Origin of the sequence: Amycolatopsis roodepoortensis, from assembly GCF_024628825.1 — a bacterium.
Lineage (GTDB): Bacteria > Actinomycetota > Actinomycetes > Mycobacteriales > Pseudonocardiaceae > Amycolatopsis > Amycolatopsis roodepoortensis.
The window spans coordinates 7,457,570-7,513,530 of record NZ_CP102415.1 but is presented as its reverse complement, the minus strand read 5'-3'; the positions used below and the strand labels follow the sequence as shown (position 1 = coordinate 7,513,530).

Sequence of the window (55,961 nt, the reverse complement as noted above, 5' to 3'; positions counted from 1 at the left end):
CGGTGCTCAGAGGCAAGGCGCTGGAATCGTACAACCAGTTGTTCGCCCAAGTCCGGGAAAAGGCCCCGGCGCAGAAACTCGTTCTCACCACCCGCGTCTCCTCGTCCGCCGTCCAGGAACTCGGCGACGGTAAAGCGCGGCTGCTGGTATTCCTCGATCAAGCGGCCACCCGGGCCGACAACAATTCATCGACGACGGCCGCGGCGCAGCTTTCGATCACCGCGGAACGCGAAGGCGACAACTGGGTCATCACCGACCTCGTTCCCCGCTGATCCCCCATTCGTCCGCTTTGTAAACCAGGAGAGAAAACGAGGAGAAACCCATGTTCGGTCGAACGCGCCCGAAAACAGCCCGTCGCCGTCTCGGCACGGTCGTCGCACTCACCTCCGCGCTCGCCATGGCCGGCAGCCTCGCCGCGACCCCGGCGCTGGCGGACGACCCGGTGGAGATCCCGGTGTCCTACACCGTCACCGGGACGACCACGGTGAAGAAGACCGGCGGCAGCCTCGCTCTCGGCCCCGGCCAGCTCAATGGCGCCCTCGTCATCGACGGTGACAACGTCGGCATCCGCGGCGATCTGGCCCTGCCGCCCTCGACGGCGAACATCTCGCTGGTCTCGGGCGTCTTCAAGATCAAGGCCCGCGTGCGGATCGAGCCGACCGGCCCGGTCACCGGCACGCTCGCCAACGGCGACCTGACCACCCACTCGCAGGCGAACATGCTGATCGACAACATCGTCGTCGGCCTGTTCTGGCCGGTCATCCCCCTGCCGACGGTGCCGAATGCCTGCAAGACCGTGAAACCGCTCGACCTGACGCTGGTGTCGAAGAACGTCGACCTGTTCGCGCCGACCATCCCGTCTTCGGGAACGTTCACCATCCCGGAGTTCAAGGACTGCTTCATCAACGACCTCGCGCTGGGGGCGTTGATCTCGGGGCCGGACAACACGATCAACCTGAGCATGAAGTCCAACCTGTCCTGAGACCTCGTGAGTGGTGAGGACGGTTCAACCGTCCTCACCACTCACGAGGCCATCAGCAGAAGTACGGCGCCGTCGGGTCGACCAACGCGACGCCGGTGCTGTCACCAGCGGAAACAGCGTAGACCGGAGCGCACACGCCGGAGAACTTCCAGAAGTCCGTGGGCGGTTCCGTGCTGGTGTCACGGCTTTCGGACTTCACGTTGCTGCCCCAGGCGAAGACGCTCCCGTCGGCCTTCAACGCGACGTTGTGGTTGAAGCCCGCGTCGATGGCGACGACGTCGGACTGCGCTTCGAGCGGGACCGTCGCCTGTCCGTAGCCGTTGTCGCCCCAGGCGATGACGCCACCGTTCTTCAGCGCGATGCTGTGCCGGAGCCCCGCCGAGACCGCGCTGACCCCGGAGGTCGCCGCCGCGGGCACCGTGATCTGGCCCTTCCCGTTGCTGCCCCACCCGATCACGCCGCCGTTCTTCAGCGCGAGCCCGTGGTCCCCACCGGCCGAGATCGCCGTGACCCCGGAGGAGACGGTCGCGGGGACAGTGGTCCGCGAGCCCCAGCTCACCACGCTGCCGTTCGTTTTGAGCGCCAGATTGAAGTACGCGCTGGTGGAGATCGCCGTGACCCCCGACGTCGCGGACGGCGGCACGACGTTCTGGCCGTAGAAACCGTTGCCCCAGGCGATCACCCCGCCGTTCTTCAGCGCGAGTTCGTGCGCCCAGCCGGCGGCGATCGCCGAAACCCCCGAAGTGGCCGCCGCCGGAACCGCCAGCTGGCCGTAACTGTCGTTCCCCCAGGCGATCACCCCGCCGTCCTTGAGCGCGAGATGGGTGATCGCTCCCGCGGAGACCGCACTGGCGCCGAGCGCCGCGGCCGGTATCGTCCCCTGCCCGTAGTCGTTGCTCCCCCATGGCCGTGCTTCGCCGGTCTGCGCGGCGCTCGCCGTACCGGAAAGGGAAACCGTTGCGATCATTACGGTAATCGCGACGCCCGCTACCCGTCGTGATGCCGATCGTCGATTCTCGGAAGACATGCGCCGAATGTTAACCCGGCTGCACCGATCGGCCGTCTCTTTGTCATCCGCGGACAAACTTCATAATCGTATTCAGCGCGGGCTGACAAGAAAGAACGGGCGCCTCACCCACTTCGAAACATGTCGACATGAATCCTTGTTACGTACATAACTCGCGGGTAACCTCGGTTTACCCCACCACCGAGAAAGCCGCTCGAGTCGAGCATATTTGATCAGAAAAATCCGCCGAAAGGCGCATGGGGAAAGCCGCCCGAGACGTAAACTGGATCAAAGGAGATGACAGGTATGTCCCGTAGACTTGGCAAGTTGTCAGCCGGCGTCGCCACCACCGGCATCGTGCTCGGTGCCGTCGCCGTGCTCACCGCCGGCACGGCCGCCGCCGCGACCACCTACGCCACCGGCACCGTCGCCTACATGTGCAACTTCCCCGGCATCGGCCAGCAGCAGCTGGACGTGAAGGCGAACTTCACCGGACCGGATTCGGTCGCCGCCGGCGGCACCTTCACCCCGGCGTCCGTCGGCGGCAGCGCCACCATCAACGCCACCATCAACGCGCTGCTCAACGCCGCCAACTACGACGGCGTGCGCGGCAAGGCGAACATGCCGGTCACGGTCACCAACGCCTCCCCGGCTTCGGCCACGGTGACCAACCTGGACGTTCCGACGCAGATCAACCCGTACGTGCCGGGACCGCGGACGTTCAACATCGTCCAGGACGCGGGCACCGGCGTCCCGACCTTCACGGCGGGCACCGCGGGTTCGGCGACCGCCTCGCTCGGCACCACGATCAACGCGCCGCTGGACTTCCACAAGAAGGACGGCACCTGGACGGCGTGGAACTTCAACTGCACCGTGAAGAACACCAACCCGGCGCAGAACCGGGCGTTCAGCCCGGCGATCCCGGTCACCTGATGAACCATCCGTGCGGGGCGGGGACGCCCGCCCCGCACGGTCTCCACCTCACGACACGAAGGGAATCCCCATGGGACGGCAGGTTCGCCGGGCGGGCGCGGTCTCGGCCGTCGTGTTCGGCGCGGTCTCGCTGCTCACGGCCGCACCGGCCATGGCCGACACGTCCTTCGCCACGGGGACGGTCACCTACATGTGCAGCTTCCCGTCGATCGGCCAGCAGCCGCTCGACGTCAGGATGACCTTCACCGGCCCCGCTTCGGTGCCCGCCGGCGGCGCGATCACCCCGGGTGGGATCGCCGGCAGCCTCGTGTTCAACGCCACCCTCAACGCCGTGACGTTCTACGCCAGCAACCGGGACGGTATCCGCGGCACGATCACCACCTCGCTGACCGGGACGAACACCACTCCGGCTTCGGCGGAGGTGACGCGGCTGAGGATTCCCGAACAGATCGCCCCGTACGTCCAAGGGCCGCGCACGGTCCTTTTCGAACAGGACACGAGCACCGTCGTACCCACCTTCGGGGCGGGGACACCCGGCCAAGCGGCCATCGGACTCGGGACCACGTTCCGCATCGACGGCGCCCTTCGCCAGAAGGACGGGACGTGGAGTCCCTGGATCTTCAACTGCACGGTGAAGAACACCAACCCGGCGCAGAACCGCGCGTTCAGCCCGGCGATCCCGATCACGTGACACCAGCGCGAGGCAGGAGAGGAACACCCATGACACAGCGGGTTCGCCGGGCACTCGGGAGGTTTCCCGTTCTGGCGGGCGTCATCCTGCTCGTGGGGGTGAGCGGCGCACTGTCCTCTTCGGCCGCGACCGATCCGGCCACTCCGCCGCCGGCACCGCTGCAAGGCGCCACGTCCGCGCACCAGAGTCTCGCGCACACCTGCGTCTTCCCGGATCCGGCCGGGGAACGACCGGTCACGATGGATGTCCAGGCGACACTGCCGAAGGTCGTCCAGACCGGAAAGCCTGTACAGGTCAAGGACTTCTCGCTGACCTTCACGATCGGCGAAGGCGCACTCGGCGCCGTCGCCGAGGTCGCGGGTGGCGCGACGGTCGAACTCACGGCCGCGAACGAGGACAAGAAGACCCCGGTCCCCGTATCACTGACGATCCCGGCGACGAAGGTGCCGGCCACCGGCGAACTGAAGCTGGTCGCGACGGGCACCGTCCCCGACATCGTGCTGAACGTGCCGTCCGAGCTGCGGCTGAGCACGGGCGCGCCGTCGCTCGCGCTGACCGCCGCCGAGACGCCGCTCAAGCCGATCACCTGCGCCCAGGCACCGGACCAGAAAACGCTGCTCGGCAGTGTCACGCTCCTGCCCCTCGGGAAGCCCGAACCGGGTCCAGGCAAGCCCGGTGAACCGAAGAAGCCCGGAGCCGGCGCGCGATCCGCGGACGATGTCCACGCCAGCGCTCTCTACCCCATCGCGTTGCAGCCGTTCGAACTGCAGGGCACGTCGACGATCACGAAACTCGGCGCCTTCGCCCGGTTGAAGCCCGCGTTCATGGTCAACGCGGTGTGGCACGTCGACCTGGAGAACACCGAAGGGCCCGGCAAGATCACCGGCTCCGTCATGATGCCGCCGAGCACGGTCACCTTCCTCGGCTTCGGCTTCGTCCCGATCACCGCGACCATGGAACTGCTGCCGGAGGACTACGCGACCGGCAATCACATCATCGACGTCGACGGCGTTTCGATCCCGGAACCGGAGGGCAGCTCGACCGTCCTCACCCCGCTCAAGGTCTACGCGAAACTGAGCGGGGTCACCATCAACGGGGTCGGCCTCGACGTCGGCGACAACTGCCTCACCGCCGAGTCGATCAAGATCAATCTCCGCGGGGAGAAATACGGGATGTTCACCGGTGGCGTCGTGCGCACCGATCCGAAGTGGACGGATCCCGCCTACCAGGACTTCACCCTGCCCCCGTTCTCGGGCTGTGGGGTGAAGGAAGATCTCGACTCGCTGTTGACCGGGATGGCGTCGGGGCCGGGGAACCAGGCTTGCGTCGGGGTCAACCAGGTCGGGTTGCCCTGGGACCTGGAGCGCAAGTGCCCCAACGTGGATCCGCCGGTGGCGCGCCGATGAGGATCGGCGAGGACTCTTTCATGGGTGAAAACCAGACGGTTATGCCCACGTTCTCGGAGGTCAGGTGGATGACCTTCGAGGACCTGACCGACAGGTTGGCGGCCGTCGATCCCACGCGGCTGGCGAAGGCGAATCCGATCGATCTCCTGGAGGCGCCCTGGGCGTTGATCGATGAGGACTTCCGGGGCGGGTTCATCAAGCACTGCCGGGAACTCACCGACGATCGGTTGGGGCACTGCGCCGAGATCGCCGAGACGTTCTTTTCCTGGCTGATGCCCTACGGCGGTTACAGCTGGCTGTCCGCGACAGCGAACAGGTTCCATCTGTCCACGACACTGATCCTCGCCATCGGCCCCAGGACGGACATCGCTCTCCTCGACCCGATGCGACTACTCCACGAGCTCCTGCACGACTCGCCGCCGGTCGAAACAGCACGCGAACTCCTGGTGGGCCCAACACCGGGACCTGAAGCCCGCGCGATCGTCGGACGGCTGAGCCTGCTCTGGCACCTCCGGCGGATCGACCATCTCCTTCCCCCGTCCGCGGAAAAGGAGTGCTACGAGCAATGGAAAACGCTGTGAGAGCTCGGATCTGAAGGCCGTCGCTAAGACCCGCTCGGTGTCCACTGTGGACTCTGGCGCGGCGCCGGCAGCACCTCCGGCAAAGCGTAACCGGCGGGCGCGACCCCGGCCCGCAGGGCGAGTTCCATCTCGAATCGCGCCCCTGGGTCGCGCAGGTGCTCGCCGAAGGTCGCCTGCAGCTGCCGCATGCGGTAGCGCACGGTCTGCGGGTGCACCTGGAGGCGTTCGGCGATGTCGACGACATTGCCCTGGCTGTCCAGCCAGGCTCGCAGCGTTTCGAGCAGCCGTTCCCGCTGTTTCCCGGTCATCTCGGCGAGCGGGGCGAACAGGCGGTCGCGCAGCTGGCAGGTCAGCGCGGCGTCGGCGTTCACGAGCAGGGTGGCGAGGTGTTCTTCGGCGCGGATCACCCGGCGGGCCTGGATGATGCCGCGTTCGGACAGGTGCAGGGCCTCGCGCGCCCAGCGGAGGGAATCGGCGACGGAGTCCAGCGGGCGGCACGGGCCGATCGAGAGCCGGTAGTCCGGCAGCGCCGCCTGCAAGGTCGCGAGGCGGGCGACGGAGATCTCGCCGGGGACGAGCACACGCGGCTCGGCGCAGTCGAGTTCGGCGAGCACGTCCGAATCCACGGCGTTGTGCCGCCGGGGTCTGACGGTTTCGCCGATCGGGTGCAGCACCACCGGCGTCGCGCGCTCGGGCACCGTCCAGCCGGTGAGCTGCGCGAGTTCCGCGATCGCCTTCGACGGCGCGGGCGGGGTTTCCAGCACCAGGTGCAGCAGTTTGCGGCGCCAGGTGTCCAGCGCCCCCGCGGTGCGCGCCTTCGCTTCGAGGTATCCGTCCAGCGCGACGGACGCGAGTTCGTCCATGAACGCGAGCATCGCGTCGGCCAGTTGCGACATCACCGCGGACGAGAGACCGCTGCGACGGCCGACCCGCATGATGCGCCGCCACGAGACCCTGGCGCCGACCCGGTACGCCGACTGAAGGGTGTCGAGGCTGCGGCCTTCCCGCATCTCGTTCTGGCCGAGCCGGTGGTGGACCTCGTGCGACTGTTCCTTGGAGACGGTGGGATCCGCGATCTGGGCGACGAACAACGTGATCGCGTACTCGACGCCCGCGCGGATCGACTTGCCGTACGGCCCGTCGAGCGGGCGCGCGTACGCGGGGATGGTCGCCCGGATCTCGTCGACGATCTCGTTGGCGAGACTGCCCAGTTCCGGTCGCAAAATGTCGGCGAGCTTGCGGGGAAGCGCCGCAGGGGGCTGCGCAGCGTGTTCGATTCCGCGCTCCACCGACATCGCAGCTCCTTTGCTCCGCCCAGCGTCCCGGCACCCCGCGATCGTCGTGGGGTGACAACGAACACATCGCGGAGTCGCTCGTAAATGTGTCACCTGTCGCAGAAGAAACCGATTTCTTGTCACCATCGTGACAAAATCACGGGTCATCCCTGAATTTTGATGACAAGTGCCCGGCAAACGCCTCGCGCGGTACGTACGAACGGCCGATGAATACGGAGCGTCACTGCTTTCCGGTGAGCAATTCCCCGAGTACTTCGAGCACGGGCTCCAGCACGCGGACCTCGGTGCCGGCGCATTCGGTGATCCCCGCGCCGACGACGTCGAAACCGCTCAGGCCGCGAAGCATCGCCACCAGACGTTCGATCGTCAAGCCACCGGGCTCCGGATAGTTCAGCCCGTCGAACTCCGCGGGGTCGAGCACGTCGAGGTCGAGATGGACGTAGACCTTGTCCGAACCGGCCAGGCCGGCGGCGACGTCGGCCGTCTCGACGACCAGCCCGCGGTCGACCGCCGCGCGCTCGGCGTCGTCGAAGGCCCTCGTCCCCGCGAGGACGACGCGTCCGGGTTCGACCGGCGGATTCGCGGCGAACTCCGGGTCGCCCTCGCCGAGCAGCGACCGCAGCACCATGCCGTGGAACGCGCCCGACGGCGACGTCTCCGCGGTGTTGAGGTCGGAATGCGCGTCGAACCAGGCGACGCCGAGCCCCGGCCCGAAGCGGTAGCGCGCGACCCCGATCGGGATCAGCTCGACGCCGCAGTCCCCGCCGATGGTGAGCACCGGACCGCCCGGCGCTTCGAGGGCGGCGAGCTGCGCCGCGCGGTTCGCGCCGGTGAGCACCGCGCGGTTGGCGATGCCGTCGACCACGGGCGACGTCTCGCGCGTCTGTCGGATGTGGTGCACCGGCACGCCCAGCACGTGGCCCGCGAGCTCGGCGAGCGCGACGCAGCCTTCGGGCAACTCCGGCGCGCGCTCGGTCAGAGCGCCCTGGAACTGGGGTACGGCGTTGATCAGCACCCGGCACAGCTTAGTGAAGGCCGAAGCGCGTGAAGGCCCCCTTCCCTCGGCTGAGCCGAGGGAAGGGGGCCTTCACGCGCGAATCACTCCAGCACGAGCAGCAGGTCCCCGCCTTCCACCTGCTGGACGGCGTTGATCGCGCGCCGCGACACCTTGCCGCCGCCCGCCGCGGTGATCGACGCCTCCATCTTCATCGCCTCGATGGTCGCGACCGTCGCACCGGCCTCGACCTCGTCGCCCTCCGACACCTGCAGCGTGACCACCCCCGCGAACGGCGCGGCGATCTGCTTCGGGTCGCTCTTGTCGGCCTTCTCCGTCGCCGGGATGTCCGACGCGATCGAGGTGTCGCGGACCTGGATCGGGCGCAGCTGGCCGTTGAGCGTGGACATCACCGTGCGCAGCCCGCGCTCGTCCGCCTCGCCGATGGCCTCCAGCTCGATCAGCAGCCGGACACCCTGTTCCAGGTCGACCGAGTACTCCTCGCCCGGCCGCAGGCCGTAGAAGAAGTCCTTGGACGGCAGGACGGACGTGTCACCGTACTGCTCGCGGTGCGCCTCGAAGTCCTTCGTGGGCCCGGGGAACAGCAGCCGGTTCAGCGTCGCGCGCCGGTTCTCCGCCAGCCCCTTGCGGTCCTCTTCGGACAGTTCCTGCACCGGCTTCGGTTTCGCCCGGCCTTCGAGGGCCTTGGTGCGGAACGGCTCCGGCCAGCCGCCGGGCGGGTCGCCCAGTTCGCCGCGCAGGAAGCCGATCACCGAGTCGGGGATGTCGAACTTGTTCGGCTCCGCCTCGAAGTCGGACGGCGAGACGCCCGCGCCGACGAGGTGCAGCGCGAGGTCACCGACCACTTTGGACGACGGCGTGACCTTGACCAGGTGCCCGAGGATCTTGTCCGCGGCCGCGTACATCGCCTCGATGTCTTCGAACCGCTCCCCGAGGCCGAGCGAAATCGCCTGGGTGCGCAGGTTCGACAGCTGACCGCCCGGGATCTCGTGGTGGTACACCCGCCCGGTCGGCGACGAGAGCCCCGCCTCGAACGGCGCGTAGATCTTGCGCACGCTCTCCCAGTACGGCTCCAGGTCACCGATCGCCTGCAGGTCGAGCCCGGTCGGCCGGTCCGAGTGGTCGGTGGCCGCGACGAGCGCCGACAGCGACGGCTGCGACGTCGTGCCCGCCATGGACGCGACGGCACCGTCGACGGCGTCCGCGCCCGCCTGGATCGCGGCGAGGTACGTCGCCAGCTGACCACCGGCGGTGTCGTGCGTGTGGATGTGCACCGGCAGGTCGAACTCCTTGCGCAGCGCGGAAACCAGCCGCGCCGCCGCCGGTGCCCGCAGCAGGCCCGCCATGTCCTTGATGGCCAGGACGTGCGCGCCCGCGCCGACGATCTGCTCCGCCAGCTTGAGGTAGTAGTCGAGCGTGTACAGCTTCTCCGACGGGTCCGACAGATCCGAGGTGTAGCAGAGCGCGACCTCGGCGACGGCGGATCCGGTCTCGCGGACGGCCTCGATCGCCGGGCGCATCTGCTCGACGTCGTTGAGCGCGTCGAAGATCCGGAAGATGTCGATCCCGGTCGCCGTCGCCTCCTCGACGAAGGCGTTGGTCACCTCGGTGGGGTACGGCGTGTAGCCGACCGTGTTGCGGCCGCGCAGCAGCATCTGCAGGCAGATGTTCGGCACCGCTTCCCGCAGCTTCGCCAGCCGCTCCCACGGGTCCTCCGCCAGGAACCGCAGCGCGACGTCGTAGGTCGCGCCGCCCCAGCATTCCAGCGAGAGCAGCTGCGGCGTGGTCCGCGCGACCACGGGCGCGACCGCGAGCAGGTCCTTCGTCCGCACCCGCGTGGCGAGCAGCGACTGGTGCGCGTCACGGAAGGTGGTGTCGGTGACGCCGATGGTCGGCGACTCCCGCAACCAGCGGGCGAAACCGTCCGGGCCGAGCTCGGTGAGCTTCTGCTTCGAGCCGGGCGCCGGCTCGAGCCCCTTGGGCAGCTTCGGCAGCTTGACCTGCGGGTCGAGGGTGCGCGGACGCTCGCCATGCGGTTTGTTGACCGTCTTGTCGGCGAGGTAGGTCAGCAGCCTGGTCCCGCGGTCGGCCGAATGGCGCGCGGTGAGCAGATGCGGGCGCTCCTCGATGAACGACGTCGTGACACGGCCTTCGCGGAAGTCCGGGTCGTCGAGGACGGCCTGCAGGAACGGGATGTTCGTGGCCACACCGCGGATCCGGAACTCGGCGACGGCGCGCCTCGCGCGGCCGACGGCGGTCTTGAAGTCGCGGCCGCGGCAGCTGAGCTTCACCAGCAGCGAGTCGAAGTGCGCGCTGATCTCGGTGCCGGCGAACGCCGTCCCGCCGTCGAGGCGGATACCGGAGCCACCGGGCGAGCGATACGCGCTGATCATCCCGGTGTCCGGGCGGAAACCGTTGGCGGGATCCTCGGTGGTGATGCGGCACTGCAGGGCCGCGCCGCGCAGGTACACCTTGTCCTGCGACAGCCCCAGGTCTTCGAGCGTCTCGCCGGAGGCGATGCGCAGCTGCGACTGGACGAGGTCGACGTCGGTGACCTCCTCGGTCACCGTGTGCTCGACCTGGATCCGCGGGTTCATCTCGATGAAGACGTGGTTGCCGTCCCGGTCGAGCAGGAACTCGACGGTGCCGGCGTTGCGGTAACCGATCTGGCGGGCGAACTTCACCGCGTCGGAGCAGATCCGGTCGCGCAGTTCGGACGGCAGGTTCGGTGCCGGGGCCAGCTCGATGACCTTCTGGTGGCGCCGCTGGACCGAGCAGTCGCGCTCGTAGAGGTGGATCACGTTGCCCTCGCCGTCGGCGAGGATCTGGACCTCGATGTGGCGCGGCTCGACGACGGCCTTCTCGATGAACACCGTCGGGTCGCCGAAGGCCGACTCGGCCTCGCGCGCGGCGGCCTCGATGGACTCGCGCAGCTGCGCGGGGTCCTGGACGCGGCGCATACCGCGCCCGCCACCGCCGGCGACGGCCTTCACGAAGACCGGGAAGCCGATCTCCTCGGCGGCGGCGATCAGCGCGTCGACGTCGGAGGACGGTTCGGAGGAACCCAGGACCGGTACGCCGGCGTCGCGCGCGGCCTTGACCGCGCGGGCCTTGTTGCCGGTCAGTTCGAGGATGTCCGCGCTCGGTCCGACGAAGGTGATGCCTTCGTCCTCGCACGCGCGCGCGAGGTCCGGGTTCTCGGAGAGGAAGCCGTAGCCGGGGTAGACGGCGTCTGCGCCCGCCTTCTTGGCGGCCGCCACGATCTCCTCGACCGACAGATAGGCCCGCACCGGGTGACCGGGTTCGCCGATCTCATAGGCCTCGTCGGCCTTCAGCCGGTGGAGCGAATTGCGGTCTTCGTGCGGGAACACAGCCACCGTGCCCGCGCCGAGCTCGAATCCGGCGCGGAACGCGCGGATGGCGATCTCGCCCCGGTTGGCGACCAGTACCTTGCGGAACATGCCGGTCCTTCCCATCATCGGATCGGTAGGTGAGGCACGTTACCCGTTCGGTCCCGCAGGGCGGGAGTTGTTGCCCAGGTGATGGACATCATCCCTGGCCGAGTTGCGCCCCGGGACTCTGCAGCACCCGGTTCGCGGTGCCCTCGTGGACACCGGTCAGCACGTCGACGGCGGCGAGGTCCACGAGCGCCTTCGCGACGTCCGGCGCGGAGACCGCGGGATGCAGGGCCCGGTACAGCGCGGCCACCCCGGCGACGTGCGCGGCGGCCGACGACGTGCCGCTGAGCACCCTGCCGCCGTTGCCCCCGGCGTTGGGTCCCGGCACGTCCACGCCGGGCGCGAACAGGTCCACGACCTCGCCATAATTCGACGTCGACCCGACCTGATCACTCGCGTCGGTCGAGCCGACGGTGAGCGCTTCGGTGACCCTGCCGGGTGAGAACTTGCCCGCGTCGGTGGCCTCGCCGCCCGCCGGCAGGGCGATCGGGACGACCGCCGCGAGCGCGCGGACGGCGGCGTCGAGCTGGTCGTTGGCCGTACCGCCGATACCGAGGACGGCGACGGCGGGCTGCCGTGCGTTCTGCGTCACCCAGTCGATACCCGCGATGATCTTGTCCGTCGCGCCGCCGCCCTGTGCGTCGATCACCCGGACCGGGACGATCTGCGCGCCCTTCGCGACGCCGAACGTCCTCGACGCGGCGACACCGGCCAGGTACGTGCCGTGACCGTTGGTGTCGGTGGTGTCCGTGCCGCCGTTGAGGAAGTCCTTACCGGGCTTGACCCGGCCGCCGAAGTCCGGATGCGCCGCGTCGACCCCGCTGTCGATCACGTAGACCGTGACGTCCTTCGCGTCGGTCTCGTAGTGGTAGAGCTGGTCGAGACCCGTTCGCTGGTCGATCCGGTCCAGCCCCCAGTTCGGCGGGTTCTGCTGGACTTCCGTCGCGGAGGCGGGCGGCGCCACCAGCACCAGGAGCGCCAGCGCGGCCATGACCCGTACCAGTCGAATGATCATGCCTTGGCTCTACGCCTGTACCCCGGGAGCGGCAACCCCGGAGTGTCACCCGTTCGGCTTGTCATGAGGGTGCTCCCGAACTGGGGTGACCCGATCGGGTGGGACACGCGCGCGTTCTTCCGGCCGGTGTGGAGGCGCGCTTCAAGCGACACAGTCTTGGCCGATGTGGCCGCTCACCGTCGACTTCGGGAAGCAGACCAGCGCGTCGAAGGCGGCGGCGACGTCGACAGGGTTGAACAGATGCGCGTGCCGGATGCTCTGTGGTCCCCCGGTTCCCCGCCGTGCGCGGAGGTCCACCAGCCCGGGGCCCTCGGCTTCGACGCTGCCGTCAGTGGGTGCTTCGAGTTCCTGGCGGTACACGGTGAACCCGAGCCGCGCGGCCGGATCCGGCTTGAGCCCGGTGGTCTCGCCCTCGACGGCGGTGAGCGCCAGCGCGAAGTAGTCGTCGCCGAACTCGGCCGCCAGATGCGTGCCCGCCGACGGCGAGGTGAGCCCGGGGAACGGCGAGAACGGGACGCGCTGGAGGTGTCCGTTGTGGAGCATCACGACGATCTTCGTGTCGTCGCCGTGCAGCCGCCGGATCAGCCGGACGGTGTCGGCCATGTACGCGTCGCGCGAACCGCTCTGCAGGGCGGGCGCGTCGCCGGACATCATCGCGGCGATCTCGGCGAGGTACGCGTCGACGCGCAGCGCACCTTCCACGTGGTGCTCCGCGACGGCGGTGTCCCCGTAGACGGGGCGCAGCGACGTGAGGTGCGTCTTGAGGCGGGTGAGCGCCGCGGTCGCCGTGTCTTTCGCGGCCGTGTCGAGGGCGGCGTACTTGGCTGGCGCCTCCGCGCTGCTGACCGACGCGCACCGTTTGGTCGCCTCGATCGCCGCGTCGACGAGGGCTACGGCGTTTTCGTCCACAGTGGACAGATAGGCGCGGACCGCGTCGAGTGACGGCATCGGCGAGCCCGCGGAACTCGGCACGTCGAGGCCGTAGTAGCGGACGTCGCCGCGTTCGCGGAGCCACGTCAACATTTCGTGCGCCTCGGGCGACTCCCCGAGCGAGAACGTGAAGCCGTCGCGGCCGATCTCGGCGACGTCCCCCGGGCCACCGTTCAGCCAGTCTTGGACGAGCTTGCCCTCGGCGAAGCCGGACTCGAAGCCCACGACCCGGAAGCCGTGCTGCTCGACGAGGTGCTGGAGCAAACGATTGCGCAGGTCGCCGAACTCGTGGATGTGGTGGTTGTTCTCACCGATGGCGACGATCTTCGCGTCCCCGATGAGTTCCGCGATCTCCGCTGGGTCTGACATACTCCCCACACTAACGCAACAGGAGTAGCAATTGGCAACCTCCGGTACCCAGCGGCCCGGCGGCCGGACCGAACGCACCCGCCAGGCCGTCCTGCACGCCACCCTCGACCTGCTGGCCGAACGCGGGTTCGGCGAACTGACCGTGGACGCGGTCGCCGAGCGGTCCGGGGTGCACAAGACCACGGTGTACCGGCGCTGGTCATCGCCGGACGGCCTCGTCGCCGCCGCGCTGCAGATGGGCGCCGAGGACGACTGGACGGCACCCGACACCGGCTCGTTCGAGGACGATCTGTACGAAGTGGCCGCGGAGGTCGTGCGGTACTTCACCGAGCCCGCACTGAAGGAGTTGCCCACGGCTTCGGTGCTCGCGGCGTTCCAGTCGCCGCAGGCGGCCGAGGCCCTGCACGACTTCTACGCCGACCGGCACGTGCGCATGGCGCCGATCGCGGAGCGGGCCGTCGCGCGGGGTGAGGTCCCCGCCGGGACGGACGGCGATGAGCTGGTGCGAGCGGTGTGCGGGCCGATCTTCTACCGGCTTTTCCTGTCGCGGGAGAGCGTCACGATGGCGGAGGCGCGGGTCACGGCGCGGGCGGTGGCGGTGGCGGCGCGGGAAGGAGCCTACGTGCGGCCGGGTGCTTAGCGCCTGGGGCGGGTTTCGGGCGGTTTGGCATTTAGTCCTCTCGATGCGGGAGGCTTAGTGCCTTGGCTGCCCGAGTCCCGCGTGGCCGCGCGTGATCGGATCGGCCAGCGGGAGCGTTCCGCGGTCAAGCCTTGACCACCGGCACTCACGATCCTCAGTGACACCAGCAACCACGGTGGCGAGATTCGCGCACAGGCGCCAGGCGATTTCGCAGCTAGTCCTCTCGATGCGGAGACTTCCCGCCTTGGACGACCCAAATTCGCACGGCCGCGCGCGATTGGACCGGTCACCGGGACCCCGATCCTCAGCGGTACCAACAGCCACCGTGACGAGATACACGCATGGGCACCGGACTGTTTCGCATTTAGTCTTCTCGATGCGGGAGACTCCGCGCCTTGGGCGACTTCGAAATCCACAGGGCGGCGGTGATCGGACGGCCAGCAAGAGCGTTCTGCGGTGAAGTCCTGGATGCCCAGTCATGAAAGGGACGAGATCCCGGTGTTCGTGCGACGGGCATGCCGAAGGGCCCGTCGCCGGTGTGGCTGGCGGGCTCCTCGGGGTTCAGACGTGATGCAGGGTGTTACGACGGGGATGTCGGACCGGATCCCGGTATTGGGGCGGAATGAATTCCGGTAATCCGTCGGCGGCCATCCGGACTTCCCAGTCACCGTGGTGGATCAGGCGGTGATGGAATCCGCACAGCAGCACTAGATTTCGGAGATCTGTCGGTCCGCCGTCTGCCCAGTGCTCAATATGGTGGGCGTGACAGTTCTTGGGTTTCCGATGACAGCCAGGAAAGGCGCAGCCACCGTCGCGGATGTTGAGTGCCCGCCTCTGGCCTGGGGTGACGAAGCGTCGTAGCCGACCCACATCGAGGGGTTCTCCGGCCGCGCTCATCACCACCGGCAACATCAGGCAATCGCAAGCGGCGAGCCGCGCTTCCCGGGCGGTCATCGTGCCGACGAAGTCGAGGCACGCGGTGCCGAGGCCGGACTTCAGTTCCTCGAGTCCGATGGTGACGTGCACGAGGGTGCGGTAGCCGCTGGTTCCGGGCTGGTCGGGGCAGGCGATCGCGAGGTCGAGGAGTTCGGCCCAGGCGTCGCCCAGGCGTTCGCACTTCATCCGCAGATCGGCCTGTCCGAACTCGTCGACTGGCCGTGGTTGGGCGTAGGCCTCGAGTGCGGCGGCGGTGCGGGCACCGGTCTCGTCGTCCAGCAGGCCGGTGAGTTTCCAGAACCCGTCCCGGCGCCGCTCCAGCGTGATTTCCCGGCGTGGTTCCTTGGGTTCGGGGTCTTGGGGTTCGTTGCCGTCGGGATCCAGCCAGCCCAGCAGGTTCACCTCAGCCTTGGCGAGCTGCTGCGGACCGGCGGTCGGGGCCAACTCGGCGAGGATCTTCTCCGCGACCGCCCGATCCTCGGCAGAGGTATCGGCAGGCAGCCGCTTCAAGATCTCCAGAATCTGATCGATCCGCTCATCCCCGACCAAACCTTCCGCGGCGACCGCGGCGGTCTCGGGTGCCACGGCCGGGGCTTCGGTGCCATCCAGGTTCCGCGTCGGGTTCAAAGCGACCGCCCGCTTCACCACCGCACCCGCCTCAGCCCGCGACAACCCCGCCATCTCCGCGAGCCAACTCGCCGTGCTGCCATGTCCGAACAAATCCTTGGCGCCCCGGGACTCGACCTCCGCCAGAAACCGCCCCAACCCGGCGGTGGCCATCCGAATCACCCGCAACGACTGCTGCACGCCATGGGCAAGCTCCAGCTTGCCGGCACGCCACAGTTCTTGCGGCAACTCGGGGAGGAAGGTCTCGGACACACCTCCATAATACCGCAATTCATCGAACAGATGTTCGTAATTTTAAGCGACCAGGAAAAGAGTAAAACAACACTGAAGGGTGATCGACTCCGAAAGCGCCGCTACACCCCGAAGCCCCCGGCGCGCCGAGAATGAGGACAGTTTTACCGTCAACGCCAACGACTTTCCCGGCCAGACTGGTCCCTCCGCACCGAGAGAGGGGACAGTCATGACCGAGGAAGTCCGGAACCGGCCGGTGGAGATGCCGGGCAGGCTCAAGCTCGTCCGCGGATTCCTTTGGGTGCAGGCGGTCCTCAACGTCCTCGCGAGCGCGCTCGTGACCGCTCTGGCGATCAACGAGCTCGAGCACGGCAACGAGGAGGCCGGCCTCGTCCTGGCGCTGGCGATCCTCGGTTTCGCGGTCGCCGTCGTGCTGATCGCTTGCGCGATAAGGATTTCCCGCGGTTCGCCGTGGGTGCGGCCGACGATCGTCGCCGTGGAAGGGCTGGTCGTGGTCATGGGGCTGGTCAGTCTGGTCAACGGCGGGGCGATCACCCAGCTGATCGGGATGGGCATCGCCGTCGGCGTGATCGTCGTCCTCAACAAACCCGAGGAAAGCGCCTGGTTCAAGCGCTGACGAGATCGATCCGGTACCGCACTTCGGACAGCTGGACGTCCTCGCCGGGCATGGTGTCGGTCTTGGTCGCCCCGTCCGGCACCCAGCCTCCGGCCGCGTAGAAACGCTGGGCACGTTTGTTGGTGTCGAGCACCCAGAGGGTCGCCTCGCGGTGCCCCGATTCCCGCAGCGCGGCCACGGCGGTGTCGAGCAGCAGCCTGCCCAGCCCGGTGCCCCAGTGTTCCGGGTCGAGATAGATCGCGCGCAGTTCGCCGCGGATCCGGTCGACGGCGGTGAAACCGAGCAGCGTTCCGTCTTCGACCAGGACCAGGATGTCGCCCTGGTTGGCGGGGTCGGAGAGGGTCCGCTGCCAGCGGGCGGCCCGGCCTTCGACGGAAAGATCGCGGAGGTAGAGCTCGGGCAGCAGGCCCTGGTACGCCGACTGCCACGACCGCACGTTCACCTCGGCGATCGGCCAGGCGTCTTCGACGGTCGCGGGGCGGATCATCGCGCTTTCCATGCCGCGAAACCGGTCAGGATGGCGAGCGCGAGCACCATGGCCATCGCGATCCCCCACCCTGCGCCGGTCACGCTCGAACTGCTCGGCATCGCGTAGAACAGCGCGCACACCATGAAGATGCCGCCTCCGGCCACGCCGCCGAGGAAGGCGACGCCGAAGGCCGCCGGCCTGAGCAGCACCCCGAGCGCCGTCCCGGCCAGGAGCAGCACCGAGACCACGAGGCAGATCGTTCCTTCGTCGGCCCGGCTCGACGAGTAGCCGAACAGCTCGATGGCCTCCGTCACCAGCCCTGCCGCGCAACCGATCCCGGCCACGAGGGCGGCGACGCCGAGCGTGTCCCGCGGTTTGCCCAGCCCGAGCCGGAAACTCCGATCACGCCGCACCGCGATCAGCGCGCAGACGGCTCCCGCGAGCAGGAAAACGTCGGTGAGGACGAGAAGCGCCGGGCCGTACGGGATCGCCGCGAGCAGCGTGAGCCCGCACAGCGCTCCCGGGCCTGCCATCCGGCGTGTGCCCGGCAGGAGCATCGCGATCCCCGCCGCGCTCGCGAAGACGGCGAGCGGCAGGATCGCCCAGCCGCCGTCTTCGAAGAAATCCTCCAGACTGCTGCCGAGCGAGAACGCGATGGCCATGAGGTACACCGCGGCCGCGATCGCGAGCAGCCCTGCGGCCACGGCGAACGGGTCGGTCTTCGGCACGGGCGGCACGGGGACGGTCGGCACAGCCGCGTGCGGCACGGGTTCGGGTTCCGGTCGCGGCGCCGGTTCCGCGACGACCCGGCCCTCGACCCGCACCACCGCCTCGCCGGTCGGCCCGGTCACGGTGACCCGCGCCTCGAACGCCCCGAGTTCTTCCCGCTCCAGCACGATCTCGGCCTCGTCGCCGTCTTCGGTCACCCGCAGCCAGGAATGGGAAGACGCGAACCGGCACGCCCTCGCGATCGGCGGTCCCGCCAGCCGGACGCGTGCCGCCGGCCGCGATCCACGGACGACCTCTCCGAACCGGACCACCTCGGATTCGGTCCGCACCCGCGCTTCCTGCCGGGCGAGGTCGGCGGCCTCGGCGATATGCCGGATGTCGGTCTGCGCCATCGTGGTGAGCACCTCGTGCGCGCCGATGGCGACGGACAGGTTCTCGCTCGTCAGCCGCCGCTGGAGTTCCGTCACCGCGCCGAGGCGGGTGAACATGTTGGCATCCTCGCTCGCCGCGCGCAGATCGGCCGGGACCGGCGACGGTTTGATCCGGCGGCGCCTGCTCCTGGCCAGATACAGCTCGCCCTGCATCTCGATGTCGCGGCTGGGGGTCTGGTTCGGGTTCCGCTCCCGGACGCTGTCGAACAGGTAGTCGTACAGTTCGCCGAGCGCGATCCAGCCGTCCTCGTCGCGGTCCGCGTCGCCGGTGCGGAGGCCGTCGACCAGCGCCGAGGTGAACACCGACGGGCGGACGTGGTCGTCGGCGAGCTGGTCGCCCTCGAAGGCGTACTCGATGGAGTTCGACGCGGTGATCACCGCACGGCCGCGGCCGCCGAAACCGCCGGCCGGGAACGCGTCCAGCACGTTGGCCTCGCCGGTGGCGCGCACGGCGACCCCTTGGCTGAAAGCGCCGCCGTAGCAGCAGTCCAGCAGGAGGACGATGCTCCGCGACCGGCTCATCCGCAGGCAGCGCTGGACGAAATCGGCGGGAACGGCGGTCGACGCGAGCCGCTCCGGCCGCGTGTTGCGGGCGGCGAAGAACAGCTCGCCCGACTCGCTTTTCAAGCCGTGGCAAGAGAAATGCACCAGCAGGACGTCGTCCGGCGCGCTGTCGGCGAACAGGTCCTCGACGCGGCCCGCGATCACGTGGGCGGTCTCGTCGCGCACCACCTGGACGTCGAATTCGCTGATGGCGCGGTCGCCGAGGACTTCGGCGAGCGCTTCCGCGTCGGCGGCCGGGGACCGCAGCGCGCTCAACCCGGGGTTGTCGTACTCCCCGTTGGCGATGATCAAGGCACGCCGCGCGCCGGTCATGACGGCGAATGCCTGCTCACGAAGAGATCGACGAGCTTGTCCTGGTCGGTGAGCGTCGCTTCGGACAGCTCCAGCACGTCGCCGTCGATCTCCAGCCGCACCGTGCGCTTCACCCGTCCGCCGCGCGAAAGCCACTCGCGCACGGCCGCGACGACCGAACGCAGACCTTGCGCGGACTGCCCCAGCGTGACCAGCAGCCCGCCCACCGTCGCGACGTCGAATCCCCGCGAGCCGGGCGGCGCCGGGCCGGCGGGCAGCGCCTTCACGTCGGTGATCCCGCGTTCGGCCAGTTCCCCTCGAAGGTATCCGGTGAGCTGGTCGACCCGTTCCGCGTCGGCCCCGTCCTCACCGAGCTGGACCCGTACCGCTGCTGTCATCCCCGGCCTCCCTCGCCCGTACGGAACGAGGAAAGCCCCTGAGCCCGTCCGGCGGCAAGGTCCGATCGGGCAGAGCTGTTCACGTCAGCTTTTTTCCAGGTACTCCACGCGATCTTCGTCGACGACGTCCGCGATCATGTGCGCCAGCCCCAAGTAGTTACCCAAGGCAGGGTCCTTTTCGACGATTTCCAACGCGCGGGCCCTCGCCTCGGCGATGACGTCCTCGTCGCGCAGCAGCGACAGCAGTTTCAGGGTCGACTTCTTCCCCGACTGCGCGGCGCCGAGGATGTCGCCCTCGCGGCGCAGTTCCAGGTCCATTCTGGACAGTTCGAAGCCGTCCGTCGTGGACTCGACGGCGGCCAGCCGCTCGCGGGTTGTGGTCCCGTCCAGGGTTTCGGTGACCAGCAGGCACAGCCCCGGCACGCTGCCCCGGCCGACCCGCCCGCGCAGCTGGTGCAGCTGGCTGATGCCGAACCGGTCGGCGTCCATGATCACCATCGCGGTCGCGTTCGGCACGTTGACGCCGACCTCGATCACGGTGGTGGCGACGAGCACGTCCAGATCACCCTTGGAGAACGCCCGCATCACGGCGTCCTTGTCGTCCGCGGGCATCCTGCCGTGCAGGACCCCGATCTTCAGGCCCTTCAACGGTCCTTCGGCCAGCTCGGGCGCCACGTCGAGGACCGCGAGCGCGGGCCGCTTGTCGCCCTTGTCCGACGCCGGTTCGTCGCCGATCCGCGGGCAGACGATGTACGCCTGGTGGCCCTTGCCGCATTCCTCCCGGACCCGCTGCCACGCCCGGTCCAGCCAGGCGGGCCGCTCCGCGACCGGCACCACCGACGTCTTGATCGGCGACCGGCCGACCGGCATCTCGCGCAGCGCGGAGATCTCCAGATCGCCGTAGACCGTCATCGCGACCGTGCGCGGGATGGGCGTCGCCGTCATGACGAGCACGTGCGGGCTGGTCTCGTCGGCGCCGCGGGAGCGCAGCGCGTCCCGCTGCTCCACGCCGAAGCGGTGCTGCTCGTCGACCACGACCAGGCCGAGATCGGCGAAGGACACCGTGTCCTGGATGAGCGCGTGCGTGCCGACGATGATCCCGGCCTCGCCGCTGACCGTCTCCAGCAACGCCTTCTTGCGTTCCTTGGCGCCCATCGACCCGGTCAGCAGGGTCACGCGCGTCGCGTTCTCCGCGCCGCCGAGCTCGCCCGCCTGCCCGAGGTCGCCGAGCATCTCGCGCAGCGACCGGGCGTGCTGCGCGGCGAGGACCTCCGTCGGCGCGAGCATCGCCGCCTGCCGCCCGGAATCGACGACCTGCAGCATGGCGCGCAACGCGACCACGGTCTTTCCGGAACCGACCTCGCCCTGCAGCAGCCGGTTCATCGGATGCTCGGTGGACAGATCGCGGGCGATCTCCTCACCGATCTCTTGCTGGCCCGCCGTCAGCGCGAACGGGAGCCGCTTGTCGAAGGCGTCGAGGATGCCGCCGTCGGTGTGCGGACAGGCTTTCGCGGGCCGCGAGACCAGAGAATGCCTGCGCTGCGCGAAGATCAGCTGCACGGCCATGGCTTCGTCCCATTTGAGCCGGTCCCGCGCGGAGTTCAGCGCCTGCCAGCTCGACGGGCGGTGGATGCCGCGCAGCGCGCTTTCCAGGCTGGGCAGGCCGTACCGGGCGAGCAGCTCGATCGGCATCGGGTCCTCGTCGACCTCCAGCACGTCCAGCACCTGCCGCACGGCCTTGGCGATCACCCAGGTCGGGATCCCCTGCGCCGCCGGGTACACCGGGATGATCTCGGCGAGGAAGTCGTCCATCGCCTCGGCCTGGCGCTCGGCGTCGAACAGTTCGTACTCGGGGTTCGCCAGCTGCAGGACGTCGCGGAAGGCGGTGACCTTGCCCGCGAAGAGGCCGTTCTTGCCGGGCACGAGCTCCTTTTCGCGCCAGGCCTGGTTGAAGAAGGTGCACTGCAGGCGGCGTTTGCCGTCGGTGATCACCATTTCGAGCAGGGTGCCGTTGCGCGCCTTCATCCGGCGCTTGTTGACCCGCTCGATGCGCGCCATCACGGTGGCGTGCTCGCCGAGTTCGAGCCCGGCGATGTCGGTGAGCTGACCGCGTTCGGCGTACCGGCGCGGGTAGTGCCGCAGGAGGTCGCTGACCGTCTCGATCTTGAGGCCCTTGGCGAGCGCCTTCGCCGTCGCCGCGCCGACGACCAGCTTGAGGTCCGCGCGCAGGTTGGTCATGCGGTCACTCCACCCCCATCAGCAGCACGGCGTCGGTCTGGCCGCCCGCGTAACTCGTCACTTCGACCTCGGGATGCTCCAGGCGCAGCTGATCGGCCAGCTCACCGGGGAGCCGGACGGGCGCGTCCAGCCCGGTCAGCACGGTGACCAGCTCGCCGCCGAGGGCCAGCATCCGGTTCAGCACGCCGACCGCCGCCGCGACCAGGCTCGTCTCCGAGGCGGGCGCGGGCTCGATCAGCACGACCTCGCCGTCGACGAGGCCGACGACGTCACCGGCCTGCGCCCGGCCCACCCAGGTTAGCGACTCCTCCTGCGCGATCCTCAGTTCGCCACGCCTGGTGGCGGCGGCCGCCTCGGCCATCGCGACCACGTCGTCGTTGGTGCGGCGGTCCTGGTCGTGGACGGCCAGCGCGGCGAGCACCTGGACGGGTGAAACGCACGGGATGACGACGACGTCGCGATCCGCGGCCATCGCGTGCCCCGCGGCCGCGTCGGCCGCCGCGGTCAGCTCCTGACCGCCGGGAAGGACGGTGACGTGATGCCCGGCGGCCTCGTTGATCAGGCCCAGCATCTCCTCGACCGTCGGCTCGGCCCCCTGCGGGACCGAAAGCACCGCCACCCCCTCCGCGCGGAGGAGTTCGGCCAGCGGCCCGCCGTGGACCACGGCGACCACCGAACGGTCGATCCCGCCGCCGACCTCGACCGGGGTGGGCGTGATCAGCGGCTCGACCCGGACCCGGCGGGGGCGGCCGAGCTCGATGCCGGCCTCCAGCGCCGCGCCGATGTCCGCGCAGTGGACGTGGACGGCGTACGCGCCGGCGCCGTCCCCGGCGACCGTGACGCTGTCGCCGAGGCCGCTGAGGGTCTTGCGAAGCCCGGGAAGGCTGGTCTCGTCGACGCCGTCGAGCAGGTACATGACCTCCCACGCCGTCGGCGCCTCGATCGTGTGATGGTGATGCGCCTCGAGCGGGTGCTCCGGCTCGGTGAGGCCGCCGGAAATCACGCCGTGCAGGGCGTCGAGGACCGCGACGAGGCCGCGGGCGCCCGCGTCGACCACGCCGGCCACCGCCAGGACGGGCAGCTGCTTCGGGGTCTCTTCGAGGGCTTCGGCGGCGACGCGCGACGCCTCGGCGGCCACCTCTTCGAGTGAGCCTGTCGCGTCACGGACGGCCGCGGCGACGGTGTGGAGGACGGTCAGGATGGTCCCGGCCACCGGGCGGCTCACCGCGCCGGTGGCGGCCTTGTCCGCGCAGCCCAGCGCCTCCGCGAGCCCCGGCCCGTCGAGCTCCCTCGCGGCCGCCGACTCGGCGATCCCGCGCACGACCTGCGACATGATCACGCCCGAATTGCCCTTGGCCGCGGCAACCGCGCCCTTGGCGAACGCCGACAGCGCCTCGGCGGTCGTCGCCGGGTCGGCCTCCGCCAGCGCGTCGCGGGCCGCGGTCATGGTGAACAGCAGGTTGGAGCCGGTGTCGGAGTCGGCGACCGGGTAGACGTTGATGCCGTCGATCGCCGGCCGGAGCACCGCCAAGCTGTGCACACAGGCCGCCGACCAGGCCGACACCGCCGCCACGTCGAGCACCCGCACCCCGTAACCTCCTAGCTGTTCCAGCGAGGGTATCGACCCGGTGCCGGAGGGCTCTGAGCCACTGGTTACTATGGTCGAGTTGCCCAGCATGCTGGGCGCGTCATTCTTTGTCCCAGATCCAGAGGAGTTCGACGTGGCTGCCGTGTGCGACGTCTGTGGCAAGGGACCGGGCTTTGGCAAGTCGGTCTCGCACTCCCACCGGCGTACCAACCGCCGGTGGAACCCGAACATCCAGACCGTTCACGCCAAGATCGGTCTGTCCCAGCGCAAGCGCCTGAACGCCTGCACCTCGTGCATCAAGGCGGGCAAGGTCGTTCGCGGCTGAGCCGGGTTTTTGGGGAATGGCGGGTGCTCTCCGGAGCACCCGCCATTTTTTTGTGCTTGTGCCAAGTCCGTGAAGGCATTTCCCACGCGACTCTGTAGCACCACCAGTCACAACGACGGCGCGTGAAGGCCCCCTTCCCTCGGCTGAGCCGAGGAAACTCGGCCTTCACACCTTCCCGAGTACATGAAGGACCCCATCCTTGCGCCTAGGTACAGGAAGGGGTCCTTCACGTACTCCGAAGCGCCCACCCCAGCCCAGGACTGATCCCGTTCGGACTGCCGCTCAACGCCTGGCTCGACACCCCGTGCACCCAGGCGTAGTGAAGGCCTCCTTCCCTACCCTGAAGGCGGTGAAGGAGGCCTTCACGGACTTCGGCGAAACCTCAGGAGTCACACCGGTCACTGCTCTCACTGCCGCCACCGAAGCGCGTGAAGGCCCCCTTCCCTCGGCTGAGCCGAGGGAAGGGGGCCTTCACGCGCAACACAAGAGGATCAGGGGAGCTTCCAGTCCACGGGACCGGCGCCCTGCTGCTCCAGCAGCTGGTTCGCCCGGCTGAAGGGCCGCGACCCGAAGAAGCCGGCGTGCGCCGAGAGCGGGCTCGGGTGCGCCGACTCGATGCACGGCACCTTCCCCAGCATCGGCTTAAGGTTCCGCGCGTTGCGGCCCCACAGGATCGCCACCATCGGCTCGTCCCGGGCGGCGAGGGCCTTGATGGCCTGCTCGGTGACCGCTTCCCAGCCCTTGCCCTGGTGCGAGTTCGACTTCCCCGGCTGCACCGTCAGCGACCTGTTGAGCAGCAGGACCCCTTGGTCGGCCCACGGCGTCAGGTCCCCGTTCGACGGCAGCGGGTGCCCGAGGTCCTCGCAGTACTCCTTGTAGATGTTGATCAGGCTCTTCGGGATCGGCCGGACGTCCGGCGCCACCGAGAAGCTCAGCCCGACGGCGTGCCCGGGCGTCGGGTACGGGTCCTGGCCGACGATCAGCACCCGCACGTCGTGGAACGGCTGCTGGAACGCCCGCAGCACGTGTTCACCCGCCGGGAGATAGGTCCGGCCCGCGGCGATCTCCGCGCGGAGGAACTCCCCCATCGCGGCGACCTGCGGCGCCACCGGTTCGAGGGCCTTCGCCCAGCCTGCTTCGACGATGTCCTGCAGCGGTCGTGCGGTCACGGCGTGCGAGCTTACTCACGTCCGTCGAGCCGCCGGAGTTCGACCCGGAACCTCGCGGCACGCTCGACATAACCGTCGACGACCAGCTTGATCTTGTCCGGCCCGAACGACGTGTTCGGCCGCGTCTTCGCCGGGACGCCGAGCGCGATATGCCCACTGTCCACATAGGACCCGTAGGAGAGGACCGCGCCGGCGCCGACCATCCCGCCGTCCTCGACGACGGTTCCGTTCAGCACCACCGATCCCGACGCGATCAGGCAGCCCTCGCCGATGCGCGCGCCTTCGATGTGCACCGAGTGCCCGACGGCGGAGGATTTCCCGATGATCGTCGGCTCCTTGCGGGTGCAGTGCAGGACGCAGCCGTCCTGGACGTTGGACCGCTCGCCGATCTCGATGTACCCGTGGTCGCCGCGCAGCACGGTCTGCGGCCACACCGACGCGAACGCCGCGATCCGGACGTCGCCGATCACCGTCGCGTCGGGGTGGACGTAGGCGTCCGGGTGGATCGACGGTTCGAGGTCGCCCAGTGCGTAGATCGGCATGCGTTCTCCTAGACCAGCGGCTTGCCGTAGCAGATGCTTTCCGGCTCGTCCTTGTAGTATCCGAAACCCGGGATCTCCCGGTATCCGGACGATTCGTACAGCGCGATGGCCTCCGGCTGCTTGTCGCCGGTCTCCAGCACCATGCGCAGCCGTCCGGCCTCGGCAGCCGTCCGTTCCAGATCGGCGAGGATCGCCCTCGCCAATCCGCGGCCTCGCGCCGAAGCCATCACGAACACCCGTTTCATCTCGGCGTCGCCCGGCAACAGGGGTTCCGGCCCGTCGTGTGCCCGCCAGGCACCGCAAGCGACCGGGACGTCGTCGAGATAGGCGGCGATGAACAGCCCCCTCGGCGGGGCGAACTGCGCCGCGTCCATCGGTGTCTCGTCTTCGCTGCCGTACCGGGCGGCCAGTTCGAGCTGCGCTTCGGCCAGCAGTTTCACCGCGTCGGGGTGGTCGTAGGCCAGCACACGAAGGTCCATGAGCGCGAGATTAGCGAGAAGACTCGCCATCCCCCAAAGTAGATTCGCGCTCATGCCGATCGAACCGTCCGTCACCGGCCTCGCCGAGGCTCCCCTGCGCCAGGCACGCAATTCCGCCGCGTTCTGGGCGGCGACCGGCCGTTCCCGCGGCCACGAGGTGATCCGCCGCCGCGGCTTTCTCGCCGTCGACGGCGGACGCGCGGGGCTGCGTGTCCTGATCCAGGAGCCCGGCCTTACCGCGGGTGAACTGGCGGAAGTCACCGAGCTCGCCGCACGGGCGACGGGGTCCGTGGAGGCCGAGGATCCCTTCAGTGTCACCGATCTGAACCATCTCGGGGACATGCGGAGCTGGCGGATGCCGGTCATGCTGCGCCCGCCCTCCCCGGTCGCCGGCCCCATGATGGAAGTGGTCCGGGTACGCGAGGAGACCGACCTCCTGGCGGCCGAACGCGTGGTGATCGAAGCCTTCGAACTAGCGCGTTTCCGGCCGGGTGAGATGTTCCCCACGACCATCCTCGACCAGCCGGGCGTCGAGGTGTACATCGCGCGGCTCGACGGCGAGGTCGCCGGGGCGTGCGTCACCGTCGTCGACAACGGCTTCGGCAGCCACTACTGGGTCGGCACGCCGGACGCCTTCCGCTCGCGCGGCGTGGGACGAGCGGTGATGCTCGGCTCCCTCGCCCCGCTGGCGGGGCTGCCGGTCACCCTCACCGCGTCCCGGCTGGGCAGGCCGCTGTACGAATCGCTCGGCTTCACCGCCGCCGCGGAATCGACCTGGTGGGCCTCACGCTCCTAGCGCCAGTGCTGCCAGCCGCTGTCGTGCCCGTACCGCTTCCCGTCCACCGTCACCCCCGAATCCGGCATGGTGACGACGCCGATCTCGGTCCAGCCCTCCGGCAGGTCGGCGAAGGCGGGGAAGGTCGCCGCGAACGCGTGGTCCTCGCCGCCGGTGAGCACCCATTTCAGCGGGTCGGCGCCGAGCGCGGTGCCGACCTCGGTCAGCCTGCTCGACACGTCGAGATCCGCCGTCCGCACGTCGATCCCGACGCCGGACGCCTCGGCGATATGGCCGAGGTCGGACAGGAGCCCGTCGGACACGTCGATCATCGACGTCGCGCCGCCGTCGGCCGCGCGGATACCCGCCTCGTAGTCCGGCTCCGGGCAGCGCTGCGCGTTCACCACGCTGACCGGTGACCGGAACCCGCGCCCGAGCACGGCGAGCCCGGCGGCCGCCCAGCCGAGCCGCCCGCAGACCGCGACGACGTCGCCGGGACGCGCGCCGGACCGGGTCACCGGTTCCCGGCCGCCGAGGTCGCCGAGGGCGGTGACACTGATCACGATCTGGTCGGCGCGCACCATGTCGCCGCCGACGATCCCGATCCCCGCGCGGTCGGCTTCGAGCCACATGCCCTGGGTGAGTTCGGTGACGAGTGACGTCGGCGTGTCCGACGGGCACGCGAATCCCATGAGGACGGACGTCGGGCGCGCGCCCATGGCGGCGATGTCGGTGAGGTTCACCGCGACCGCCTTGCGCCCCACCTGCTCGGCGCTGGACCAGTCGAGCCGGAAATGGACGCCCTGCACGAGGACGTCGGTGGTGGCCACCGTCCGGCCGTCCGGGGTGGCCACGACGGCCGCGTCGTCCCCCGGTCCGAGCAGTGTCGTCTCCGGCTGTTTCCGGCCGGCGGTCACCGCCTCGATCAACCGGAATTCACCGGTCCCGGCGACCGTGCCGTCGTTCGGTGACACCCGTCACCTCCACTTTCCCTTGTCCGGACAAATATCGATCACCGATAGTCGGAAGCCCTAGGTTTTTCCCGGGGCTGGCGATACGTTGCTACAACGTTCCTACCTTGAGCCGACTTTTACGAAGGGGCGCGCCGTGGTCCACGCATACATCCTCATCCAGACCGAGGTCGGCAAAGCGGCCGCGGTCGCCGCGGAGATCTCCACCATCCCCGGTGTCACCAGTTCGGAGGATGTCACCGGACCGTACGACGTCATCGTCAAGGCCGCGGCCGACACCGTCGACCAGCTGGGCCAGCTCGTGGTCGCCAAGGTGCAGAACGTGGAGGGCATCACGCGGACGCTGACCTGCCCGGTCGTCCACCTGTGACGAGTGGTGTAGTTGTCCGGTGGCTGACACGGACACCGGCGCACCGCCGAAACCCCTGCTGATCGCGGCCGCCTGCCTGGCGATCCTGCTCTTCGCGGGCGTGGCCGTCTTCGGGCTGACCCGCGGCGCGGAATCCGACGCCCCGGCCGCCGACGGTCCGCTCCCGCTCGTCCCGGTCCCGGCGCCTCAGTCGGGGTCACCCGAATGCGCGAAACTCGTCGGCGCGCTCCCGCACGAGCTCACGTCGTCCGGGAACACGCTGGTCCGGCGGAAGCTGGCCGATCCCGCCCCCGAGGCGACGATCGGCTGGGGCACCGGCGACCCGGTGGTCCTGCGGTGCGGTCTCGGCAAGCCGCCGGAGCTCACCCGGACCTCGCAGCTGCGGACGATCAACGGCGTCCAGTGGCTGCAGGTCGAGGGTGAGGGCACCGCGACGTGGTTCGTGGTGGACCGTCCCGTCTACACGGCGCTCACCGTGCCGAACACCGCGGGGACCGGGCCGCTCCAGACCGTTTCCGAGGTCATCGCCGCCAATCTCCCCGCGGTGCCGCTGCGGTTCTGATCAAGGCAGCAGAAGACTCTTGCCGGTGTACCGCCGCGCCTCGATGTCCGAGTGCGCGGCGGCCGCCTCCGCCAGCGGGTACGTCCGGCCGATGACCGGCGTCAGCTTCCCGTCGGCCGCCTGCCGCAGCACTTCCCGGACCCGGCGCGGGTTGTCGGGCCAGAACCCGACCAGCTGCGCCATGTCCACGACGGACAGCCGGGCGCGGTCGGCGTCGCCGATCACGGTCTCCGCGCCGCTGGACATGCCGTAGCCGGAGAAGCGGCCGCCGTTCCTCAGCAACGCGAGCGAGGCCGCGCCGAGTTCGCCGCCGACGCCGTCGAAGACCACGTCCAGCCGGTGGCCGCCGGTGAGGGCGAGGACCTCACCCGTCCAGTCCGCCGCCGAGTAGTCGACCGGCTCGGCCCCCAGTTTCCGCGCGATCGCCGCCTTTTCGTCGCCACGGACCGCCGCGAAGACGGTCGCGCCCGCCGCGCGGGCGAGCTGCACCAGCACGCTGCCGAGGCCGCCGACGCCGGGCGCCACCAGGATCCGCTCCCCCGGGGAGACCGGAGTCTTCTCCAGCAACGCCAGCGCGGTACTGCCGTCGTCGAACAGGGCCACGGCGTGCAGGGGATCCAGCCCGTCGGGAATCACGAACGTGTCGTCCGGCAGCGCGACGACCGTGTCCGCGTATCCCCCGCCGTACCCACCGGGCGCGTGGGTGAGGACCTGCTTGCCCAGCCAGGCCGCGTCGACACCGGCACCCACCGCGTCGACGGTGCCCGCCACCGACCCGCCCGGCACGAACGGCGGCTCGACCGCGAACACGTCGGGACCGTCACCCCGCCGGATGAGAGCGTCGAGCCAGCCGACCCCGGACGCAGTCACCGCGACGCGGAGTTCACCCTCCGCCGGTTCGGGGGTGGGCACTTCGACCTGCTCCAGGACGCCGGGATCGCCGAACCGGGACACTCTGATCTCACGCATGATCGCAAGCTATGACCTCCAGTTCGCTGGAGGTCAAGCGAGCACGGGGATCAGCGGTTTGAGCGCGGAATGCAGCGCCTCGCGCGAGCAGCCCGCGTAGCCGATGAGGTTCCCGAACACCGTCGGCGTCCCGGCGAAATGCCGGGCCAGCCCGTCGAGCCGGATCCCGGCGCGTTCCGCCGCCGCCATCCGCGCCGCCTCGTCGGCCGCCGAGCCGCACGGGACGACCAGATGCGCGCCCGCGTCGTCGCCGAGCACCGGGATCCCCGCCGACGTCAGCGCGGCCGAAACCAGTGACCGGCGCTCCGACAGTTCCCGCCGGAGTTTCCGCAGATGCCGGCCCAGATCGCCGTGTCGCGCCAGTTCGGCGAGCACGCGCTGCCCGGCGGGCGAAGGGCGGGTCCCGGTCGCTTCGCGGTACTCCAGGACCGCGGCCGCGACCTGCGACGGCGCGACCATCCAGCCCGCGCCCAGGGCCGGCGTGAGGATCTTGCTCGTGGTCCCCAGATGCGCGACGACGTCGGGCGCGAGCGCGGCCAGCAACGGCAGCGGCGCGACGTCGAACCGCAGCTCACCGTCGTAGTCGTCCTCGATCACCAGCATGCCGTTGGCGCGCGCGAGCTCGACCAGGTCGACGCGGCGGGAAGCGCTCATCCGGCTCCCGAGCGGATACTGGTGCGCGGGCGAGCAGTACACGGCGCGGACGTCCTCGGGGACGGCGTCCGGGCGCAGGCCCTCCTCGTCGACCGGGACGGGCACGACCTCCATCCCCGCCCGCCGGAACGCCTGCACCGCGCGCTGGTAACCCGGCTCCTCGATCGCGACCCGGTCACCGCGCGAGAGCATCGCGCCCGCGAGTTCGATCACCGCGGCCGTCGTCCCGCCGGTCGCGAGCACCGTTCCGGCGGCGAGGCCGCGGTGGCGCAGCAGATGCTCGGACACCGCGTCCCGGTACGCGGGCAGACCGGCCCTGTCCTCGCGGTAGGTCGGGCGCGGGTCGGCGGCGGCCCGCCACGCGCGGCGCCAGGCGGCCTTCTCGATACCGTCGGCCCACGGGACGCCCGGCGTGAGGTCGACCAGCGTGGGCGGCTCGGCGGGGATGCCGGGCGCGGGCCCTTTCGAGGGCCGGTCCGCGGGCGGCGTGGTGGTGACATACGTGCCGGAGCCGTGGCGGCCGGCGATCCAGCCCTCCGCGTGAAGCTGTTCGTACGCCGCCGACGTCACCGTGCGGCTGACGCCGAGACGGCTCGCGAGCGCCCTGGTCGAGGGCAACCTGTCGCCGCCGCGCAGATGTCCGTCGCCCGCGGCCGCGCGCAACGCGTCGGCCAGCTGGACCGCGAGCGGGACGAGCGAATCGCGGTCGAGACTGACCGGCAGAGCGGTGTCGGACATGGTGTACTCCGCGCTTTACGGGAAGTGGCCTTCTCAAGTATAGGAGAATTGGACATTATTACAGGCCACTCTCGTGGGTGAGACTGCTCCCATGTCGACCCCGCTCTCTCCCACCGACCGGACCACCCTCGGCCGCAAGAAGAACCGCGCCCTCACCGACCGTTCGGCGCTGTACTCGGTGCTCGACGAAGGCCTGGTCTGCCACCTCGGTGTCGTGCGCGACGGCGTCCCGCTGGTCATCCCGACCGGCTACGGACGCGACGGCGACACGCTCTACCTGCACGGATCGACCGGCGCGAGGAGTATGCGCGACTCCGACGGCGTCGAGGTCTGCGTCACGGTGACCCTGCTCGACGGCATCGTCTACGCGCGCTCGGTCAACAACCACTCGATGAACTACCGCAGCGCGGTGATCCTGGGCAGGGCGGCCGCCGTCACCGATCGCGAGCGCAAGATGCACGGCCTACGCGTGCTGACCGACCACCTCGCGCCCGGTTCGTGGGAGCACGCGAGGGACGTCAACGCGAAGGAGTTCGCGTCCGTTTCGGTGCTGGAGCTGGACCTCACCGAGGCGTCGGTGAAGATGCGCGCCGAGGGTCCCGACGATCCCGAGGACGAGGTCGCGGCCGATCTCTCGTGGGCGGGGGTGCTGCCGGTGCGGACCGTGTTCGGGGAGCCGGAGCCGTCGGCGGATCTCGTCAGTGAGTGGACGGTGCCGGACCACGTGAAGCGGCGCGTCGGGTAGCGGGCCTCGTGAGTCCGTGCGCAGTGCGGATCCTGGCCGGCTGGGTCGCGAAAGTGGCTTTCGCGACGTCACGAGGTCCAGCACCGGCGATCTCGCGTGATTGACCGGACGACACGACCGCACCCTTGGCCACGGCACCTGGGATGAACTCAGCGGTGGCGCGGCAGCCGCACGGTGAACGTCGTCGCCCCCGGCACGCTCTCGACCTCGATCGTCCCGCCGTGCGCCGAAACCAGCGAGAGCACCACCGAAAGCCCGAGCCCGGTCCCGCCGTTGCCGCGGGTGCGGGCGGTGTCGACCCGGTAGAACCGGTCGAAGATCCGCTCCCGCGCCTCCGGCGGGATCCCGGGCCCGGCGTCGCTCACCCGCAGGACGACCTCCGAGTCCGAAGCCGTGGCCGACAACGTGACCGGAGTCCCCGGCGGGGTGTGCACCGCGGCGTTGGCGAGCAGATTGTCCAGCACCTGCCGCAGCCGCACCGGATCCGCTTGCAGGACAACACCTTCCGGGAGCGCGCCGATGCTCAGCGGATGCTCCGGGCGGCCGGCGGCGAAGGCCTCCCCCGCGTCGGTGATCAGCTCGGCGACATCGACGCCGACCAGCCGCAGCGGCGCCTCGGTCTCCGGCGCGTCGAGACGCGCGAGGAGCAGGAGATCGTCGACGAGCACGCTCATCCGCTGCGTCTCTTCCCGGATCTTCGACAGATGCGCCTCGCGTTCGGCGGGTTCGTTCGCCGCGGCGTAGCGGAAAAGCTCGGCGTAGCCCCGGATCGACGTCAGCGGCGTGCGCAGTTCGTGGGAGGCGTCGGCGATGAACCGCCGCAGCCGTTCGTTGGCCTCCCGGCGCGCGACCAGCGAGGAATCGAGGTGCGCCAGCATCACGTTGAACGCCGTCCGCAGCTCCTCGACTTCGGCACCGCCGCCGCTCGCCTGCGCGCGCACCGGGAGATCGGCGTTCGTGGTGAGGTCGTGCGAAGCGATGTCGTGCGCCGTCTCGGCCATGTCGCTCAGCGGGCGCAGCCCGCGCCGCAGCACCAGCCGCCCCACTATCACCAGCACCGCCAACGCCAGCAGGAACGCGACGACCTCGACCATGATCAGCTGGCTGACCGTCCGGTCCAGATCGGCCTGCGGCGCGGCGCTGACCAGCACGATGTTCTGCGCCGGTTCGATCGGGCAGGCCCGGACCCGGTAGGTGCCCTTGTCCTCGATGTAGACGGTGCGCAGGACCTCGGTCCGCGTCGCGTCCTCGGCGACCTTCGCCAGTGCCTTCGTGTCCGGCGGCAGGGAACCGCCCGCCTGCGGCTGCGCGTCGCCGTCCCGCACCGCGAAAACCGCCGAGAACCAGCCGTACGCCTGCTGCGGCTTCCCGCCGTGCGTGGTGCGCAGCGACGGCACCTGGCTGATCTGGGTCTTGGCGAGCTGCTCGTCGAGCCGGTCGTTCAGATAGCCCTTCATGATGCCGACCATCACGGTCCCGACGACGGCGAACACGACCAGCGCCAGCGCGCCGAGCCCGAGCGCCAGCCGGGTGCCCAGCCTCGACCGGCGCCAGGCGTCGAACCACCGGCGCAACATCTTCATCTCGCCGCCTGCCGGACGACGTAGCCGACCCCGCGCACGGTGTGGATCAGCGGTTCGCCGCCCGTGTCGAGTTTGCGGCGCAGATGCGAGATGACGAGTTCGACCACATTGGACCGGCCGCCGAAGTCGTATTCCCAGACGTGGTCGAGGATCTGCGCCTTGGTCAGCACCGAAGGCGAACGCCGCATGAGGTAGCGCAGCAGTTCGTACTCGGTCGGGGTCAGCTCGGCGGGCACGCCGGCGCGCGCGACCTCGCGGGTGTCCTCGTTCAGGGTCAGGTCACCGACCCGCAGCACCGCCGCCTTGGCCTGGTTGGTGCTCCGCCGCAGAACGGCGCGCAGCCGGGCCATCAGTTCCTCGACGGAGAACGGCTTCACGAGGTAGTCGTCACCGCCGCGGGTGAGCCCGGCGACCCGGTCCGCGGTCGCGTCCTTCGCGGTCAGGAAGACCACGGGCACCGCCGTCCCGGACTCGCGGAGCTTGTCCAGCACGGTGAACCCGTCGATCCCGGGCAGCATCAGGTCGAGCACGACGATGTCGGGCCCGAATTCGGCGGCCTTGGCCAGCGCGGCCTCCCCCGATCCGGCGGTGACGGCCTGCCAGCCCTCGTAGCGGGCGACGGTGGCCACCAGGTCGGCGATATGCGGCTCGTCGTCCACCACCAGCAGGCGGACGGGGTTCTCGGTGTTCACCACGCCATCCTCCGTGAACGCGCGCGCGAGGGCGAGGCGGGAGCGCACACGACAGGAAGCCGACAGCTTCCGCCAAGAAAGGTCACAGGTTGGCACAGCAGGCTCCGTACTTGAACCGGACCGGAAGGGGCCACGTGTGACCACCATGACGCAGACCGCCGCGAGACCGCGCCCGGCGATCCGTCCCAGGATCGCCGCGCGCGCCGGGCTCTTCCTCTTCCTCGGCGCCAACGTGGCCGCCGTGACCATGCTCTTCTTCGCCGCCGGGCCCTCGGACAACGTGCTCATCAGCATCGGCAGGCTCGCCGGGCTGTACGGGGCGCTGGCGATGGCGTTCCAGCTGCTGCTGGTCGCCAGGCTGCCGTGGTTCGACCGCCGCCTCGGCATGGACCGGCTCACCGGCTGGCACCGCTGGACCGGGTTCGCCCTGCTGTGGACGCTGCTCGCCCACTTCGTGTTCATCGTCTTCGGCTACGCGCAGGTCGAGGACAACGGCGTGGCCGAGGAGTTCGTCACGATGGTGACCAAACTGGAGGGGATCCTGCGCGCGGTCGTCGCGTTCGCGCTGATCCTGCTCGTCGGCGCCGTCTCCGCCCGGTTCGCCCGGCGCCGTCTGGCGTACGAGACCTGGCATTTCCTCCACCTCTACACCTATGCCGCGGTCGTGCTGGCGTTCAGCCATCAGATCGCGCTGGGCGGATCGTTCGCGTCGTCGCCGGGGGCGCGGGCCTACTGGTGGGCGGTGTGGGGTGTCGCGCTCGGCTCCGTCGTCGCCGGCCGGGTGGTGCTGCCGCTGGCGCGTAACCTGCGTCACCGGTTGAAGGTCGTCGCCGTCGTCCCCGAATCCCATGACGTCGTCTCGGTGTACATCTCCGGGAAGCATCTCGACAAGATGCCCGCGCGGGCAGGCCAGTTCTTCCTGTGGCGCTTCATGACCCGGGATCGCTGGTGGCAGGCGAACCCGTTCTCGCTGTCGGCCGCGCCGGACGGCCGCACCCTGCGCCTGACCGCGAAGGCCGCCGGTGACGGCAGCGCGTCCCTGCGGTCGCTGAAGGTCGGCACCCGGGTGTTCGCCGAAGGCCCGTACGGCGCGTTCACCACGATGCACCAACGGAAAACGGACGCGTTGCTCGTCGCGGGCGGTGTCGGGATCACGCCGATCCGAGCGCTGCTGGAGGAGATCTCCGGACACGTCGTGGTGCTCTACCGCGTCCGCGACCAGCGCGACGCCGTCCTCCTGCCCGAGCTGACCGGGCTGGCGCGGGCACGCGGCGCGGTCGTCCGGGTCCTCAGTGGACCGTCCGATCAGGCCGGTCCGGTCCTCGGCGCGCCCAACCTGCGGCGGATGGTGCCGGACATCGCCGACCGGGACGTCTTCGTCTGCGGCCCGCCGGGGATGACCTCGGCGACGTTGCGCAGCCTTCGGGAGCTGCGGGTGCCGTCCCAGCAGGTCCACGCCGAACGCTTCAGCCTCGCCGCCTGAGTCAGGGAGCCCCGATCATGAAGAAGACCATCGTCGCCGCCACGGTCGCCCTTTCGGCCGCCGGTTTCCTCGGTGTCTGGCTGTACGAACCGGGTCCGCTCGGCTCGGAGACCGTGGCCGTCGCCGCGCCCGCCCCGTCCACCGTGTCCTCTTCGGACGGTGGCGCCTCGGAAGGGTCCGAACGCACCGTCGACGGTTCGGTGGAGAGTAACCGGTACGGCACCGTCCAGGTGCGGCTGGTGATCTCGGCCGAGGACAGGATCTCCGAAGTCCGCCTGCTGCAACGGCCGACGAGCGGCCGCGGGGTCGCGGCGATCCCGGTCCTGCAGGCGGAGACGCTGACCGCGCAGAGCGCCGACATCGACACCGTCTCCGGGGCGACGTCGACGAGCGAGTCGTACGTCAAATCCCTGCAGGCGGCGCTGGACGCCAGATGAACCGCGTCGAACAGGTGATGGGGCTGCCGGTCTCGGTCGACGTCCGGGCGGGCGGCGAACTCGCCGAGCACGCGATCGACGGCGTTTTCGGCTGGCTGCGGGAGGTCGACGCGCGGTTCAGCCCGTTCAAGGCGGACAGCGAGGTCTGCCGCTACGACCGCGGCGAGCTCACGCCGTCGGAACTGAGCGACGATCTCCTGGAGATCCTGTCGTTGTGCGATCACTACGAACGGTTGTCCGGTGGGGCCTTCACCGCCCGGCTCCCCGGGCGGCGGCTCGATCCGAACGCGGTGGTGAAGGGCTGGGCGGTGCAGCGGGCGGCGGCGTCGTTGCTGGCCGAGGGCCTGGACGTGTTCTGTGTCAACGCGGGCGGGGACGTGGTCACCTCCGGTGAACCGGAACCCGGCCGCGCCTGGCGGGTCGGCATCCGGCATCCCGAGCGGCCCGACGCGATCTGCGCCGTGGTCGAATCCTCCGGTGGCGCGGTCGCGACCTCGGCGGAATACGAGCGTGGCGCGCACATCCTGGACGGACGGACCGGGCGCCCGCCCACCGGGCTGCTGAGCGTCACGGTGGCCGCCGGCGACCTCGTCACCGCGGATTCCCTCGCCACGGCCGCTTTCGCGATGGGCACCGAGGGGATCGCCTGGGTCGCCTCGCAACCGGGCTGCCAGGTGCTGGTCATCGACGCGGAACGGCAGGTGCACCGGTCGCCTGGGCTGCGGCTCGCTTAAACCGTTGGCCGGGCTTCGCGAGCTCAGGCAGACTGCGGCGTCATGACCTCTGTCGTACAGAACTTCTTCTTCGACTGCGCCGACGCCTACGAACTGGGCCGGTTCTGGAGCGGCGTCGTCGGCAAGCCGATGGCCGACGACGACGTGCCGGGTGATCCCGAAGCGATCATCGAGATGGACAACGGAGTCACGCTGTTCTTCGGGCAGGTCCCCGAACCGAAGACGGTGAAGAACCGGATCCATCTCTGCCTCACGCCGGACATCCCGCGCGACGAGGAGGTGGAGCGCCTGCTGAAACTCGGCGCGACCCTCCTGCACGACCGGCGCAACCCGGACGGCACCGGCTGGGCGGTCCTCGCCGACCCCGAGGGCAACGAATTCTGCGTGCTGCGCAGCGCCGCCGAGAAGGCCGCCACCTCGTGACGGACTACCTGACGGTCAACCGGGCGAACTGGGACGAACGCGCTCCGGCCCACGCCGCTTCGGCGGACTACGGCTACAAGAAGTTCGTCGCGGACCCGGCGCACCTCAGCGGTGTGGTCACCTTCGACCGGCCGCTGCTCGGCGACGTCTCCGGCGCCCGCGGAGTGCACCTGCAGTGCCATATCGGCACGGACACGCTTTCGCTGTCCCGCCTCGGCGCACGGATGACCGGCCTCGACTTTTCCGCGCCCGCGCTGGAGATCGCGCGAGGGCTGGCCGCCGAGACCGGCGCGGAGATCGACTACCACGAGTCCGATGTGTACAGTGCCGCCGACGTGCTGGGCACCGGGGAATTCGACCTCGTCTACACGGGGATCGGCGCGCTCTGCTGGCTGCCGGACATCGCCCGCTGGGGGCAGGTCGTCGGGAAGCTGCTGAAGCCAGGCGGACGGCTGTTCATCCGCGACATGCACCCGATGCTGGGCACTCTCGACGAGACGCAGCCGCTCATCACGCCGCGCTACCCGTACTTCGAGCATGCCGAACCGCTGGTGTTCGACGAACCGGGGACCTATGTGGACACCGACGTTTCGTTCCAGCACAACCGGACGCACGAGTGGAACCACGGGCTCGGCGAGATCGTCACCTCGCTGCTCGACGCCGGGCTCACGCTGACGCGGCTGGTGGAGCACGACAGCGTGCCGTGGAACGCGCTGCCCGGGTTCATGACCCTGAACGAGGCGACCGAGGAATGGCGGCTGACGGAGGACCCGCGGCGGCTGGCGGCGAGTTTCACGCTCGAAGCCGTGAAAGGCTGATGAGCGTCGGTCCGTGCAGGCCTGGGGTGCTAGAGGTGGTGTCGCGAAAGCCACTTTCGGGACACCAGACGTCTCGAAAGTGGCTTTCGCGACATGATGGCCAGGCCCGGCACCCAGCAGTACATGAAGGCCCCCTTCCTTGCGCCTGGCGCAAGGAAGGGGGCCTTCATGTACTTCAGCGGCCGCGCAAAGGGCGGCGGTGGCGTGGCCGGTCGAGTGTCGTGAGTTTTGGAAGAATGTCCTCATGAGCGTCTCCCCTGAAAACCGGCCTCTTGTCGCCGTCGCCGCCCTGGGCGGCACCATCTCGATGGTCCCCGGCGACGGTGAGGACCACGCCGTCCCCCGGCTCACCGCCGCCGACCTGCTCGGCGACCTTGACGAGAACCTCGAGATGGACGTCCGCGCCGAGACGCTCGCGGGGATTTCCAGCGCCTCGATGGATTTCGCGACCTTGATCAGGACACGGAACTGGGCGGCCAAGGCGGTCGACGAGGGCGCTGACGGCGTCGTCGTGGTCCAGGGCACGGACACGCTCGAAGAGACCGCGTACTTCTTCGAGCTGACGTGGGCCTCCGAGGCGCCGATCGTGATCACCGGCGCGATGCGCAATCCCAGCCTGCCCAGCGCCGACGGCGCGGGGAACATCCTCGCCGCGCTGACCGTCGCCGCCGATCCCCGCAGCCGGGGCCGCGGCTCGCTGGTCGCGTTCAACGACGACGTCCACGCCGCGCGCTGGGTGCGCAAAACGCATTCGAGCCACGTCGAGGCGTTCTCCTCGAATCCCGCCGGACCGCTCGCGCTGCTCAGCGAGGGCTTGGTGCACTACTTCCACCCGGTCGCCGCCCGCCCGCCGGCGTTGTCGTTGGCGAACGCGGACTTCTCCGGGCTGGTGCCGATCGTCGAGAGCGGTGTCGAGGACACCGGCGAGCTCCTGGAAACGCTGGTCAAGGCCGGGGTGAAGGGGGTGGTGCTCGCCGCGAACGGCGCCGGGCACGTTTCGGCGGGGTCCGCCGAAGTGATCGAGCGGGTCCTGCCGGAGGTGCCGATCGTGGTCGCCGGCCGCACCGGCGCCGGGCCGACGTTCCGCGGCACCTACGGCTTCCGCGGTTCCGAATCGGATCTGATCGCGATGGGCGCGACCATGGCGGGCTGGCTGGACCCGCGCAAATCCCGGCTCCTGCTGCACACCCTGCTCGCCACCGACGCCTCGCGAGACCGCGTCGAGGCCGAATTCCGGCTCCGGGGCGACCTCGCCTAGGCCGCGTTTCGTCCTCTGAATGCGGGAGTGTCAGTCCCGGACGGGACCCGAGACGGGGTCCAGGTGGTACGGCCGCATGGCGCGGGGCCGGTGCCGGTAGACGTGCACGCTGACGGCGGGATCCGGGCCCTCGTTGCGCACTTCGTGGACGTAGCCGGGGCCGAAGACGCGGGACTGGCCCTCCGACAGCGAATGCAGCTCGGTCACGGCCCGCCCGTCGACGGCGCGCCGGGCGACGGTCTCGCTCAGCTTCCCGCTGACGACGGTGAACGCGCCCGCGGCGAACTCGTGGTCGTGCAGGTCGGTGCGCTGACCGGGCAGCCAGCTCATGAGCCAGATCTCCTGCAGCTCGTCCGAGTCGACGAGTGCGGAGAACCGCTGGTCGGGGTCGTACCGCAGCAGGTGCCGCCAGCGGTCACGGTCCGCGGCGAATTCGAGCGCGACGCGCACCGGGTGGCGCAGGGCGGGGTTTTCGGGAATGACGAGCGTGTTGTCCGGGACGGCGAACATGAAGGGGTCCTCGCAGAAGGAAGTGGGTGTCGAGCTGGCCGGGGCTGAGTTCACCGACAACAGCGACACGACGCACACGAGACGGCGCCAAGACCCGAGAGGCCCCGCGACACAGTCATCCCACGTGCGAACATGCGCTCAGCGAACCAGCACGGGGCCCGGCGGTCAACCGATCCCACACCGTGGACCGCTCAGGACCACTCGTGCTTCTGCGACCGGCCGAGCAACTCGGCTCCCGCGCGCCGCGGGTCGACCCCTTCGTGGCACACGCGGTGCATCGCGTCGGTGATCGGCATGTCGACACCGAGCCCCATCGCGAGCTCCCGGATCGACGTGCACGATTTGACGCCCTCCGCGACCTGACCGCCGGTGGCCGCGAGCGCCTGCTCCAGTGTCTCGCCCCGGCCGAGCCGTTCGCCGAAGGTCCGGTTGCGTGACAACGGCGACGAGCAGGTCGCCACCAGGTCGCCGACGCCGGCGAGCCCGGCGAAGGTCAGCGGGTCGGCGCCCAGTTTCGCACCGAGCCTGGCCATCTCGGCCAGCCCGCGGGTGATCAGGGTGGCCACGGTGTTCGCGCCCAGCCCGAGCCCGGCCGCCATCCCGCAGCTGAGCGCGATGACGTTCTTGCACGCCCCGCCCAGCTCGCAGCCGACGACGTCGGTGTTGGTGTACGGCCGGAAGTACTGGTTGAAGCTCGCCCGCTGGATCGCCTTGGCGTTGTCGTGGTCGGTGCAGGCCAGCACCGCCGCCGCCGGCTGCCCCAGCGCGATCTCCTTCGCCAGGTTCGGCCCGGACACGACCACGATCTGCCCGGCGTCGACGCGGGCGATCTCGGCGATGACCTCGCTCATCCGCTTGAGCGTGCCCAGTTCGACCCCCTTGGCGAGGCTCACCAGGATCGCGTCGGCGGGCAGGAGACCGGACCACTCCGACAGATTGGTCCGCAACGTCTGACTCGGCACCGCGAGCACCACGGCCTGCGCGCCGTCGAGGGCTTCGGCCGGGTCCGCCGTCGCGGTGATCCGCTCCGGCAGTTCGATATCGGGTAAATAGGACGAATTGCGATGCCGTTCCCGGATGTCGGCCGCGACCTCGGGCCGGCGGGCCCAGATGGTCACGTCGCGTCCGGCGTCGCCGAGCACCTTCGCGAACGCCGTCCCCCACGATCCGGCGCCGAGCACGGTCACCCGCTGGACCTCGGCCATCAGGCGTCGTCCTCCGGCTTCTTCGCGGGCGGTTCCTCCTGACGGATCTCCGCGAGCAGCGCGGTGATCTCGGTCATCATCAGGTCGGTGACCTCGCGCAGTTTGGAAGCGCTGCGGGTCGAACCGTCCTTGTAGGCGGAAAGATCCATCGGCTCGCCGACCAGATGCGTGATCGTCTTGCGCGGGAACGGGGTGAACTTCTTCGTGTAGCCGTTGAAGATGTGGTTCGTGCCCCAGCGGGCGATCGGGATCACCGGCACGTCGGTCTCCAGCGCGAGCCGCGCGGCACCGGTGAACGGCTTCTTCGGCCAGCCGTCCGGGTCCTTGCTGATCGTCCCCTCCGGATAGATCACGACGACCTTGCCGTCACGCAACGCCTGGTGGGCGGCCTTGAGGCTGTCACCGGCGGCGGCCGAACCACGCGAGACCGGGATCTGGCCGGCGCCGACGAAGATCTTGCCGAAGAGCGGCGCCCTGGTCAGGCTCTCCTTGCCGAGGAACCGCGGCACCCGCTTCTGGCGGTGCACGAACACCGCGTCCACCGCCGGGTCCATGTGGGACACGTGGTTGAGCAGGAGCAGCGCGCCGCCTTCGCGGGGGATCCGCTCGGCGTTGCGGTAGACCCGCTTGCCGATGGCCGTCGCCGGGTAGAACAGTGCGGCGGCGATGCCCACCCAGATGCCGCCCTTCTCACGCCGGGCCAATTCGTCCTCCTCGAAGTCACACGTGTCGTCCCAGGCCACTGATCCTGCCGCGCGCGTACGAGCGCGGTCCAGGGAGGGTCGGGTAAGAAGTGAGATGTGGACGTGGACCTGATAGTGCCGATGAAACGCCCCGCCGAGGGCAAGTCGCGGCTTCGCGGCGCGGTCGTGCCCGAGCGGCACGCCGAACTGGTGCTGGCGCTGGCCTACGACACGTTGTCCGCAGCGACCTCGGCGGACGGGGTCCGCCGGGTGCTGGTGGTCGCCGCCGACCCGGCGTCGGTGGCGGATCTCACCGAGCTGGGGGTCGAAATCGTCACCGAACCGTCGCGCGGCGGATTGAACGCGGCCCTGCGCCACGGCGAGGAACTGCTGAGCCGGGACAGGCCGTCCGGTCTCGTCGGCGCGTTGCAGGCCGACCTGCCCGCGCTGCGGACCGAAGACCTCACCGCCGCCCTCGCCGAGGCAGGCGGGCACCGGGCGTTCGTCGCGGACCGGCAGGGAACGGGCACGACCCTGTTGCTCGCAGGGGCGGGCAACGCGCTGGCGCCCCGGTTCGGCGAGGGTTCCGCGCGGGCCCACACCGCTTCCGGTGCGACCCCGCTCACGATCGCCGCGGAATCGCTCCGGGCCGACGTGGACACCGCGGATGATCTCGCTCACGTTCGCACGCTCGGTACCGGAAAGCGCACTTCAACGCTGTTGGGAACACCCTGCGTGGCGATGTGACGAGAGTTCACCCTGGCGACCCGCGCGCGGCGCACATAATCGCCCCGAGTGGTGAACAATGAAGCCGTGAGCACAAATGACGGCGGCACCCCGAACTCGGCAAGGAAGCGGAAGACCTCCGCCGCGAAACCGGAACCGGACAGCGGCACGGCGAAACCCGCCAGGACGAGAAAGAACAGCAGCCCGGCCCCGCGCACGGCCGTCCGCGCGACGCGCGGCGGTTCGGCGAGCCGTCCGGCCCAGGAGTTCCGCGCGCTGCCCGCCGCGCCGCCCGCGGTGACGTCGGCACCCACCGCCGTCGAATCCCTGCCCGACGACCGGTACTTCAACCGCGAGCTGTCCTGGCAGGATTTCAACGCGCGCGTGCTCGCGCTGGCCGAGGACGAGTCGCAGCCGCTGCTCGAACGCGCCAAGTTCCTGGCGATCTTCGCGTCCAATTTGGACGAGTTCTACATGGTGCGGGTCGCCGGGCTGAAGCGCCGCGACGAGACCGGGCTCCCGGTCCGCAGCGCGGACGGGCTCACCCCGCGCGAGCAGCTGGCCTACATCGCCAAACGCAACCAGGACCTGGTCGAGCGGCACACGAACGCCTTCGAACTGCACCTGCGGCCGCAGCTGGCGGAAGAGGACATCCTCATCGTCGGCTGGAACGACCTGACCGGCGCCGACCAGCTCCGGCTGTCCAACTACTTCAGCGAGCAGATCTTCCCGGTGCTCACACCGCTGGCCGTGGATCCCGCGCACCCGTTCCCCTACATCTCCGGCCTTTCGCTCAACCTGGCCATCACCGTCCGGGACCCCGAAGCAGGCACGGAGCGGTTCGCGCGGGTCAAGGTGCCGAGCAACGTGCCGCGCCTGATGCGGATCGAGCAGCAGCCGCGGGAGAGCCGCACCGCGACGTTCCTTCCGCTGGAGGAACTGATCGCCGCCCATCTCGGCGAGCTGTTCACCGGTATGGAGGTCACCGAGCACCACGCGTTCCGGGTCACCCGCAACGCGGACTTCGAGGTCGAAGAGGACCGGGACGAGGATCTTCTCCAGGCGCTGGAACGCGAACTGGCCCAGCGCCGGTTCGGCCCGCCGGTGCGGCTCGAAGTGGCGCAGGACATGAGCGAGCACATGCTCGAACTGCTGCTGCGCGAACTGGAGGTCGACCCGCGCGACGTCGTCGAGGTCCCCGGTCTGCTGGATCTCACCTGTCTGCACCAGTTGTCGGGTGTCGACCGCAAGGAACTCAAGGACCGCCCTTTCGTTCCCGCCACGCATCCGGCGTTCGGTGAGCGCGAGACGCCGAAGTCGGTGTTCGCGACGCTGCGCGAGGGCGACGTCCTCGTGCACCACCCGTACGACTCGTTCTCCACCAGCGTCCAGCGGTTCATCGAACAGGCCGCCGCGGACGACAAGGTGCTGGCGATCAAGCAGACGCTGTACCGCACCTCCGGCGACTCCCCGATCGTCGACGCGCTGATCGACGCCGCCGAGGCGGGCAAGCAGGTCGTCGCGCTGGTCGAGATCAAGGCGCGGTTCGACGAACAGGCCAACATCACCTGGGCCCGCACGCTGGAACGCGCGGGCGTGCACGTGGTCTACGGGCTCGTCGGGCTGAAGACGCACTGCAAGGTGTCGATGGTGGTGCGCCAGGAGGGTTCGACCATCCGCCGCTACTGCCACATCGGCACCGGCAACTACAACCCGAAGACCGCGCGCCTGTACGAGGACCTCGGCATCCTGACCGCCGACCCGACGATCGGCGCGGATCTGACGGATCTGTTCAACGTGCTGACCGGGTACTCCCGCCAAGACACCTACCGCAACATCCTCACGTCGCCGCACGGGATCCGCCGCGGCATCGTGCGCGCGATCGGCGAGGAGATCGAACTCGCCCGCGCCGGCCAGACCGCCGGGATCCGGATCAAGTGCAACTCGCTCGTCGACGAGCAGGTGATCGACGCGCTGTACCACGCTTCCCAGGCCGGGGTTCCGGTCGACATCGTGGTTCGCGGAATCTGCTCCCTGAAGCCGGGTGTGGAGGGGCTGAGCGAGAACATCCACGTGCGGTCCATCCTCGGCCGCTTCCTGGAACACTCGCGCGTCTTCACCTTCCTCGCGGGCGGCACGCGGTGGATCGGCAGCGCGGACATGATGCACCGCAACCTCGACCGCCGGATCGAGGCGCTGGTGCGGGTCAAGGATCCGAAGCTGACCGCGCAGCTGGACTACATCTTCGAATCCGCGCTGCACCCCTCGACCCGGTGCTGGGTGCTGAACTCGACCGGCGAGTGGACCCCGTTCCCCGCGTCGGGCGACGACGTCCGCGACCACCAGGTCGAGCTGGCGAAGCGGCACGGGGCGGCGGGATGAGCGGGGTCATCCGGGCGGCGGGAGCCGTCCTCTGGCGCCGCGACGGGGGCCGGATCGAGGTCGCGCTGGTCCATCGGCCACGCTACGACGATTGGTCGCTGCCGAAGGGAAAGCTGGATCCGGGCGAGACCATCGCGGGCGCGGCGGTCCGCGAGATCGAAGAGGAGACCGGCTTCGAGGCGGTCCTCGGGCGCTATCTGGTCCGGACCGAATACACCGTCGCGGGAGCGCCGAAGACCGTCGACTACTTCTCCGCGCACGCCGTCTCGGGTGCGTTCGCACCGAACGAGGAAGTCGACGAGCTGCGCTGGCTCGACGCGGAGGCGGCGGAGAAACTGCTGACGCGGGCCGAGGACGTCCGGGTGCTGCGCGAGTTCTCCGCGCTGCCGCCCGAACTCGCCACGGTGATCCTGGTGCGGCACGCCAAAGCGGGTAAACGCGACGAGTGGACCGGCGACGACGACCTGCGTCCGCTGTCGGACGCGGGCCAGCGCCAGGCCGAAGCGCTGCGTTCGCTGCTGCGGCTCTACGCGCCCGGCAGGGTGCTCTCGGCGCCGCGGCTTCGTTGCGTCCAGACGGTGAACGGGCTCGCCGAAGACCTCGGCGTCGAGATCCGGCACGAGCCGCTGCTGTCGGAAGAGGGCTACTGGCCGGACCCGGTGCTCGGTGTCGCGCGGCTGCTGGCCATCGCCGGTGACGGCGGGACGCCGGTGATCTCCAGTCAGGGCGGGGTGATCCCGGACGTCGTCAGCGCGCTGGCCGACCGCGACGGCGTCGACCTGACCGCGGCGCGCGGCGGTGTGGTGCCGTCGAAGAAGGGTTCGTTCTGGGTGCTGTCGTTCCGGCCCGCGAGCGAACAGGACGGGCCGGTGCTGGTGGCCGCGGACTATTTCGCGTCGCCTTTGCCCACGCCGGCTCCCGCGCATCCCTGAGGCTTTGTAGCGCGTGAAGGCCCCCTTCCCTCGGCTGAGCCGAGGGAAGGGGGCCTTCACGCGCTACAGGGGCATTTGAGGACTGGCTGGGGGTATCTGCGCGCCGTGGGGGTGTCGCGAAAGCCACTTTCGGGACGTCTGGTGTCGCGAAAGTGGCTTTCGCGACACCCGAGGGGGGCGCGCGCCGGGTTGGTTGCGTCCGCCATGTTGCGAAAGTGGCTTTCGCAACGTTGAAGGCTGCGAAAGTGGCTTTCACAACACGCCACCGCACCCCCAACGCTGGCCACGCCCCGCCACCCCACCCCACGTTGCGAAAGTGGCTTTCACAACACGCCACCGCGCCCCCACGCTGGCCCGCGCCCCGCCACCCCACCCACGTTGCGAAAGTGGCTTTCACAACGTTGAAGGTTGCGAAAGTGGCTTTCGCAACCACGCCACGGCACCCCTCGCGGCACGAAAGAGGCTTTCGCGACATGCCACGGCCACGCGCCCAGCCTCAGCCGACCCCACCGCCCCCACGTTGCGAAAGTGGCTTTCACAACCCCCTCGTCAGCCTTGGCCCCTCAAGGAAATCCGAAGCGCCGCTCCCCCACGTGGGTGACGCGCCTACTCCGGCTGTGTCGATGCGGACCCGCACTCATCGCTCCACTGTGGAGCCACCCACCGGCAGGGCGCGTCCATCGGGGTGACGGGGGAACTCCGGTCGAAGCGGATTCTTTTCCGAAACTCCGCCCACCGGCACGAGAATCGCGTCACATACGCCACTGGGCGGCCGCGCATCCATAGCGGTCCCAAGGGTCCCCGGAGTCCGCACGCGAGCGTGTGAGGGCGAGACGAGGCTTCCTAGGGTGTCCTGGAAATGCGGCAGGGCCCCGCGCCGTGCGCGGGGCCCTGCCGTTGGCTCTCTCCTGAGGAGGGAGCTTACTTCTTCTTCGCGGCAGCCGAAGTCCGCTTGGCCGGAGCCTTCTTCGCGGGAGCCTTGGCGGCGGTCGCCTTGGCGGCCGGCTTCGCGGCGGCCTTGGTGGCGGTCGCCTTCTTGGCCGTGGTGGCGCGAGTCGTGGCCTTGGCGGCGGTCTTCGGCGCGGCCTTGGTGGCGGTCGTCTTGGCCGCCGCCTTGGTCGCGGTCGCCTTGGCGGCCGGCTTCGCGGCGGCACGCGTCGTCGTGGCGGCGGCGCGGGTCCGCGTGGTCGTGGAACGCGTCGCGGCCGGGCGGCTGGCGGCCGTCCGGGTCGTCGTCGCGCGGGTGGTGGTGGCGCGGGTGGAGGTGCCGGCGGTCGCGCGCTTCACAGCGGTGGCCTTCGGCAGCTTCTTCGAACCACTGATGACGTCCTTGAAGGTCGTGCCGGCGCGGAACGCGGGCACGTTGGTCTTCTTGACGCGAACGGTCTCACCGGTGCGCGGGTTCCGCGCGGTGCGGGCGGCGCGGGCGCGCTTCTCGAACACACCGAAGCCGGTGATGTTCACCTTCTCGCCCTTGTTGACCGTCCGGATGATGATGTCGACAAGGCCATCGACGGCCTCCGACGCGACCTTCTTGTCGCCCAGGCGCTCCGACAGCGCCTCGATCAGCTGGGCCTTGTTGGCCATTCCAGTCCTCCAAGAAGAACTACTTGTACACGGCCCCGTCGGCCGACTTAGCGCACACGGTATTACCAATGCAGCACAAATTCCAAACGACGCGCGGAAATTTCCCTTGTCTCGGGGGCTGTTCCGCCTCCCGAGGGACCCCTTCGGGGCCTCTCGAGGTGCCGTTCGGTGTGGTTTCGGGGCTGTTGTGGAGGACCCCGGCCGGGGTGCGGATTCCCTGCTCAGCAAGGGAATCCGCCCCCTTCGACCGGCCCTAGGAGGAGGCCGCCGGGAGGGTCACCGGCTTCCAGGAGGGGCGCTGGGTCTCGAAAGTGTCGATCTCCTCCGCGTGGCGGAGCGTCAGGGCGATGTCGTCGAGCCCTTCGAGGAGCCGCCAGCGGGTGTAGTCGTCGATCTGGAAGGGCGCGGTGAAGTCCTTGGCTCGTACCGTCTTCGACTCGAGGTCCACCGTGACCTCCGTCCCGGGCTCGTTTTCGAGCAGCTTCCACAGCAGTTCGACGTCCGCCTGCTCGACCTGAGCGGCGACGAGGCCCTGCTTGCCCGAGTTGCCGCGGAAGATGTCCGCGAACCGGGAGGAGATGACGACCCGGAATCCGTAGTCCATCAAGGCCCACACCGCGTGCTCACGGGACGAGCCGGTGCCGAAGTCCGGGCCCGCGACCAGGACCGACCCGTTCTTGAAGGGCTCTTGGTTGAGGATGAACGACTCGTCGGACCGCCAAGCGGCGAAGAGCCCGTCCTCGAAGCCGGTGCGGCTCACGCGCTTGAGGTAGACCGCCGGGATGATCTGGTCAGTGTCCACGTTGGACCTGCGCAGCGGGACCCCGACGCCGGTGTGGTGGGTGAACGCGTCCATGTTGGGAACTCCTTCGCGGATGTCAGCGATGTCAGCGAGCGACGGCGGGCTGCAGGTCTTCGGGGCTGGACAGCGTGCCCCGCACGGCCGTGGCGGCCGCCACGAGCGGCGAGACCAGATGCGTCCGGCCGCCCTTGCCCTGCCTGCCTTCGAAGTTGCGGTTCGAGGTCGACGCGCTGCGCTCGCCCGGCTTGAGCTGATCCGGGTTCATGCCGAGGCACATCGAGCAGCCCGCCTGACGCCATTCCGCGCCCGCTTCGGTGAAGACCCGGTCCAGCCCTTCGGCTTCCGCCGCCTGGCGGACGCGCATCGAGCCGGGGACGACGAGCATCCGGACCGAGTCGGCGACCTTGTGCCCGCGCAGGACGTCCGCGGCGGCCCTCAGATCCTCGATCCGGCCGTTCGTGCACGAGCCGAGGAAGACGGTGTCCACCGCGATCTCGCGCAGCGGCGTGCCCGGCTTCAGATCCATATAGGACAGGGCCTTCTCAGCGGCGATGCGCTCGTTCTCGTCGCCGATGCGCTCCGGGTCGGGCACCTCGGCGCCCAGCGGGAGCCCCTGGCCCGGGTTCGTGCCCCAGGTCACGAAAGGCGTGAGCTCGTCGGCGTTCAGGCGCACCTCGGCGTCGAAGACGGCGTCGTCGTCGGTGCGGAGTTCGCGCCAGTTCTCGACGGCGGCGTCCCAATCGGCGCCCTGCGGGGCGTGCGGGCGGCCCTTCAGATACTCGAACGTCGTCTCGTCCGGCGCGATGAGCCCGGCGCGCGCGCCGGCTTCGATGGACATGTTGCACACCGTCATCCGGGCTTCCATCGACAGCTTTTCGATGGCCTCGCCGCGGTACTCGAGGACGTAGCCCTGACCGCCGCCGGTGCCGATCTTCGCGATCACCGCGAGGATGACGTCCTTCGCCGTGACGCCGGGGCGCAGTTCGCCATCGACCGTGATCGCCATCGTCTTGAATGGACGGAGCGGCAGGGTCTGCGTGGCCATCACGTGTTCGACCTCGGAGGTGCCGATGCCGAACGCCATGGCACCGAAGGCACCGTGCGTCGAGGTGTGACTGTCGCCGCACACCACGGTCATCCCCGGCTGGGTCAGGCCCAGCTGCGGGCCGATGACGTGCACGATGCCCTGCTCGGCGTCGCCCATCGGGTGCAGCCGGACGCCGAACTCCTTGCAGTTGGCGCGAAGGGTGTCGACCTGGGTGCGGGACACGGGATCCGCGATCGGCAGCTCGATGTCGATCGTCGGGACGTTGTGGTCCTCGGTCGCGATGGTGAGGTCGGGGCGGCGCAGTTTCCGGCCCGCCAGGCGGAGTCCGTCGAACGCCTGAGGGCTGGTGACCTCGTGCAGCAGGTGGAGATCGATGTAGAGCAGGTCGGGCTCGGCCCCCTCGCCGCGCCGCACCAGGTGCGACTCCCACACTTTCTCGGCCAGTGTCCGGGGCATTTCCGGCTCCTCACATGCGGTGAAATCGGTACTTCCCACCATCTGGACATCTCAAACTTCGGGAAGATAGTATCGGCTTGTGGGACAGCATAGCGGTATCGGAGTACTCGACAAGGCCGTGGCCGTGCTTCAGGCCGTGGCCGAAGATCCTTGTGGCCTGGCGGAACTGTGCACGCGGACCGGTTTGCCGCGCGCGACGGCGCATCGGCTCGCGGTCGGCCTCGAAGTGCATCGCCTGTTGCGCCGCGGCCCCGACGGGCGCTGGCGTCCGGGTACCGCGCTCGCGGAACTGGCGGGCGGTTCGACCGACCCGCTGCTCGACGCGGCGAGTTCGGTGCTGCCGAAATTGCGCGACATCACCGGCGAAAGCGTTCAGCTGTACCGCCGCGACGGCGTCCAGCGCGTCTGCGTCTCGACCGCCGAGCCGCCGAGCGGGCTCCGTGACACGGTGCCGATCGGTTCACGCCTGCCGATGACCGCCGGCTCCGGTGCGAAGGTGCTCGCCGCGTGGTCGGATCCGCACACGCAGCGCACGATCCTCACCGAGGCGGTGTACGGCGAGCGCACCCTGCTCGAAGTCCGCCGCCGCGGCTGGGCCCAGAGCGTGGCCGAGCGGGAACCCGGTGTGGCGAGTGTCTCGGCGCCGGTGCGGGATTCGACGGGCACCGTCGTCGCCGCGGTGTCGGTTTCCGGGCCCATCGAACGTATAGGGCGTAAACCGGGGGCGCGCTGGGCCGCGGACCTCCTCGCCGCCGCGGACGCGCTCCAGGAGCGTCTCTGAGCCCAAGACGAGTGAAGGCCCCCTGCGGCGGCAGGGGGCCTTCACCGTTTCCGTCCTGAATGGACCGGCGGGCTCAGAACTCGTCGGCCTTGGTGAGCTCGTGTTCGAAGGTGTCGGCGCGCGTGACGAGCGCCTTCAGCGGGTGCTCGAACTCGTCGACCAGGTTCAGGTCGACCAGCGGGATCGTGTGCTTGAGCAGCGCGACACCGTCCACCACGGCCGCGCCGCCGACCGAGTCGCCGCCCGCCAGTTCGAGCAGGCGCCGCAGATCGATCTTGTCCGCCCAGCCGACCGGAGACGAGATCTCCACCCACTCCGCGCCGTCGTGGTCGGGCAGGTGGTGCAAGGTCACCTGCTGGCCGCGGCCGTCGCCGGTGTCGACCCGGAACCGGAGCCAGTCGCCCCGCTCTTCGAGCACCTCGTACCGCGCCCGGACGAAATTGATCACGCCTGCCCAGATGGACACCCTCGTCACCTCTCGGTTTCGCCGCTTCGTGCGCTGTCGAGCATGGCACATCCGGGGCGGCCGGAGTGGCGATGGTCTCGTTCGGGGCGGTTCGAGCCGGGTCAGAGCGGCGCCATCCGGTAACCCGACCCCCGGACGGTGTGGATCAGCGGCGGGTCCTTGAGTTTCCGCCGCAGCCGCGCGATCACGACGTCCAGCACGTTGGACGCCGGATCCGCCATCTCGTCCCACGCGTACCGGATCAGTTCCCGCCGCGAGACCGGCCGCCCGGTCGCGGCCATCAGCCGCTCCATGACGAGATACTCCTTGCGCGTCACGGTGAGCAGCACGCCCGCCCGCGAGATCTGGTGCCTGCCGGTGTCGAGTTCGACGTCGGCGCACCGCAGGATCACCGCCTGCCCGGCCATGTCGCGGCGGCACAGGCTGCGCACCCGCGCGATCAGTTCCGGCATCGCGAAGGGTTTGACCAGGTAGTCGCCGCCGCCGACGCGCAGTCCGTCGATCCGGTCGGCGACGCTGTCGCGCGCGGTCAGGAAGAGCACGGGCAGCGGCCATCCGGCGCTGCGCCGGTTGCGCACGTAGGCCAGCGCGTCACCCGAAGGCAGCATCCGGTCGAACACCGCGCAGTCGTAGGCGTTCACCATCAGCGCCTCGTCCGCGCCGGGCAGGTCGGCGGCGGTGTCCACCGCGAACCCGTCCCCGCGCAGCGCGAATTCCAGCGCCACCCGCAAGTTTTCGTCGTCCTCGGTCACCAGCACCCGCACATCACCACGTTATCGCGCGATGGCCGCCTCCACGTCCGCCACGTGCAACCCGCGCAGTTCTTCGATCGCGGGCATCCGGCCCAGCAGCCGCAAGCGTTGTGACTGAGCCGTGCGCGCCTTCTCGAACAGCAGGCGCGCGTCCCGCGCGTTGCCGAAGTTGACGTCGCCGGAAACACGCCGGAAGTGGCCGGTCAGCACCGGGCCGGCGGCGGGATCGAGTTCGTAGTCCCCGGCGGACGCCATCCGCCCGAAGATGGCGAGCAGTTCGTCCGGGCTGTAGTTCTCGAACTCGATCGTCTTGCCGAAGCGGGACGCGAGACCGGGGTTGGCGGCGAGGAAGTCGACCATCTCGCCGGTGTACCCCGCCACGATCACCGCCACCTCGTCGCGATGTTCCTCCATCAACGGCACCAGGGTGTCGATGGCCTCCTGGCCGAAATCGCCACCGGAGCCGGCGAGCCGCGTCAGCGTGTACGCCTCGTCGATGAACAGGACGCCGCCCTTGGCCTCCTCGAACACCGTCGCGGTCTTCTCCGCGGTGTGCCCGATGTACTGCCCGACGAGATCCCGGCGGGAGACCTCCCGGAACTGGCCGACCGGCAGGACTCCCAGCGCCTTCAGGAGTTTCCCGTAGATCCGCGCGACCGTCGTCTTCCCGGTGCCGGGCGCGCCGGCGAAGATCAGATGGTGCCCGGCGGCGCCGACCGGCAGCCCGGCCCGGCGGCGCCATTCGTTGACCTGCAACTCGTCGACCAGCGAACGGACCTCTTCCTTGACGCCGGGAAGGCCGATCATCCCGTCGAGTTCGGCGAGCATCTCGTCCAGCGCGTCGTCCCCCACGGCGCCGGGGTCCGCGGTGTCCCCGATCGTCGGCGTCGCCCCTTCGGCGATCGCGATACCGGGCTCCGCGGTGTTCGAGACCCGGCAACCGGAGATCTCGCCACCGCAACCGGACGCGAAGGCGATCCCCGGGCCCCGGGTGTCGGTGACCGTGCAGCGCTTGAGAACCGGCACACCGTGGTGCGCGACGGCGATGCCTTCGTGACCGGTGTGCGAGACGGTGCAGCCTTCGACGACCGGCCGGGCGTACTGGTAGACGTAGATCCCCCTCAGCCCGCAACCGGTGACCGTGCAGCGGAGCACGACCGGATCGGCGCCCTGCCCGAGGGTGATGCCGTCGCCCGTCACGTCTTCGACGGTGGTGTCCTCGATCCGCCCTGGCGAGCCGTCGACGAGGATCCCCTGCTCCGCACCCGAGATCACGCAACCGCTCACGGTGAACGCCGTCGTGCCGCGGATCGCGATCGCCGGGCCGCGTCCGCCGGAGACGGTGCAGTCCCGGACCGTGAGTTCCGTGTCGTCGGCCTGGATCGCGGACGCGTCGCCCGCCAGGACTTCGATCCCTTCGAGGACGAGCGCTCCGCCGGTGACGCGGAAAACGGGCCGTTCCGCGCCCCGGCCGTCGACGACGACGGTGGCGCCGTCCGCCGCGGCCAAGGTCACCCGGAGGCCGGAGAGCTCGACGGTTTCCGCGTATTCACCGCCCGCGATGGTGATGACGGCGCCGTCGGACGCCTCCGTCAAAGCGTCGCCGATGGTCGGGTACGCGCCCGGCCGCCGGGCCACCAGCAGGACACGGCCGGGAGTCGAGGTCGTCATCAGCCCACCTTCGCCATCAGCCAGCCGCGGTCGACGGCCTTGGCGCCGGCCTGGAACCGGCTGCGGGCGCCGAGCCGGTTCATGATGTCGGCGACCATCCGGCGCACCGTGCGCACCGAGACACCGAGGCGGGCGGCGGCGGATTCGTCGGTGGTGCCGGAGAAGAGCAGCGTCAGCAGCTCCTGCTCGCGGCAGGTCAGGATCGAGGCGTTCCCGTCGTCCGGGAGGTCCAGCGGGACTAGCGGGGCGGCGGCCTGCCAGATCCGCTCGAACAGCCCGACCGTAGCGGTGACCACGCCGGGCAGCCGGAACACCGCGGAACCGGCCTGCCTGCCCTCCGCCGGGAGCACGACCGAGGTCCGGTCGATCACCAGCGCGTCCATCGGGACCTCGGCGTCGGTCCGCACCTCGGCGCCGGCCCGCGACATGCGGTTGAGCGCGCCGGACATCCGCGCGGAATCGGGGAAGAGCACCTTGTGCCGCACGCCGGGCCGCACGCCTCCGAGCGCGATCCGCTGGAACGCGGTGTCCGTTCCCGTGCTCATGACGAGCACCTCGCCGGTCGCTTCCGCGAGCAGCTCGCCGAGCCCCGCCCGGTCGCTGCCCGGGCCCGTTCCCGTGACCAGGCTGAGCTGGCCGGTCTGCACGGTCATCGCAGGTACCTCCCTCTTCCCCCGGCGCGGTGCCGCCGACGACGTCCTGTTCATGCCAGTTCCCCGCCACCGGGGCGGCCGCGGGCACCCGACGCGTTAGCGTTCAGGGGCACCGGGAACTGCATGCGTCTACTTTCGCTGTCCGAACATGAGGTTTTGATGACACGGGTGATGGTCGTCGAAGACGACGAGAATCTGCGGCTCGCGCTGGTCACGCAGCTCCGCGCGGCCGGCTACGCCGTCGACGAGGCCGGTGACATCGCGACAGCGGACCGGCTGCTGCGCGGAACCCATCACGACTGCGTGGTGCTGGACCGGATGCTGCCCGACGGCGACGCCATCGAGTACGTCCACATGCGACGGCAGCTGGGCTGGCGCGCGCCGGTGCTGTTCCTCACCGCCCGCGACGCGCTCGCCGACCGCGTGGCCGGCTTCGAGCACGGCGGCGACGACTACCTCGTGAAGCCGTTCGTGATGGCCGAGCTGACGGAGCGGGTGGCCAACCTGTGCCACCGCTCGGCCTTCGACCGGCCCTCGGTGCTGCACCACGAAGACCTGGTGATGGACTGCGCGCGGCGCGAGGTGCGCCGGGCGGGCGTGCTGCTCACCTTGACCAACAAGGAGTACGCGGTGCTCGAATACCTGCTCACCAGGGCGGGCCTGCCGGTGCAGCGGGCCGACCTGATCGAGCACTGCTGGGACGCGCAGGCCGATCCGATGTCCAATGTGGTCGATGTGGTGGTGAAGCGGTTGCGCCGCAAGCTGAAGGAACCCGAACTGATCCACGCCGTCCGAGGCCTCGGCTACCGGCTGGGCTCGCGGTGAACACCCACTCCTCGGCCGATCGGCTGCGCAGGCTGCGCTGGACGCTGACCGCGTTATTCACCGTGATGAACACCCTCGGGCTGGTCGTCTTCGCTTGGCTGCTCATCGCCGAGGACGGTGACCAGGGCGAGGAGCGGATCGACGCCGCGCTGACCCAGGTCACCTCGTCGGTCAGCAGGCAGGTCGCCTACGACGACGGCACCGTCGGGTTCGGCCTGGTCAACACCGACGTGCTGAACGACCGCTGCCCCCAGTTCGCGATCCTGCCCGGCGGGGCGCCCGCGTTCCAGCCGCACTTTTCGCGGGCGAACTGCGTCCCGATGAGTGTGCAACTGCTGAACGGGCTCGCCACCGAGGCGGTGAAGACCGGCAAGCTGGTGCAGGGGCATCAAAAGGCGTCGAACGGCGACATGGTCAAGGTCCGCGCCGAACCGCTGCGCGACGGTGACGGCAAGACCTTCGCGGCCGTCGTCGCGGTGCAGTCCACCGAGGCCGAGGATTCCGCGCACACCACGTTCACGCTGCTGGTGATCGGCGGCACCGTGCTGCTGGTCGCGATCCTGGGCTTCGCGGGCCACCTGTTGTCCGGGCGCTCGATCCGCCCCGCGGCCGCGGCCTTGCAGCAGCAAGAGGTCCTGCTCGCCGAAACCGCGCACGACCTCCGCACCCCGGTCGCCGCCCTGCGCGCGCTCGCCGAAACCGCGATGGCCAACCCCGCGCAGTCGGCGGAACTCCTGCCGCGCACCGTCCGCCTCGCCGCGAGAATGGGCGGGATCATCGACGACCTCCTCGTCCGCGCCCGGCTGGCCGCCGGTGTGGAACAGCTGAGCATCCAGCCGATCTGGCTCGATCAGCTGGTGGTGGGCATCGTCGAGGACACCGCGACCGAAAACGCCGAAGTCACCGTCACCGCCGCGCCCACCAAGGTCAACGCCGATCCCGCGCTGCTGCAACGAGCGATCGGCAACCTTCTAGACAACGCCATGCGCTACGGCCGCCACCCGGGCTCGAAGGCGTTCGTGCACCTGACCGTCGCCGGCGGCACCGTGACCGTCGCGGACCACGGCCCCGGTATCGACACCGCGCTGGCGGGCGAGGCGTTCGACCGGTTCGCCAGCACCGGCGGGTCTTCCGGGCTCGGGCTGTCGATCGTGCGGTGGGTCGCGCAGGCACACGGCGGCACGCTCGCGGTGTACAACGCGGACGAGGGCGGCGCGATCTTCGAACTGCGGTTCCCGGTCAGCCCGAACTGACCGTTCTGCCGAGTGGCGAGGCAAACGTGTCCTGTCGGGTGT

Annotated in this window: 55 protein-coding genes (1 of these 55 cut by a window edge); 25 read left to right on the top strand and 30 right to left on the bottom strand. The window is 69.8% G+C overall.

Annotation, left to right across the window (positions count from 1 at the left end):
- Both NQK81_RS36170 and NQK81_RS36165 read left to right on the top strand, forming a co-directional pair.
- A protein-coding gene (locus NQK81_RS36170) for a hypothetical protein (RefSeq protein ID WP_257485067.1) crosses the window boundary here: on the top strand, positions 1-272 show its end. It extends 295 nt beyond the left edge of the window; the window shows 272 of its 567 coding nt (coding positions 296-567); its start codon lies off the left edge, out of view; its stop codon occupies positions 270-272.
- 50 nt (positions 273-322) lie between these two features.
- The gene (locus NQK81_RS36165) at positions 323-982 is read left to right on the top strand and encodes a hypothetical protein (protein ID WP_126733562.1); all 660 of its coding nucleotides are present in this window, start codon (positions 323-325) and stop codon (positions 980-982) included.
- A gap of 52 nt (positions 983-1,034) precedes the next feature.
- Here the strand turns inward: NQK81_RS36165 and NQK81_RS36160 are convergent, their stop codons facing one another.
- On the bottom strand, positions 1,035-1,949 hold the full coding sequence (locus NQK81_RS36160; RefSeq protein ID WP_126733563.1) for an RCC1 domain-containing protein: 915 nt from the start codon (positions 1,947-1,949) through the stop codon (positions 1,035-1,037).
- A 366-nt stretch (positions 1,950-2,315) separates the two neighbouring features.
- On the opposite strand from NQK81_RS36160, the gene NQK81_RS36155 reads away from it, so the two are divergent.
- From NQK81_RS36155 to NQK81_RS36140, 4 genes are all read left to right on the top strand, one after another.
- Positions 2,316-2,921 (top strand): DUF6801 domain-containing protein, encoded by a 606-nt coding sequence (locus NQK81_RS36155; RefSeq protein WP_255632400.1) that lies wholly within the window; start codon positions 2,316-2,318, stop codon positions 2,919-2,921.
- A gap of 70 nt (positions 2,922-2,991) precedes the next feature.
- The gene (locus NQK81_RS36150) at positions 2,992-3,612 is read left to right on the top strand and encodes a DUF6801 domain-containing protein (protein WP_257485066.1); all 621 of its coding nucleotides are present in this window, start codon (positions 2,992-2,994) and stop codon (positions 3,610-3,612) included.
- A 29-nt stretch (positions 3,613-3,641) separates the two neighbouring features.
- Positions 3,642-5,018 carry a DUF6801 domain-containing protein gene (locus tag NQK81_RS36145; RefSeq protein WP_257485065.1) on the top strand — a complete coding sequence of 459 codons (1,377 nt, stop codon included), beginning with the start codon at positions 3,642-3,644 and terminating at the stop codon, positions 5,016-5,018.
- 68 nt (positions 5,019-5,086) lie between these two features.
- Positions 5,087-5,599, top strand: coding sequence for a hypothetical protein (locus NQK81_RS36140; RefSeq protein WP_257485064.1), 513 nt, complete (start codon positions 5,087-5,089; stop codon positions 5,597-5,599).
- A gap of 23 nt (positions 5,600-5,622) precedes the next feature.
- Here NQK81_RS36140 and NQK81_RS36135 read toward each other — a convergent pair whose 3' ends face one another.
- The 5 genes from NQK81_RS36135 to NQK81_RS36115 form a co-directional block, all read right to left on the bottom strand.
- Positions 5,623-6,894: a PucR family transcriptional regulator gene (locus NQK81_RS36135; RefSeq protein WP_257485063.1), complete on the bottom strand. Its 1,272-nt coding sequence runs from the start codon at positions 6,892-6,894 to the stop codon at positions 5,623-5,625.
- Between the two features lie 220 nt (positions 6,895-7,114).
- Positions 7,115-7,909, bottom strand: coding sequence for an arginase family protein (locus NQK81_RS36130; protein ID WP_257485062.1), 795 nt, complete (start codon positions 7,907-7,909; stop codon positions 7,115-7,117).
- Between the two features lie 83 nt (positions 7,910-7,992).
- The gene (locus tag NQK81_RS36125) at positions 7,993-11,370 is read right to left on the bottom strand and encodes a pyruvate carboxylase (RefSeq protein ID WP_126733569.1); all 3,378 of its coding nucleotides are present in this window, start codon (positions 11,368-11,370) and stop codon (positions 7,993-7,995) included.
- An 88-nt stretch (positions 11,371-11,458) separates the two neighbouring features.
- Positions 11,459-12,358 (bottom strand): S8 family peptidase, encoded by a 900-nt coding sequence (locus NQK81_RS36120; protein WP_371878922.1) that lies wholly within the window; start codon positions 12,356-12,358, stop codon positions 11,459-11,461.
- A gap of 165 nt (positions 12,359-12,523) precedes the next feature.
- Positions 12,524-13,681, bottom strand: coding sequence for an erythromycin esterase family protein (locus NQK81_RS36115; protein WP_257485060.1), 1,158 nt, complete (start codon positions 13,679-13,681; stop codon positions 12,524-12,526).
- Between the two features lie 31 nt (positions 13,682-13,712).
- Between NQK81_RS36115 and NQK81_RS36110 the strand changes: the two genes are divergently transcribed.
- The gene (locus NQK81_RS36110) at positions 13,713-14,321 is read left to right on the top strand and encodes a TetR/AcrR family transcriptional regulator (protein WP_257485059.1); all 609 of its coding nucleotides are present in this window, start codon (positions 13,713-13,715) and stop codon (positions 14,319-14,321) included.
- Between the two features lie 561 nt (positions 14,322-14,882).
- Here the strand turns inward: NQK81_RS36110 and NQK81_RS36105 are convergent.
- Complete coding sequence (locus tag NQK81_RS36105; protein ID WP_257485058.1) at positions 14,883-16,136, bottom strand: HNH endonuclease signature motif containing protein; 1,254 nt, start codon at positions 16,134-16,136, stop codon at positions 14,883-14,885.
- Positions 16,137-16,344: 208 nt separating this feature from the next.
- Between NQK81_RS36105 and NQK81_RS36100 the strand changes: the two genes are divergently transcribed.
- Positions 16,345-16,752 carry a hypothetical protein gene (locus NQK81_RS36100; RefSeq protein WP_257485057.1) on the top strand — a complete coding sequence of 136 codons (408 nt, stop codon included), beginning with the start codon at positions 16,345-16,347 and terminating at the stop codon, positions 16,750-16,752.
- On the opposite strand, the gene NQK81_RS36095 is transcribed toward NQK81_RS36100, so the two are convergent.
- The 5 genes from NQK81_RS36095 to NQK81_RS36075 form a co-directional block, all read right to left on the bottom strand.
- Positions 16,742-17,239: a GNAT family N-acetyltransferase gene (locus tag NQK81_RS36095; RefSeq protein ID WP_257485056.1), complete on the bottom strand. Its 498-nt coding sequence runs from the start codon at positions 17,237-17,239 to the stop codon at positions 16,742-16,744. The two genes, NQK81_RS36100 and NQK81_RS36095, sit on opposite strands and share 11 nt — an antisense overlap.
- Positions 17,236-19,257, bottom strand: coding sequence for a caspase family protein (locus NQK81_RS36090; RefSeq protein WP_257485055.1), 2,022 nt, complete (start codon positions 19,255-19,257; stop codon positions 17,236-17,238). Before NQK81_RS36090 ends, NQK81_RS36095 begins: the two co-directional genes overlap by 4 nt.
- A complete protein-coding gene (locus NQK81_RS36085) occupies positions 19,254-19,634 on the bottom strand; it encodes a hypothetical protein (protein WP_257485054.1) in 381 nt (126 codons plus the stop codon). The genes NQK81_RS36090 and NQK81_RS36085 overlap by 4 nt, the downstream gene beginning before the upstream one ends.
- Before the next feature lie 84 nt (positions 19,635-19,718).
- A complete protein-coding gene (gene recG / locus NQK81_RS36080) occupies positions 19,719-21,872 on the bottom strand; it encodes an ATP-dependent DNA helicase RecG (RefSeq protein WP_257485053.1) in 2,154 nt (717 codons plus the stop codon).
- Positions 21,873-21,876: 4 nt separating this feature from the next.
- Positions 21,877-23,460 (bottom strand): DAK2 domain-containing protein, encoded by a 1,584-nt coding sequence (locus NQK81_RS36075; protein WP_257485052.1) that lies wholly within the window; start codon positions 23,458-23,460, stop codon positions 21,877-21,879.
- A gap of 133 nt (positions 23,461-23,593) precedes the next feature.
- On the opposite strand from NQK81_RS36075, the gene rpmB reads away from it, so the two are divergent.
- Positions 23,594-23,785, top strand: a complete 192-nt coding sequence (gene rpmB, locus NQK81_RS36070) for a 50S ribosomal protein L28 (protein WP_007031450.1) — start codon at positions 23,594-23,596, stop codon at positions 23,783-23,785.
- A 491-nt stretch (positions 23,786-24,276) separates the two neighbouring features.
- Here rpmB and NQK81_RS36065 read toward each other — a convergent pair whose 3' ends face one another.
- From NQK81_RS36065 to NQK81_RS36055, 3 genes are read right to left on the bottom strand one after another with little or no spacing between them, the layout of a single operon-like run.
- A complete protein-coding gene (locus tag NQK81_RS36065) occupies positions 24,277-24,954 on the bottom strand; it encodes a uracil-DNA glycosylase (protein WP_192742789.1) in 678 nt (225 codons plus the stop codon).
- An 11-nt stretch (positions 24,955-24,965) separates the two neighbouring features.
- On the bottom strand, positions 24,966-25,496 hold the full coding sequence (locus NQK81_RS36060; RefSeq protein WP_257485051.1) for a gamma carbonic anhydrase family protein: 531 nt from the start codon (positions 25,494-25,496) through the stop codon (positions 24,966-24,968).
- Between the two features lie 8 nt (positions 25,497-25,504).
- A complete protein-coding gene (locus NQK81_RS36055; protein ID WP_192742791.1) occupies positions 25,505-25,975 on the bottom strand; it encodes a GNAT family N-acetyltransferase in 471 nt (156 codons plus the stop codon).
- A gap of 52 nt (positions 25,976-26,027) precedes the next feature.
- On the opposite strand from NQK81_RS36055, the gene NQK81_RS36050 reads away from it, so the two are divergent.
- Entirely contained in the window at positions 26,028-26,771 is a 744-nt protein-coding gene (locus tag NQK81_RS36050) for a GNAT family protein (protein WP_257485050.1), read from the top strand.
- Here the strand turns inward: NQK81_RS36050 and NQK81_RS36045 are convergent.
- Entirely contained in the window at positions 26,768-27,724 is a 957-nt protein-coding gene (locus tag NQK81_RS36045; protein ID WP_126733582.1) for a thiamine-phosphate kinase, read from the bottom strand. The genes NQK81_RS36050 and NQK81_RS36045 overlap by 4 nt on opposite strands.
- A gap of 133 nt (positions 27,725-27,857) precedes the next feature.
- Between NQK81_RS36045 and NQK81_RS36040 the strand changes: the two genes are divergently transcribed.
- Entirely contained in the window at positions 27,858-28,091 is a 234-nt protein-coding gene (locus NQK81_RS36040) for an Lrp/AsnC family transcriptional regulator (RefSeq protein WP_007031456.1), read from the top strand.
- A gap of 19 nt (positions 28,092-28,110) precedes the next feature.
- The gene (locus NQK81_RS36035) at positions 28,111-28,653 is read left to right on the top strand and encodes a DUF3515 domain-containing protein (protein ID WP_257485049.1); all 543 of its coding nucleotides are present in this window, start codon (positions 28,111-28,113) and stop codon (positions 28,651-28,653) included.
- Here NQK81_RS36035 and NQK81_RS36030 read toward each other — a convergent pair whose 3' ends face one another.
- The gene (locus NQK81_RS36030) at positions 28,654-29,622 is read right to left on the bottom strand and encodes a zinc-binding dehydrogenase (protein ID WP_257485048.1); all 969 of its coding nucleotides are present in this window, start codon (positions 29,620-29,622) and stop codon (positions 28,654-28,656) included. It lies immediately after the preceding gene.
- 33 nt (positions 29,623-29,655) lie between these two features.
- Positions 29,656-31,014 (bottom strand): MocR-like pyridoxine biosynthesis transcription factor PdxR, encoded by a 1,359-nt coding sequence (pdxR, locus tag NQK81_RS36025; protein WP_257485047.1) that lies wholly within the window; start codon positions 31,012-31,014, stop codon positions 29,656-29,658.
- Between the two features lie 91 nt (positions 31,015-31,105).
- Here pdxR and NQK81_RS36020 point away from each other — a divergent pair, with 91 nt between their 5' ends.
- Positions 31,106-31,759, top strand: coding sequence for a pyridoxamine 5'-phosphate oxidase family protein (locus NQK81_RS36020; RefSeq protein ID WP_257485046.1), 654 nt, complete (start codon positions 31,106-31,108; stop codon positions 31,757-31,759).
- 149 nt (positions 31,760-31,908) lie between these two features.
- Here NQK81_RS36020 and NQK81_RS36015 read toward each other — a convergent pair whose 3' ends face one another.
- Both NQK81_RS36015 and NQK81_RS36010 read right to left on the bottom strand, forming a co-directional pair.
- On the bottom strand, positions 31,909-33,342 hold the full coding sequence (locus NQK81_RS36015) for a sensor histidine kinase (RefSeq protein WP_257485045.1): 1,434 nt from the start codon (positions 33,340-33,342) through the stop codon (positions 31,909-31,911).
- On the bottom strand, positions 33,339-34,034 hold the full coding sequence (locus tag NQK81_RS36010) for a response regulator transcription factor (protein WP_126733630.1): 696 nt from the start codon (positions 34,032-34,034) through the stop codon (positions 33,339-33,341). The genes NQK81_RS36015 and NQK81_RS36010 overlap by 4 nt, the downstream gene beginning before the upstream one ends.
- A 136-nt stretch (positions 34,035-34,170) precedes the next feature.
- Here NQK81_RS36010 and NQK81_RS36005 point away from each other — a divergent pair, with 136 nt between their 5' ends.
- From NQK81_RS36005 to NQK81_RS35980, 6 genes are all read left to right on the top strand, one after another.
- Entirely contained in the window at positions 34,171-35,517 is a 1,347-nt protein-coding gene (locus NQK81_RS36005) for a ferredoxin reductase family protein (RefSeq protein ID WP_257485044.1), read from the top strand.
- Between the two features lie 17 nt (positions 35,518-35,534).
- Positions 35,535-35,954, top strand: coding sequence for an FMN-binding protein (locus NQK81_RS36000; protein ID WP_257485043.1), 420 nt, complete (start codon positions 35,535-35,537; stop codon positions 35,952-35,954).
- Positions 35,951-36,688, top strand: coding sequence for an FAD:protein FMN transferase (locus tag NQK81_RS35995; RefSeq protein ID WP_257485042.1), 738 nt, complete (start codon positions 35,951-35,953; stop codon positions 36,686-36,688). Before NQK81_RS36000 ends, NQK81_RS35995 begins: the two co-directional genes overlap by 4 nt.
- Before the next feature lie 42 nt (positions 36,689-36,730).
- The gene (locus NQK81_RS35990; protein ID WP_126733590.1) at positions 36,731-37,111 is read left to right on the top strand and encodes a VOC family protein; all 381 of its coding nucleotides are present in this window, start codon (positions 36,731-36,733) and stop codon (positions 37,109-37,111) included.
- Entirely contained in the window at positions 37,108-37,929 is an 822-nt protein-coding gene (locus tag NQK81_RS35985) for a class I SAM-dependent methyltransferase (protein ID WP_257485041.1), read from the top strand. The genes NQK81_RS35990 and NQK81_RS35985 overlap by 4 nt, the downstream gene beginning before the upstream one ends.
- 244 nt (positions 37,930-38,173) lie before the next feature.
- Positions 38,174-39,187 carry an asparaginase gene (locus NQK81_RS35980; protein WP_257485040.1) on the top strand — a complete coding sequence of 338 codons (1,014 nt, stop codon included), beginning with the start codon at positions 38,174-38,176 and terminating at the stop codon, positions 39,185-39,187.
- Between the two features lie 30 nt (positions 39,188-39,217).
- Here the strand turns inward: NQK81_RS35980 and NQK81_RS35975 are convergent, their stop codons facing one another.
- The 3 genes from NQK81_RS35975 to NQK81_RS35965 all read right to left on the bottom strand — a co-directional run bounded on the left by NQK81_RS35975 (position 39,218) and on the right by NQK81_RS35965 (position 41,645).
- Entirely contained in the window at positions 39,218-39,697 is a 480-nt protein-coding gene (locus NQK81_RS35975) for a cysteine dioxygenase (RefSeq protein WP_126733593.1), read from the bottom strand.
- 191 nt (positions 39,698-39,888) lie between these two features.
- Positions 39,889-40,902 (bottom strand): NAD(P)H-dependent glycerol-3-phosphate dehydrogenase, encoded by a 1,014-nt coding sequence (locus NQK81_RS35970; RefSeq protein WP_185927144.1) that lies wholly within the window; start codon positions 40,900-40,902, stop codon positions 39,889-39,891.
- Positions 40,902-41,645: a lysophospholipid acyltransferase family protein gene (locus NQK81_RS35965; protein WP_257485039.1), complete on the bottom strand. Its 744-nt coding sequence runs from the start codon at positions 41,643-41,645 to the stop codon at positions 40,902-40,904. The genes NQK81_RS35970 and NQK81_RS35965 overlap by 1 nt, the downstream gene beginning before the upstream one ends.
- Before the next feature lie 57 nt (positions 41,646-41,702).
- On the opposite strand from NQK81_RS35965, the gene cofC reads away from it, so the two are divergent.
- From cofC to NQK81_RS35950, 3 genes are all read left to right on the top strand, one after another.
- A complete protein-coding gene (gene cofC / locus NQK81_RS35960; protein ID WP_257485038.1) occupies positions 41,703-42,332 on the top strand; it encodes a 2-phospho-L-lactate guanylyltransferase in 630 nt (209 codons plus the stop codon).
- A gap of 66 nt (positions 42,333-42,398) precedes the next feature.
- Entirely contained in the window at positions 42,399-44,693 is a 2,295-nt protein-coding gene (locus NQK81_RS35955) for an RNA degradosome polyphosphate kinase (protein WP_126733597.1), read from the top strand.
- Complete coding sequence (locus NQK81_RS35950) at positions 44,690-45,625, top strand: NUDIX hydrolase (protein WP_257485037.1); 936 nt, start codon at positions 44,690-44,692, stop codon at positions 45,623-45,625. The genes NQK81_RS35955 and NQK81_RS35950 overlap by 4 nt, the downstream gene beginning before the upstream one ends.
- 921 nt (positions 45,626-46,546) lie before the next feature.
- On the opposite strand, the gene NQK81_RS35945 is transcribed toward NQK81_RS35950, so the two are convergent.
- From NQK81_RS35945 to leuC, 3 genes are all read right to left on the bottom strand, one after another.
- A complete protein-coding gene (locus NQK81_RS35945) occupies positions 46,547-47,212 on the bottom strand; it encodes an HU family DNA-binding protein (RefSeq protein ID WP_126733599.1) in 666 nt (221 codons plus the stop codon).
- Positions 47,213-47,465: 253 nt separating this feature from the next.
- The gene (leuD, locus tag NQK81_RS35940) at positions 47,466-48,068 is read right to left on the bottom strand and encodes a 3-isopropylmalate dehydratase small subunit (protein ID WP_126733600.1); all 603 of its coding nucleotides are present in this window, start codon (positions 48,066-48,068) and stop codon (positions 47,466-47,468) included.
- 31 nt (positions 48,069-48,099) lie between these two features.
- On the bottom strand, positions 48,100-49,518 hold the full coding sequence (gene leuC / locus NQK81_RS35935) for a 3-isopropylmalate dehydratase large subunit (RefSeq protein ID WP_257485036.1): 1,419 nt from the start codon (positions 49,516-49,518) through the stop codon (positions 48,100-48,102).
- Positions 49,519-49,597: 79 nt separating this feature from the next.
- Between leuC and NQK81_RS35930 the strand changes: the two genes are divergently transcribed.
- Complete coding sequence (locus NQK81_RS35930; RefSeq protein WP_007031477.1) at positions 49,598-50,299, top strand: IclR family transcriptional regulator; 702 nt, start codon at positions 49,598-49,600, stop codon at positions 50,297-50,299.
- Between the two features lie 73 nt (positions 50,300-50,372).
- On the opposite strand, the gene NQK81_RS35925 is transcribed toward NQK81_RS35930, so the two are convergent.
- From NQK81_RS35925 to NQK81_RS35910, 4 genes are all read right to left on the bottom strand, one after another.
- Complete coding sequence (locus tag NQK81_RS35925) at positions 50,373-50,765, bottom strand: hypothetical protein (protein WP_126733602.1); 393 nt, start codon at positions 50,763-50,765, stop codon at positions 50,373-50,375.
- Positions 50,766-50,866: 101 nt separating this feature from the next.
- Positions 50,867-51,529 (bottom strand): winged helix-turn-helix domain-containing protein, encoded by a 663-nt coding sequence (locus NQK81_RS35920; protein ID WP_257485035.1) that lies wholly within the window; start codon positions 51,527-51,529, stop codon positions 50,867-50,869.
- Positions 51,530-51,538: 9 nt separating this feature from the next.
- On the bottom strand, positions 51,539-53,188 hold the full coding sequence (locus NQK81_RS35915) for a right-handed parallel beta-helix repeat-containing protein (RefSeq protein ID WP_257485034.1): 1,650 nt from the start codon (positions 53,186-53,188) through the stop codon (positions 51,539-51,541).
- On the bottom strand, positions 53,188-53,841 hold the full coding sequence (locus NQK81_RS35910; RefSeq protein ID WP_257485033.1) for a helix-turn-helix transcriptional regulator: 654 nt from the start codon (positions 53,839-53,841) through the stop codon (positions 53,188-53,190). Before NQK81_RS35910 ends, NQK81_RS35915 begins: the two co-directional genes overlap by 1 nt.
- 159 nt (positions 53,842-54,000) lie before the next feature.
- Between NQK81_RS35910 and NQK81_RS35905 the strand changes: the two genes are divergently transcribed.
- Both NQK81_RS35905 and NQK81_RS35900 read left to right on the top strand, forming a co-directional pair.
- Positions 54,001-54,666: a response regulator transcription factor gene (locus tag NQK81_RS35905; RefSeq protein WP_185927194.1), complete on the top strand. Its 666-nt coding sequence runs from the start codon at positions 54,001-54,003 to the stop codon at positions 54,664-54,666.
- Complete coding sequence (locus NQK81_RS35900; protein ID WP_257485032.1) at positions 54,663-55,919, top strand: sensor histidine kinase; 1,257 nt, start codon at positions 54,663-54,665, stop codon at positions 55,917-55,919. Before NQK81_RS35905 ends, NQK81_RS35900 begins: the two co-directional genes overlap by 4 nt.
- Positions 55,920-55,961 lie beyond the last annotated feature (42 nt).

Excerpts from the sequence above, each read along its gene's own strand:
- NQK81_RS35950 (WP_257485037.1), top strand. The coding sequence starts at position 44,690 with ATGAGCGGGGTCATCCGGGCGGCGGGAGCCGTCCTCTGGCGCCGCGAC.
- leuD (WP_126733600.1), bottom strand. The coding sequence starts at position 48,068 with ATGGACGCGTTCACCCACCACACCGGCGTCGGGGTCCCGCTGCGCAGG.
- NQK81_RS35980 (WP_257485040.1), top strand. The coding sequence starts at position 38,174 with ATGAGCGTCTCCCCTGAAAACCGGCCTCTTGTCGCCGTCGCCGCCCTG.
- NQK81_RS36165 (WP_126733562.1), top strand. The coding sequence starts at position 323 with ATGTTCGGTCGAACGCGCCCGAAAACAGCCCGTCGCCGTCTCGGCACG.
- NQK81_RS36100 (WP_257485057.1), top strand. The coding sequence starts at position 16,345 with ATGACCGAGGAAGTCCGGAACCGGCCGGTGGAGATGCCGGGCAGGCTC.
- NQK81_RS35945 (WP_126733599.1), bottom strand. The coding sequence starts at position 47,212 with ATGGCCAACAAGGCCCAGCTGATCGAGGCGCTGTCGGAGCGCCTGGGC.
- NQK81_RS36115 (WP_257485060.1), bottom strand. The coding sequence starts at position 13,681 with ATGTCAGACCCAGCGGAGATCGCGGAACTCATCGGGGACGCGAAGATC.
- NQK81_RS36055 (WP_192742791.1), bottom strand. The coding sequence starts at position 25,975 with ATGGACCTTCGTGTGCTGGCCTACGACCACCCCGACGCGGTGAAACTG.
- NQK81_RS36160 (WP_126733563.1), bottom strand. The coding sequence starts at position 1,949 with ATGATCGCAACGGTTTCCCTTTCCGGTACGGCGAGCGCCGCGCAGACC.
- NQK81_RS36120 (WP_371878922.1), bottom strand. The coding sequence starts at position 12,358 with ATGGCCGCGCTGGCGCTCCTGGTGCTGGTGGCGCCGCCCGCCTCCGCG.
- NQK81_RS36020 (WP_257485046.1), top strand. The coding sequence starts at position 31,106 with ATGTCGACCCCGCTCTCTCCCACCGACCGGACCACCCTCGGCCGCAAG.
- NQK81_RS36030 (WP_257485048.1), bottom strand. The coding sequence starts at position 29,622 with ATGCGTGAGATCAGAGTGTCCCGGTTCGGCGATCCCGGCGTCCTGGAG.
- NQK81_RS35915 (WP_257485034.1), bottom strand. The coding sequence starts at position 53,188 with ATGACGACCTCGACTCCCGGCCGTGTCCTGCTGGTGGCCCGGCGGCCG.
- NQK81_RS36150 (WP_257485066.1), top strand. The coding sequence starts at position 2,992 with ATGGGACGGCAGGTTCGCCGGGCGGGCGCGGTCTCGGCCGTCGTGTTC.
- NQK81_RS36145 (WP_257485065.1), top strand. The coding sequence starts at position 3,642 with ATGACACAGCGGGTTCGCCGGGCACTCGGGAGGTTTCCCGTTCTGGCG.
- NQK81_RS36050 (WP_257485050.1), top strand. The coding sequence starts at position 26,028 with ATGCCGATCGAACCGTCCGTCACCGGCCTCGCCGAGGCTCCCCTGCGC.
- NQK81_RS36095 (WP_257485056.1), bottom strand. The coding sequence starts at position 17,239 with ATGATCCGCCCCGCGACCGTCGAAGACGCCTGGCCGATCGCCGAGGTG.
- NQK81_RS35990 (WP_126733590.1), top strand. The coding sequence starts at position 36,731 with ATGACCTCTGTCGTACAGAACTTCTTCTTCGACTGCGCCGACGCCTAC.
- NQK81_RS35905 (WP_185927194.1), top strand. The coding sequence starts at position 54,001 with ATGACACGGGTGATGGTCGTCGAAGACGACGAGAATCTGCGGCTCGCG.
- recG (WP_257485053.1), bottom strand. The coding sequence starts at position 21,872 with ATGACCAACCTGCGCGCGGACCTCAAGCTGGTCGTCGGCGCGGCGACG.
- NQK81_RS35995 (WP_257485042.1), top strand. The coding sequence starts at position 35,951 with ATGAACCGCGTCGAACAGGTGATGGGGCTGCCGGTCTCGGTCGACGTC.
- NQK81_RS36135 (WP_257485063.1), bottom strand. The coding sequence starts at position 6,894 with ATGTCGGTGGAGCGCGGAATCGAACACGCTGCGCAGCCCCCTGCGGCG.
- NQK81_RS36085 (WP_257485054.1), bottom strand. The coding sequence starts at position 19,634 with ATGACAGCAGCGGTACGGGTCCAGCTCGGTGAGGACGGGGCCGACGCG.
- NQK81_RS36125 (WP_126733569.1), bottom strand. The coding sequence starts at position 11,370 with ATGTTCCGCAAGGTACTGGTCGCCAACCGGGGCGAGATCGCCATCCGC.
- NQK81_RS36090 (WP_257485055.1), bottom strand. The coding sequence starts at position 19,257 with ATGACCGGCGCGCGGCGTGCCTTGATCATCGCCAACGGGGAGTACGAC.
- NQK81_RS35970 (WP_185927144.1), bottom strand. The coding sequence starts at position 40,902 with ATGGCCGAGGTCCAGCGGGTGACCGTGCTCGGCGCCGGATCGTGGGGG.
- NQK81_RS35910 (WP_257485033.1), bottom strand. The coding sequence starts at position 53,841 with ATGACCGTGCAGACCGGCCAGCTCAGCCTGGTCACGGGAACGGGCCCG.
- NQK81_RS36015 (WP_257485045.1), bottom strand. The coding sequence starts at position 33,342 with ATGAAGATGTTGCGCCGGTGGTTCGACGCCTGGCGCCGGTCGAGGCTG.
- pdxR (WP_257485047.1), bottom strand. The coding sequence starts at position 31,014 with ATGTCCGACACCGCTCTGCCGGTCAGTCTCGACCGCGATTCGCTCGTC.
- NQK81_RS36140 (WP_257485064.1), top strand. The coding sequence starts at position 5,087 with ATGACCTTCGAGGACCTGACCGACAGGTTGGCGGCCGTCGATCCCACG.
- NQK81_RS36000 (WP_257485043.1), top strand. The coding sequence starts at position 35,535 with ATGAAGAAGACCATCGTCGCCGCCACGGTCGCCCTTTCGGCCGCCGGT.
- NQK81_RS35975 (WP_126733593.1), bottom strand. The coding sequence starts at position 39,697 with ATGTTCGCCGTCCCGGACAACACGCTCGTCATTCCCGAAAACCCCGCC.
- leuC (WP_257485036.1), bottom strand. The coding sequence starts at position 49,518 with ATGCCCCGGACACTGGCCGAGAAAGTGTGGGAGTCGCACCTGGTGCGG.
- NQK81_RS36060 (WP_257485051.1), bottom strand. The coding sequence starts at position 25,496 with ATGCCGATCTACGCACTGGGCGACCTCGAACCGTCGATCCACCCGGAC.